This is a genomic window from Campylobacter volucris (assembly GCF_008245045.1).
GTDB classification, from domain to species: domain Bacteria; phylum Campylobacterota; class Campylobacteria; order Campylobacterales; family Campylobacteraceae; genus Campylobacter_D; species Campylobacter_D volucris.
On the sequence record NZ_CP043428.1, the window covers coordinates 512,383 to 570,053 of the forward strand.

Consider the following 57,671-nt stretch of genomic DNA (forward strand, 5'->3'; position numbering starts at 1 on the left):
ATGATGATGCATTATGAAAAAATTCCTGAAGTTTTTTCTATGATATTTAAAAGCGCATTTGATTTTGAAGCTATTTTTGGTGGTTTTGCAGGGTCGGCTTTAGTAATTGGTATAAAAAGAGGATTATTTTCAAATGAAGCAGGTATGGGTTCAGCTCCAAATGCAGCTGCAGCAGCTCTTACGACACACCCAGCAAAACAAGGTGTTATACAAGCATTTTCTGTGTTAATCGATGTGATTATTTGTACAAGTTCTGGATTTTTAGTTTTATTTTCTTTAGCTTATGCAAATAATATTGGAGTTGACGGCAAACCAATTTTAACAGCCTTGCCTTTAGTGCAAGAGTCAATGAGAGAGTATTATGGGAATTTAGGAGTGCATTTTACGACTGTGAGTATAGTATTATTTGCTATTACTTCATTGATTGGTAATTATTATTATGCTCAAGCAAATATTAAATATTTAACTCAAAATCCTCTCATCATAAACATCTTTAAAATTAGTGCAGTGCTTATGGTGTTTATAGGTGCTAATATGGATTTAAAATTTGCATGGAATTTAGCTGATGCAACTATGGCGTTTATGGCTACAATTAATATCATTTCTATTTTATTGCTTGGTAAAATAGTTAAAAAAGTATTAAATGATTTTAGTGAGCAAAAAAAGCAAGGAAGAGATCCAGTGTTTAGTGCTTCAAAATTAGGTATTAAAAATGCAGAGTGCTGGGATTGATGTTTGATTTTATTATAATCATTCTTTTTGTGTGTTTTATAACTTTTCTTGTGCTTGGCTTTAATCGCCAAATGCAAGAAAAGGCTAAACAAAGAGAGGAAAAACAAAAAAGAAAGAAAGATTTCAAAAAAAATCGGTAAAATACTCTAAAAATTTTTAATCTTAAAGAGTCAATATGAAATTATTAATCGAAATAGGTATTGAAGAATTACCTGCTATACCTTTGCTTAAAGAACTACCAAATATCACAAAAAAATGGCAAAATATATTGGATAATTATCATTTAAATTCTAATTTTAATTTTTTTTATACTCCTAGAAGATTGGTTTTTATTCATGAAAATTTCAAAGCAAAACAAGAAGATTCTTTTGTAGAATTAATCGGTGCTCCAAAAAATATAGCCTATAAAGATGGAAAATTAACACAAGCTGGGATGAGTTTTTTAGAAAAATCAGGTTTGAGTGAGAGTGAAATTAGTTTTAAAGAGATCAAAGGTAAAGAAGTTTTGTATTGTCAAAAACAAGTGCAGGGTTTAGAAAGTAAAGAAGTTTTACCTAAAATGATAGACGAGTTTTTAAAAAGTTTAAATTTTGGTAAAACTATGAGATGGGGTAAAGGTGAGTTTGAATTTATTAGAGCTATTAGATCTTTATCTTGTGTGCTAGATGATAAATTGGTTGAATTTGAAAGTTATGGTGTCAAAAGTGCTATGAGTACTTTTGTTCATAGAAGTATAAGCTATGATTTGGTTGATTTTGAAAGTATTGATGAGTATTTTAAAATTTTAGAAAAAAATTGTGTTGTATTAGATCAAAATTTAAGAAGAAAAATCATCATAGAGCAACTTAAAGAACTTGAAAATAAAAATGATATTATAATTTCAGAAGATGATGAATTATTAGCTGAAGTCGTTGCTATCACAGAATTTCCTAAAGCTTTACTTGGAAATTTTGAAAAGCAATATTTAGAAATTCCAAGTGAAGTTATCATCACTTCTATGAGAGAAAATCAACGCTATTTTGCAGTATTTAAAAATGGTGCTTTAAGCAATCATTTTGTTGTAGTTTCTAATGCGGTTTGTGAGAATTATTCTAAGATTATTCGTGGCAATGAAAAAGTTTTAAGAGCAAGATTGAGCGATGCTGAATTTTTTTGGAAAAATGATTTAGAGCAAGGTTTGAATAATGAAAAAATTAGCAAAATGATTTATCTTGAAGGCCTTGGAACTTTAAAAGATAAAGTTGAAAGAGAAAAGCAAATAGCACAAAAGCTATGTGAGGTATTTTCAAATTCTAATAAAGAGCAAATTTTACAAGCCATTGAGTATTCTAAAGCAGATCTTAGCACGCAAATGGTGTATGAATTTACAAATCTTCAAGGAGTAATGGGTTCATATTATGCAAAGGCTATGGGTATGAGCGATGAGGTGGCTTTGGCTATAAAAGAGCAATATCTTCCAAATGGAGATGATTCTGATTTACCAAGCAATGAAATCTCATCTATAGTAGCATTAGCTAATAAATTTGACACTTTAATGGGGCTTTTTGCTATGGGTAAAATTCCAAGTGGGACTAAAGATCCTTATGCGTTAAGAAGAGCCGCAAATGGAGTGTTAAAGATTATTTTGAATTTGAAAAAAGAATTTAATATAAAAGATTTTTTAAATCATATTGCACAAGGATATAAACAATTTGATTTAAACATTTTACTTGATTTTATCTTAGAGCGTTTATATACATTTTATGATGTAAATGCTTCATTTATCAAAGCTGTTTTAAATTCTAAAAATTATGATATTGTGCATATTGATTCATCTATAAAAGCTTTGATGGAAATTGTTAATGATGGTAAATTTGAGCAAAATTTTACAACTTTCAAGCGTCTTGCAAATATTGCTGTTAAAAATGATGTTAAAGTTGATGCAACTCTTTTTAATACCCAAGAAGAGCAAAACCTTTACAATGCGTTTGTAAAATGCAAAGAATATAAAGATGACATTAGTGTTTATTTGAAAAATCTTTTTGCATTAAAACCACAAATTGATTTATTTTTTGATAATGTCATGATTAACGATCAAAATGAACTTATTAAAAATAATCGCCAAGCTTTGGTGTATGAAATTTACAAAGAATTTTTACAAATTGCTGATATAAAAGAAATTAGCCTATGAAAAAGATTTGTATTTTATTATTTTTGTTTTTAACCCTTAGTGCAAAGGAAGTACAAATTACTAATGGACAAGTAATTTTTTTAGAATTTGATAAAAACAATTTCGCACAAGCTATTGGGCAAGATAAGAATTTACCATATTTTATTTATAAAGATAAAATCATATTAACACTTGCTATGCCTTATAAAAATCCAAAAGATAGAGAATTGTTGATTAAATTTAAAAATAATACCGAAGAAAAATTTTTTATCAAAGTTATCGATGGAGCTTATGAAAAAGAAACTTTAAAGGTTGAAACTTCAAAAGTTAATCCACCAAAAGATGTATTAAATCGTATTAAAAAAGAATACGATATAGCAATGAAAATTTATAATACTTATACCAACGAGCAATTGTTTGAAGGAAAATTTATTTATCCTTTAGATACTAAAATCACAAGTGATTTTGGAAAAGCAAGAGTGTTTAATGATATGCTAAAAAGTTACCATAGCGGCACTGATTTTAGAGCAAATACTGGCACTAAAATTCAAGCAAGCAATGATGGTATCGTAAGGATTGCATCTAATAGATATTATGCTGGTAATTCTGTGGTAATTGACCATGGATATGGAATTTATTCGCAGTATTATCATTTATCTAAGCTTTTTGTAAAAGAAGGTCAAAGGGTTAAAAAATCTGACATTATTGGACTTAGTGGTGCTAGCGGAAGGGTCACTGGACCACATTTGCATTTTGGTATTTTAGTAAATGGTGCGCAAGTTGATCCTTTGGATTTTATCGATAAATTTAATAAACTTTAATGATTGCTTTTAGTCAATTTTTTAAAGATTGGAGTCAAAGATATTATTCTCAAGCTGTTAAAGTAGGTAAAGAAGGAGATTTTTACACAGCTGTGAGTGTGGGGAATTTGTTTGGCGTTTTACTAGCTAATCATTTTTTAAAACTTCTTGATAGTAAAAAAATATCCCTACCTATTGATATTATAGAAATTGGGGCTAATGAGGGACATTTAATGCTTGATTTTATACAGGCTTTATATACTTTAAGAGCTAAGGTATTAGAAAAAATTGAATGTCATATTATAGAGCCTCATAAAAATTTACAAGATGTGCAAAAAGCTTTATTTGCAAATTATGATTTAGATATTAAAATACATAATTCTTTAAAAGAATGTTATTTTGAAAATGCTTTTTTTTATGCTAATGAGCTTTTAGATTGTTTTGCCTGTGAGCTTATTAAAGATGATCAAATGGCTTATATTGATGAAAAATATCAAATTTGTTTTAAAAAAGCTGATGAAGATATTTTAAACAAATGTCGCAAATATAATATAATTAATTCTGAATTTTGTATAGAATATCATTCTTTTTTGAAAGATTTAAAAAATAGTTGCAAACAAATGATGTTTTTGTGTTTTGACTATGCTAAAAAAGAAGAAAAAATAAGCACAAGAATTTATAAAAATCATCAAGTGTGTAATATTTTAGAAGTAAAATTACAAGAATATTTTGGGAAAAGCGATATTACTTATAATGTAAATTTTGACCATTTTATACAAATTTTGCAAGAAGAAAATTTCACTATTTTAGAGTTTAAAAACCAAAACCAAGCTTTACTTGATTTTGGCTTAGAAGAGATTTTAAATTTAACAAAAGAAAAAGATGAGAAAACTTATAAAAATTTTCTCAAACAAAGTCAAAATTTGATTTTTAACTTCGGCGATAAATTTAAATTTTTAGAATTTAAGCTTTAAAGTCGCTACTAACTATATCTAAACCAAATCCTTTTAAGCCTATAAATTCTTTATCATTATTTTGGCTTAGTAATTTGATTTTTGAAATATTTAAAAATCTTAAAATTTGAGCACCAATTCCATAGTTTTTAAACTGCAATCCTTCTTTTTTTTCATTATTCATAAAGATGATAATACCACCTTCTTTATTTAAAAATTCAATTTGCTTTAAAAGTTCATTAAATTTATTAGAAGTTAAAAGTTCAAAATCACTACCGCTAAGATAGAATTTAACATTTTCACATGGTTTAGGTTTACCAAATGTAAAAACAATATGTTCATTTAAATTATGATCTTTAAAAACCATCTTTGTGGCTTTAAATCCTGCTAAAGAACTTTTTTCTTCTTGTATAAGCTCAATTAAACTTTCGTTTTTTAAACGATATTCGATTAAATCAGAAATTGTAATCATATTTATTTGGTGTTTTTTGCAAAATTCTTCTAAATCTGATCTTCTAGCCATATCTCCATTATCTTTTACTATTTCACAAATCACACATGCTTCTTTTAAACCAGCCAAACGACATAAATCCACCGTGCCTTCAGTGTGACCAGTTCTTTCTAAAACTCCACCTTTTTTAGCGATTAAAGGGTTAATATGTCCAGGTCTAACAAAATCTTGAGCACTTGCATTTTCATCTGCAAAAATTTTTACAGTCATATTTCTTTCTAGAGCACTCACCCCAGTTGTAGCATTTTTAGCATCAACTGTGATTGTAAAAGCAGTTTCATGATTTGATGTGTTATTAGGCACCATCAAAGGCAAATTAAATTTATTTGCAAGTTCTTCGCTCAATGCAACACAAACTACACCTTTTGCGTGAGTAATGGTAAAATTTATTTTTTCTTGCGTGCTAAATTGTGCAGGAAATATCAAATCTCCTTCATTTTCTCTATCTTCTGCATCTACCATTACAAGCATTTTTCCTTCTTGTATTTCTTTTATAGCTTGTTGAATACTTATAAAACTCATAATTTTTAATTCCTTGATAAATTTTTACAAAATTATATCATTATTTCCTTGACAAAGAATGTAAAAAACTATATAATTTCAACTCATTTTTCATTATTGGGGTATCGCCAAGCGGTAAGGCAACAGGTTTTGGTCCTGTCATTCAGGGGTTCGAATCCCTTTACCCCATCCACAAATTATCTTAAAAATATGTGCCGCGAAGTAGAGCAGTGGTTAGCTCGTCGGGCTCATAACCCGAAGGTCGGGAGTTCAAATCTCCCCTTCGCAACCATATTAAATTTACTCTTTTTTAAATATGTATTTTACGATATTCTTTCAAGCTTGAAAAATTTACTATTTTTAAATTGCTTTTTTATGTATTCTTAAAAAATATATTTTTTTGATTGCTTCTTGTTTTTTTATTTTCATAAAATATTTTTTTAACTTTCCATATTTGTTCCAATATTTTCTATATGAATTATTCTTGGATATATTATATACACACCACAACCTCTTGCAAAAAACAAATTTTTATTTTTAAAATAAATTTATACCATTTTCTACCTCCCCATCCCCCTTTCTTTTTCTTTCTCTCTCAATCCCTTCCACCATTTCCACTTTCTTTTAAATTACTTATTAAAACTAAAGCTGCGAAAATCCACTTAAAATTTCTAAAATACTATTTTTCAAATCAAACCCTTTTAATGTTTTTATTTTTTTAATTTATATCCTCCATATCTTTTCCTCTAACCTAATAAAACTTTAAGCTTATATAGATATAATTTCATTTCCTTTTTTTAAAAAAAGGTAGTTAAAAATTAAGATATTTCAATCTCTAATTTTTAAATTGTTCTTTAAATTATTAATATTGTTAATCAAATCTTATAGTCAATCTTTGAAATCTAAATAAGTGATCGATTGAGCCAGAGATTTATATTATTTTATAATGTAAATCTATCATACGAATAATTCAAAGATTATTTTATTAATCTTTAAAATACTTTTTCTTTGAAGAAAAAGATTAAACTATCTATAATTTTTATGGAGAGTTTGATCCTGGCTCAGAGTGAACGCTGGCGGCGTGCCTAATACATGCAAGTCGAACGATGAAGCAACTAGCTTGCTAGTTGTGGATTAGTGGCGCACGGGTGAGTAAGGTATAGTTAATCTGCCCTACACAAGAGGACAACAGTTGGAAACGACTGCTAATACTCTATACTCCTATTTAACACAAGTTGAATAGGGAAAGTTTTTCGGTGTAGGATGAGACTATATAGTATCAGCTAGTTGGTGAGGTAATGGCTCACCAAGGCTATGACGCTTAACTGGTCTGAGAGGATGATCAGTCACACTGGAACTGAGACACGGTCCAGACTCCTACGGGAGGCAGCAGTAGGGAATATTGCGCAATGGGGGAAACCCTGACGCAGCAACGCCGCGTGGAGGATGACACTTTTCGGAGCGTAAACTCCTTTTCTTAGGGAAGAATTCTGACGGTACCTAAGGAATAAGCACCGGCTAACTCCGTGCCAGCAGCCGCGGTAATACGGAGGGTGCAAGCGTTACTCGGAATCACTGGGCGTAAAGGGCGCGTAGGCGGATTATCAAGTCTCTTGTGAAATCCAACGGCTTAACCGTTGAACTGCTTGGGAAACTGGTAATCTAGAGTGGGGGAGAGGCAGATGGAATTGGTGGTGTAGGGGTAAAATCCGTAGATATCACCAAGAATACCCATTGCGAAGGCGATCTGCTGGAACTTAACTGACGCTAAGGCGCGAAAGCGTGGGGAGCAAACAGGATTAGATACCCTGGTAGTCCACGCCCTAAACGATGTATGCTAGTTGTTGGGGTGCTAGTCATCTCAGTAATGCAGCTAACGCATTAAGCATACCGCCTGGGGAGTACGGTCGCAAGATTAAAACTCAAAGGAATAGACGGGGACCCGCACAAGCGGTGGAGCATGTGGTTTAATTCGAAGATACGCGAAGAACCTTACCTGGGCTTGATATCCTAAGAACCTTATAGAGATATGAGGGTGCTAGCTTGCTAGAACTTAGAGACAGGTGCTGCACGGCTGTCGTCAGCTCGTGTCGTGAGATGTTGGGTTAAGTCCCGCAACGAGCGCAACCCACGTATTTAGTTGCTAACGGTTTGGCCGAGCACTCTAAATAGACTGCCTTCGTAAGGAGGAGGAAGGTGTGGACGACGTCAAGTCATCATGGCCCTTATGCCCAGGGCGACACACGTGCTACAATGGCATATACAATGAGACGCAATACCGCGAGGTGGAGCAAATCTATAAAATATGTCCCAGTTCGGATTGTTCTCTGCAACTCGAGAGCATGAAGCCGGAATCGCTAGTAATCGTAGATCAGCCATGCTACGGTGAATACGTTCCCGGGTCTTGTACTCACCGCCCGTCACACCATGGGAGTTGATTTCACTCGAAGCCGGAATACTAAACTAGTTACCGTCCACAGTGGAATCAGCGACTGGGGTGAAGTCGTAACAAGGTAACCGTAGGAGAACCTGCGGTTGGATCACCTCCTTTCTAGAGTACAAACTGATAAGTCTCACAACTATCAGTTCATATAAACTCAATCATCCTTGTTTAGATTTCAAAGATTGATGAAAAGCTAATTTTGGGGAATTAGCTCAGCTGGGAGAGCGCCTGCTTTGCACGCAGGAGGTCAGCGGTTCGATCCCGCTATTCTCCACCATTTATTAAGGGCCTATAGCTCAGCTGGTTAGAGTGCACCCCTGATAAGGGTGAGGTCACAAGTTCAAGTCTTGTTAGGCCCACCATAAAAAAGATTTGTTTATCAATTAATTAAAAGTTTTAAAACTTAAAGTAAGTATATGAGTAATTATATTTACTTTAGGTTTTAAGACCTAAGCTAAATAAAATATTTGAATAAAATACTTTTATTTAATGTTATTTGAATTATCATTGTTAAGAGTCACAAGCAAGTTTTAATAAAAACAATTTTACAGGACTTGTTAAAGAATAAAATTATTATTATCTTTGCTTTAATCTTGAAAGATTAAAGATAAGTTTTAAACTCACAGCTTATTAGCTATATTTAGTTATTAAGTGTTTAAATGCTTTCCGTCTTAAGATAGTAAGGTTTTATTATAAAAACTTTAACAAGGAAGTGATGCGTTTTAGAATAAAAGGTAAAAAAGGTAAGCTATTAAGAGCGAATGGTGGATGCCTTGGCTGGTAAAGGCGATGAAGGACGTACTAGACTGCGATAAGCTACGGGGAGCTGTCAAGAAGCTTTGATCCGTAGATTTCCGAATGGGGCAACCCAGTATATAGAGATATATACTACCATAATGGAGCGAACGTAGGGAATTGAAACATCTTAGTACCTACAGGAAAAGAAATCAATAGAGATTGCGTCAGTAGCGGCGAGCGAAAGCGCAAGAGGGCAAACCCAGTGCTTGCACTGGGGGTTGTAGGACTGCAATGTGCAATAGGTGAGGTTAGTAGAACACTCTGGAAAGTGTAGCCATAGAGGGTGATAGTCCCGTATACGAAAACCAAACCTTAGCTAGCAGTATCCTGAGTAGGGCGGGACACGAGGAATCCTGTCTGAAGCTGGGTCGACCACGATCCAACCCTAAATACTAATACCAGACCGATAGTGCACAAGTACCGTGAGGGAAAGGTGAAAAGAACTGAGGTGATCAGAGTGAAATAGAACCTGAAACCATTTGCTTACAATCATTCAGAGCACTATGTAGCAATACAGTGTGATGGACTGCCTTTTGCATAATGAGCCTGCGAGTTGTGGTGTCTGGCAAGGTTAAGCACACGCGAAGCCGTAGCGAAAGCGAGTCTGAATAGGGCGATTAAGTCAGATGCTGCAGACCCGAAACGAAGTGATCTATCCATGAGCAAGTTGAAGCTAGTGTAAGAACTAGTGGAGGACTGAACCGATAGGCGTTGAAAAGCCCCCGGATGACTTGTGGATAGGGGTGAAAGGCCAATCAAACTTCGTGATAGCTGGTTCTCTCCGAAATATATTTAGGTATAGCGTTGTGTCGTAACTAAAGGGGGTAGAGCACTGAATGGGCTAGGGCATACACCAATGTACCAAACCCTATCAAACTCCGAATACCTTTAGTGTAATCACAGCAGTCAGGCGGCGAGTGATAAAATCCGTCGTCAAGAGGGAAACAACCCAGACTACCAGCTAAGGTCCCTAAATCTTACTTAAGTGGAAAACGATGTGAAGTTACTTAAACAACCAGGAGGTTGGCTTAGAAGCAGCCATCCTTTAAAGAAAGCGTAATAGCTCACTGGTCTAGTGATTTTGCGCGGAAAATATAACGGGGCTAAAGTAAGTACCGAAGCTGTAGACTTGACTTTGTCAAGTGGTAGGAGAGCGTTCTATTTGCGTCGAAGGTATACCGGTAAGGAGTGCTGGAGCGAATAGAAGTGAGCATGCAGGCATGAGTAGCGATAATTAATGTGAGAATCATTAACGCCGTAAACCCAAGGTTTCCTACGCGATGCTCGTCATCGTAGGGTTAGTCGGGTCCTAAGCCGAGTCCGAAAGGGGTAGGCGATGGCAAATTGGTTAATATTCCAATACCAACATTAGTGTGCGATGGAAGGACGCTTAGGGCTAAGCATTGCTAGCGGATGGAAGTGCTAGTTGAAAGTCGTAGGAGCTTATATAGGCAAATCCGTATAAGAATACTCCGAGAACCTATAAGCTTTTTGAAGTCTTCGGATGGATAAGAGTAATGCTGATGCCGTCGAGCCAAGAAAAGTTTCTAAGTTTAGCTAATGTTGCCCGTACCGTAAACCGACACAGGTGGGTGGGATGAGTATTCTAAGGCGCGTGGAAGAACTCTCTTTAAGGAACTCTGCAAAATAGCACCGTATCTTCGGTATAAGGTGTGGTTCGCTTTGTATTAGGATTTACTCCGAAAGCAAAGAAACTTACAACAAAGAGTCCCTCCCGACTGTTTACCAAAAACACAGCACTCTGCTAACTCGTAAGAGGATGTATAGGGTGTGACGCCTGCCCGGTGCTCGAAGGTTAATTGATGGGGTTAGCATTAGCGAAGCTCTTGATCGAAGCCCGAGTAAACGGCGGCCGTAACTATAACGGTCCTAAGGTAGCGAAATTCCTTGTCGGTTAAATACCGACCTGCATGAATGGCGTAACGAGATGGGAGCTGTCTCAAAGAGGGATCCAGTGAAATTGTAGTGGAGGTGAAAATTCCTCCTACCCGCGGCAAGACGGAAAGACCCCGTGGACCTTTACTACAGCTTGACACTGCTATTTGGATAAGAATGTGCAGGATAGGTGGGAGGCTTTGAGTATATGACGCCAGTTGTATATGAGCCGTTGTTGAGATACCACTCTTTCTTATTTGGGTAGCTAACCAGCTTGAGTTATCCTCAAGTGGGACAATGTCTGGTGGGTAGTTTGACTGGGGCGGTCGCCTCCCAAATAATAACGGAGGCTTACAAAGGTTGGCTCAGAACGGTTGGAAATCGTTCGTAGAGTATAAAGGTATAAGCCAGCTTAACTGCAAGACATACAAGTCAAGCAGGGACGAAAGTCGGTCTTAGTGATCCGGTGGTTCTGTGTGGAAGGGCCATCGCTCAAAGGATAAAAGGTACCCCGGGGATAACAGGCTGATCTCCCCCAAGAGCTCACATCGACGGGGAGGTTTGGCACCTCGATGTCGGCTCATCGCATCCTGGGGCTGGAGCAGGTCCCAAGGGTATGGCTGTTCGCCATTTAAAGCGGTACGCGAGCTGGGTTCAGAACGTCGTGAGACAGTTCGGTCCCTATCTGCCGTGGGCGTAAGAAGATTGAAGAGATTTGACCCTAGTACGAGAGGACCGGGTTGAACAAACCACTGGTGTAGCTGTTGTTCTGCCAAGAGCATCGCAGCGTAGCTAAGTTTGGAACGGATAAACGCTGAAAGCATCTAAGCGTGAAGCCAACTCTAAGATGAATCTTCTCTAAGCTCTCTAGAAGACTACTAGTTTGATAGGCTGGGTGTGTAATGGATGAAAGTCCTTTAGCTGACCAGTACTAATAGAGCGTTTGGCTTATCTTATTTAAGCATCACTTCCTTGTTAAGGTTTTTCATAATAAATCTTAATAAGAGTTTTTATAAAACTTGCTCTTAACATTGTTTTTTAAGTATTCTTATAAAGAATATTTAAATAACAATGTCCGTGATTATACAGATGTGGAGACGCCTTGATCCATCCCGAACCAAGAAGCTAAGCACATCGTGGGTGATGATACTACGCCTTACTGGCAGGGGGAAAGTAGCTCATTGCGGACTTGTTAATTACTTATTTTTATTCTTCTATTTGTATTAATTCTTTATAGTTTAATTTATTTACTAGCTTTTATTTTTATCAATTCTTTATTATTTATTTATATTTTTTATTTGTTGGATTTTTTATAAATAATTTAAATGTTTTTAGGGTTTTAGGGATTAATTATCGTTGATATTTTATTCTTTCTTAATGTTTATATCTTTTTTTATTTTTAGTTTTTTTAGTTTTTTTAGTTTTTTTAGTTTTTTTAGTTTTTTTAGTTTTTTTAGTTTTTTTAGTTTTTTTAGTTTTTTTAGTTTTTTTAGTTTTTTTAGTTTTTTTAGTTTTTTTAGTTTTTACTTAGGTTAAATTATTGATTAAGATTAGTTTGTGTTAATTATATTTATAAGTATTGGTAATTATATTTAGTTTGTTTGTATTTGTTGATTGTAGTTTGGATTTTAGTTTATTTATTGGATTAGGATTTGTTTTTAATATACAAATTTATTAATATATTTATTTATGAATTAATTTTAGTTTTTTTATTTGTTTTTAGTTTTTAATCCTTTAAATGTTTTTATGGGTTTATAATTAAATTAGTTATTAAGTGAGTTTGAGTGATTGAGTGATTGAGTGATTGAGTGATTGAGTGATTGAGTGATTGAGTGATTGAGTGATTGAGTGATTGAGTGATTGAGTGATTGAGTGATTGAGTGATTGAGTGATTGAGTGATTGAGTGATTGAGTGATTGAGTGATTGAGTGATTGAGTGAGTTTGGCGGGCGAAAAATAAAAAAGCTTATAGATTATGAATTTAGTTTTTTATTAGGATGTATGGTTTTTGTATAGAGATGATAAAGATTATAATTAAGGTATTTTTTGGAGGGGTTATTTTATTTTATTTAAAGATTTTTAGTTTTTTAGGTTGGGTTTTTGAAAAAAAAGGAGGTTAAGTTTGATAAATTGATTGATACTGGTTAGTTTAATTACAACAAGCATATAAAGATATTAATAAAATATTAAATTATAAAAAAATATAGTTTTTATATAAAAGCAAATTTTAGTAAAATACAAATTATTTTTTTATAATATGATGTAAGATTATTGATGATTTTTTAATATGAAAAAAGTTAGAAAATAATATTTATTATAATAAATTGTGTTTTTAAATTTGTAAGATAACTTTTAAGTGATGATTATAAAAGTGTAAGGTTATGTAAGTTTGTGGGATAAAATTTTTTTAGCGTAATTTGAAAATTTATTATTTAATATATTTGGATTAGTATATTTAATTGTATTAGATAACTTTTTGATTATTAGTTTTTATGAGAGTTTGTGAAAAACAAGAATTATATATGATTAGATTGATTTTAAATTTTTGTGATTAATATTTGTAGCTTGTATGTTAAATTGTAATAAGTAATATTTTATAAAGTGTTGCTTGTATTTGGATAATTATATAAAGATATTGGTATAAATTAAAACATAAAGATAATTTGAAGTAAAATTAATATTTAGTTAAATTAAAAATTGGAAGATTATATTTTTTTATATTAAGAGTTGTTATTGTGTTTGTAGTGATTAGAAAGTTTCTATAAGAGTTTGACTAGTTTAGGTAAAATTATATAATTTATAAAATGAGTAGAGAAGTTAATGGTTTGTTGTTGAGGGTTGTAAAATAAGAAAATTTAGATTTTGTGATATGGATTAGAAAAAACTAATTTTAAACAAGTAAAAGAAGTATCTAAAAATTCTTTAAAATATATAGAAGAAATATATTATAATAAATAAACAGGAAAATATGATAAAAAAGTAGTTGAAAGTAATGAAAAATATAAAGAAAAATTAAAAGAGCAGGTTAAAGAAAAGATGTAAAATAATATAAAAATAAAATTTCGCATATAAGTATTTAACTTAGCCCTAAACAATTGATTGCCCAAGATCAATTTGAAATTAAACAAAAACTACTTTAAAAACTTCAGATGTTTTTCTGTAATTTTACTTAAAAGGAATTAGATGAAAAAAATTATTAGCGCTTTAGCTATAGGAGCTTTAACTTTATTTGCTAACGATAAGGTTGTAGATGTTTATGAAAGTCCAACATGTGGATGTTGTGATCTTTGGGCTGATTATATGAAAACAAAAGGATATGAGGTTAGAGTTCATAAAACTGAAGATTTTTTAAAAATCAAAGAAGAATATAAAATCAAAGATATATATCAAAGTTGTCACACAGGTATTATAGATGGATATGCTATTGAAGGTCATGTTCCAGAAGATGCTGTAGCTTGGCTTTTAGAAAATAAACCTAAAGATGTTATAGGAATTTCAGCTCCTGGTATGCCTCAAGGAAGTCCTGGTATGGAGCAAGGATATGAAGAAAAATACCCTGTGATTGTGATGTTAAAAAATGGTGATTATAAAATTTATGGAATTTATAAAGGTCATCAATTATTAGAGAAAAACTAAGCATATTTATGCTTAGTTGATTTTATATATGATTGGAATTTGTATATGAAATGTTTTTTCATATTTAGGGAAATTTTTTGAAGCTGATTGTATAGTTTGTAATGCGCTTTTGTTTAATATTTCATATTTTGATGCTTTGATGATTTTTAAATTTTGTAATACTTGATCTTTCGTCCAAGTAAATTCTAAAAGTATTTCTCCACTCATACGCATTTTTTGAGCCTGTCTTGGATAAACCAAAGCTTTGTCGATAGCAAATTTTATTTCTTTTAAAAGTTCATCATTTAAAGGCGAATTTAAATTTTCTTCTTGATGGGAATTTAAATTATTTTCTAATGGTGTATTAGAATTTGCTTGCGATGGTAAAAGTGGTTTTGGATTTGATTTTGTTTTAGTGATTGGATTTTTTTGGATAGTTTTTTGAGTTTTTTCTTGTTTTGGAATTGGTTTAGTGATATTTTCTTGTTGTTTATTTTCCAATGATGGTATTTGTTGTAAAAATTGTTCAAATTGTAAGTTAAATGTATGATTTTCTTGTGTATTTTGTTTAACTAGTAAAAAAATTTTAGAATAAATAAAAATAAATATCAAAGGAGTAAAAAATATTAAAGTGATAATAAAAGATTGAAATTTATGATGGTTAAAAATATTCTTCATATTTATTTCTCTGTGATAATTTTAAAATTTTCATGATTTTTAGATTTTAAAATTTCAATAATATGGATAAAATTTTCAAATTTTGCATCTTTATCACTTTTTAGCTCTATTGTAGTATCAAGATCTATAGAATTGATTTTAGCGGCAAGTTCTGTTAGAGTGATGACTTGTTTATCAAGATAAAAAATATTATTTTTATCAATTGAAATGGTGATTTTATGCTTATTTTCACTGAGATTGTTTGAGCTTTGGCTTTGTGGGAGATTGATTTTGATTTCACCATGTGCTATAAAAGTAGAGATGCTTAAAACTATAGCTAGTAAAACTAGCATAACATCTATAAAAGGTATGATGTTTAATCCTTCATTTTTTGGTAGTTTAAGCATTTTCTTCCTTGAATACTTTATAAGAATTGCTTAGGATTGAAATTTTTCTAAGTAAAGCATTGTAGGCTATTAGTGATGGTATAGCTACTAAAATTCCTAAAGCCGTTGCTTTTAGCGCTAAGGATAATCCAATTACAATTGATTTTACATCTATTTCTCCGCTTAAACCCATATCATAAAATGTTATCATTATACCCACTACTGTACCTAAAAGTCCTACATATGGGGCATTTGTATAGATTATATACAAAGAAGTGAGATTTTCACTTATTGCATCATCAAAACTTTCTTGATTTTTGTATTCTCTAAGTTGTATTTTTTTAAAAAACAAAATTCTTTCAATCACACACCATAAAGCAATAAAAGCCATTACACCTAAAACTATAAAAATAATCAAATCAATATAGTTTTTTAAAAATTCCATTATTTTCCTTTTTTTGATAATTTCTGAAAAATTATGATAGCGAAATTTAAATTATTTTACAATAACAATTATCATAATTGATAATAAAATTTATATTAAATTAATAATTGTTATCATAATATTCCAATTTTATTAATATTACAAAGAAAGGAAATGATGAAAAAATATATTATGTCAGCTTGTGTTGTTAGTTTTTTAACTTCAAATTCTTTAGCAGAAAGTGTTTTGCTAGATAGTTCTATCGTTAGTGCTTCAGGATTTACTCAAGATATCAAAGAAGCTCCTGCTAGTATTAGTGTGATTGGCAAAAAAGAATTAGAAAGTAAACCTTATAGAGATGTAGCAGAAGCTATTTCTGATATTCCTGGTGTGGATTTGTATGCTAGTAAAGGAAAAACTGGTTCATACAATATCACCATGAGAGGAATCACAGGATATACTTTAGTATTGATAGATGGCCGTCGTCAGGGAATTGGCGGTGAAATTGGTCCTAATGGTTTTAATGAAATCGCAAATTCTTTTTTGCCTCCTATTTCAAGTATAGAAAGGATAGAAATTATCAAAGGTCCCATGAGTACTTTGTATGGGTCTGAAGCTTTAGGTGGAGTTGTAAATATCATTACTAAAAAAATAAGTGATAAATGGGAAAGTTCGGTAAGTTTTGATGGAATTTTTAATGAACATAAGCAATGGGGAAATACTTATGGAACAAGTATATATTCTAGTGGCCCATTAATGGATAATCGTTTAGGGTTAACACTTAGATTTAGAGAAATTTATAGAAAACAATCTAATGTTGAATTTAGTAATGGAAGTGGCCAAAGAGTTCAAGGAGATCAAGCTCAAAGCCCTACAAAATCAAATAATTTTAATATAGGCAGTAGGGTTAATTATCTAATTGATGATTATAATACTTTAATATTTGATATAGATTTTTCAAGAAATCATTATGATAATAAAAAAGGCCAACTAGGAACCATTACTAAGCCAGCTGATAAAAATGGACTAACGGGTGGTTATGCTAAAACCATGCAACTAGATAAATTAGTGACATATTTAAGCCATGAAGGAGTTTATGATAATTTTTCTATCACTTCTACTTTACAATATAATAGAGTAAGTAATAATGGAAGAGAAGTTGTAGGTCAATCAACTCAACCATTTTTGGGACAAAATAGGGACATTGTAGCTGAAGATATTATTTTAGATACAAGATCAGTTATACCTTTGGGTCAAAGTCATATTTTAAGCGTAGGTAGTGAATACAGACTTGAAAAAATGCAAGATAAAATAGCCAATCCGACTAATTTTGATCAATACTTATTAGCCTTTTATGCTGAAGATGAATATAGTATCAAAGAAAATTTAAGATTAACTTTTGGAGCAAGATATAATCATCATGAAATCTTTGGAAACAATATTTCTCCAAGAGCTTATTTGGTTTATAATCCTACTAGCGAGCTTACTTTAAAGGGTGGAATTTCAACAGGTTTTAGAACCCCTTATGCAAATAGACTTATAGCTGGAACATACAATTATAGCGGCCAAGGAAAATATCCTATCTATGGAAATCCAAATTTAAAAGAAGAAACTTCTTTAAATTATGAATTAGCTGCTATATATAGTAATGATTTATTTTATATTTCAACAACAGGATTTATAACCAATTTTAAAGATAAAATTTCTACTCAAAGATTTGATAGTAAAACAACAATTCCTAATATAGGACAGTGTAGTGCAGATCGTTGTTATCAAGCCATAAATCATGGTAAGGTTGAATATAAAGGAGTAGAAATTGGAGCTGGGATTACTCCTATAGAGCATTTAAATTTAGATTTTGCTTATACTTATCTTGATAGCAAGGTAAAAGATGCACAAGATAAAGCCGTTATAGGTAAGCCTGAAGTTGATAGTTTAAAGCACAATATCATGCTAAAAGCCGGATATAATATCTTTAACAAATTCACTCCTTGGATTAAAGGTGAATGGCAAATAGATCGTTATATGGGTGATACAAATATCAATAGAGAATATTATAAAGATATATTTTTAGCTTCTATGGGTGTGCGTTATGATATTAATAAAAAATGGAATATCAATGCAGCTGTTTATAATCTTTTTGATAAAAGTTTTACCAATGCATGGGAATCTTATAAAAGCAATGGTAAGGATACTTGGGTCAATACTTATAATCGTATAGAAGAAGGAAGAAGGCTTTATATTTCCATCAATGGTAGTTTTTAATTTTGAATTTGTGGAGAACCAAAGAGTTTATCAAGAGCTTCTTTGGTCTCATTTTTTGGATCATATTTTTTAGCATCTTTTTTAAAATTTTCAAAATGTTCATTTAAATTTGGCACAACCTTGTTTTCTATTTTAGGTGGTGTTTTAAAGACATCTTGTAAATTTTGTGTTTGTAAGTTTTCTATTTTTTGAATTTTAATTTGTGTGTTTTTTCCAAAAAGCTCACTTAGTAGTAATTTAATTAGCTTAAAGCCATTGTTTAAGGTGTTTCTATCTTCATCTTTTGCGTTAGAGTTTATGCTAAATACATCATCTTTAAAAGAAATAAAATTAGTGGTTTTTTTAAAAACTTCTCCAAGATCATAATCTCTTTTGTAAATAGCCTTGAGCAAAAGCTCATAAGGATTAGAATTTTCTTCTTTAGGGGTGGTATTAAGGATGCTTTTTTCTTGGATATTTGTGTGGATGGCTAAATTTGTTTGTTTTGTTTCTTGAGTGTTAATTGCTTCATCTATACTTTTTAAATGAGTTGCTTCAATAAGCATAAAAGCCATCACACAAAGTACAAAACTATCATTATCGCTTGAATTTAACATAGTTTTTGCACGAGAAAGTATCCTAAAAAATCTCTCATAAATTAGCATTGAAAAAAGGTTGTTTTTTGCAAAAAAAGCATTTTTCAAGAAAAATATCATTTCATCAATGACATTATTTGCTTCATAATCTTCAAATTCTTTTAAAAATTCTAAAACCTTATCTTTGTCATTGCTTAAAATTGCTTGGTAAAATTCTTCAATTTTAGCTGGATCTAAAAAACCTAGCATGGTGGTGATTTTTTCAGTTTGTATATGATTTTGACAATACACAATAGCTTGGTCTAATAAGGTTAAAGTATCTCTTAAAGAGCCATTCCCGCTTCTAGCAATCAATCTTAAAGCTTCTTCTTCATAATTTATTTTTTCTTGATCTAAGATCCATTCTAAATGTTTTAAAATTTCATGTTGAGAAATTTGTTTAAATCTAAAATGCTGAGTTCTTGAAAGAACGGTAGCTGGAAGCTTTAAAGGATCTGTTGTTGCAAGTATAAATTTTACATAGCTTGGAGGCTCTTCTAAGGTTTTGAGTAAAGCATTAGCTGCTTGAGGCGTTAGCATATGAACTTCATCGATGATAAAAATTTTAAATCTTGCTAAAGATGGAGCATATTTTACTTGTTCGATAAGCTCTTGTATATCTTCTAAGCTTCTATGGCTTGCTGCATCCATTTCTATGATATCTATATTGCTTCCATTTAAAGAAGAAACACATTGAGAGCATTCTCCGCAAGGATTAGCACTTGGGCCTTTTTCGCATACTAAAGCACGAGAAAAAATTCTAGCACTAGAAGTTTTTCCACTACCTCTAAGCCCAGAAAATAAATAAGCATGTGCCAAACGATTATTTTCAAGAGCATATTTTAAGCTTATAGAAACTGTATTTTGTCCTATGAGTTCATTAAAATTTTTTGGTCTATATTTTATAGCTAGTGCTTGTAGCATTTTTACTCATTCATTATAGATAATAATTCTTCATTGCTTTTAGTTTTTAGCATTTTTGAGTATAAAAATTTTAATGCTTCAATATCATCCATTGAAGAAATAGCTGATCTTATAGCCCAAATTTTTTGTAATTTTTCTACTCCTTGGAGTAATTCTTCTTTTCTAGTACCTGATTTTATAACATTAATAGCTGGATAAATTCTCCTATCTGAAATGCTTCTATCTAAGACTATTTCGCTATTTCCTGTGCCTTTAAATTCTTCAAAAATTACTTCATCCATTCTTGAGCCAGTTTCAATTAAGGCTGTTGCTATAATAGTTAAAGAGCCACCATTTTCTATATTTCTAGCAGCTCCAAAAAATCTTTTTGGTTTGTGAAGAGCATTTGCATCAACCCCACCACTTAAAACTTTTCCACTACTTGGAGTAGCGGTGTTGTAAGCTCTTGCAAGTCTTGTTATAGAATCAAGCAAAATGATGACATCTTTGCCAGTTTCTACCATCCTTTTAGCTTTTTCTATCACAAGTTCAGCAACACGGACATGATTATAAGCTGGCAGATCAAAAGTAGAACTAAAAACTTCACCTTTAACGCATCTTTGCATGTCTGTTACTTCTTCAGGTCTTTCATCTACTAACAAAACTATCAAATGAGCCTCAGGATGATTTTTTGCTATAGCATTTGCTAATTCTTTCATAAGCTCTGTTTTACCAGTTCTTGGAGGTGCAACTATCAAGCTTCTTTGGCCTTTTCCAATAGGTGCAAAAAGATCAAGCATTCTTCCTGTTAGTTTTAAAGGATCATATTCTAATTTGATTTTTTCGGTTGGAAAAATAGGAGTAAGGTTATCAAATAAAGGTCTTTCTCTTGCTTCTTTAAGTGGAAGATAATTAATCGCTTCGATTTTTAACAAAGCATAGTATTTTTCTTGATCTTTAGGTTCTCTTACTTGTCCAGTAACGATATCTCCCACACGAAGTGCAAATTTTCGAATTTGAGAATTAGACACATAAGCATCATTAACACTATCACTTAAATTAGAATCCATCCCCCTTAAAAAGCCATAGCCTTCTGGAGAAATTTCTAAAATTCCAGTAAAAAGGATAAAGCCACCTTTTTTAGTTTGAGCTTTTAAAATTTCAAAAATTAAATCTTGTCTTCTAAATTCTCTTGGATTTTCTATTTCAGCTTCGTGAGCAATTTTAATTAAGCTTTCTAAATCAAGCAACTTTAAATCTTCAATTTTGTAACCTTCAACCGGAATATGCGTTCTTTGGTGTTGTTTTTTTTCCTTTTCCATGTATCCTCTAAAATGTAGAAAATGTAGTATTGATTTAATGAATGTAAGATTTTATTAAAAAAAATACTTTTTTGTCAAATCTTTTCTAAAATTATATTTTATCTTTGTAAATATATTTTAAAATTTGATATTTATAAAAATGATAAAATATTTAAAATTAAATTTTTGAAAGATAAAAATGAAATGTAAGCATTGTCAATTAAGCTTTAAACAAGAACAAATGATTAACAATAATGGAAATTATTTTTGCTGTAAAGGATGTCAAAGTGTTTATGAAATTCTTCATGATAGTGGTTTAGAAGAATTTTATGATAAGCTTGGCAGGCAAACATTAAATCCTGTAAATTTAGAGCATAGCTATAAAGATTACACCAAATATATTCAAAAAACAAAAGATGATTTTAGTCAAATTTTTTTACTTATAGAAGAAATTCATTGTTCAGCTTGCGTGTGGCTTAATGAAAAAATTTTAATCCAAAGCCAAGGAGTAATAGAAGTAGATATTAATCCTATCACGCATAAGGCAAAAATAGTATTTGATGAAAATACCATATCTTTAGCGCAAATCATTCAAAAGATAGAATGTATAGGTTATAAAGCTAATATTTATTCTCCTACAAAATTTGAAAAAAGAGCAACTCAAACTAAAAGAGAATTTTATGCAAAATTAATCGTTGCTATAGCTTGTGTGATGAATATCATGTGGATATCGGTTGCAAAATATGCAGGTTTTTTTAGTGGGATGGACAAAGAAGTTAAAGATATTTTGCATTTTGCAGAATTTTTACTTTGCACTCCAGTGCTTTTTTATACAGGTTCGGTTTTTTATAAAAATGCTTATTATGCTTTGAAATTTAAAAGCCTTAATATGGACACTTTGGTAATTAGCGGATCTACTTTAGCTTATATTTACTCAGTATGGGCGATGTTTTCAAGAAGCGCTCAAGTGTATTTTGATTCTGTTGCTATGATAATTTGTTTTGTGTTTGTAGGGAAATATTTAGAACTTTTAAGCAAGAAAAAAGCATTTGATACTTTAGATCATTTAAGATCTTTTTTGGCAACGCAAGTTAGGGTTTTAAAAGAAGATAAATTTGAAAATTGTGATATTGAAGATGTAAAAATTGGAGATATTATAGAATTAAAAGAAGGCGATAGGGTTTTAATTGATGGTGTTTGTATAAGCGGTAATGCGAGTTTAGATATGTCTAGTTTAAGCGGAGAAAGCTTGCCAAAAGATGTTGCTAAAGATGATGAAATTTATTCTGCTTCATTGGTTTTAAGTGGCAATGTGCTTTATCAATGTAGGGCTTTATATAAAGATTCTAAACTTGCTAGGATCATTTTTTTATTAGAAAATTCTAGCACCAAAAAAGCAAAAATAGAAAAAATGGTAGCTCAAATTAGTAGGTATTTTTCTCCTACTATTTTAACCTGTGCATTTTTATGTTTTTTATATACTTTATTTGTGCTTAATTTGGGTTTTGAAGAAGCTATGATAAGAATGGTTTCTGTTTTAATTATAGCTTGTCCTTGTGCATTAGCTCTTGCTACTCCTGTTAGTTCTTTGGTTGCTATTAGTGCTGCTTTAAAAGAAAAAATTTTATTTAAAGAAGTAGGAGTGGTAGAAGATCTTAGTAAATGCAATGTTGCAGTTTTTGATAAAACTGGTGTTTTAACAAAGGCAAATTTAGAGGTTGTAAGATATGATTTAAACAAAAAACTTGATAAAGATGAATTGATTAACTTTTTACATTTAACCAATCATCCTGTTGCAAAAAGTATTCTTAAATTTTTAAATATACAACAATATCAAATCAAAACATTTAGCAATATCCAAAATATCCAAGCAAAAGGTTACAAGGCTTGTTTAAAAGATGATATTTTTATAGGTGGAAATGAAAAATTTTTAAAAGAAAATGGAGTTATAAGTAAAGAATTTCATAATACTCATTTTATATTTGCTAAAAATAATGAAATTTTAGCTGTGTTTGAGCTTGAAGATAGCATAAGAGCTGATTCTAAAGAACTTATTGATTATTTAAAACAAAAAAATATGCAAGTTATTATGCTAACAGGGGATAATGAATTTGTAGCAAAAAAAGTTGCAAAAAGTTTAAACATAGAAAAATTTAAAGCTTCTTGTATGCCAGAAGATAAGCTAGATTATATTTTAAATTTAAGTCATAAAAATAAGGTTTTAATGGTTGGAGATGGTGTAAATGATGCTTTAGCTCTTTCTCATGCTGGTGTTGGAATTTCTTTAAAAGAAGGTTCAGCTTTAGCTGTTGAAAATAGTGATGTGGTTTTGCTAAAGAATGATTTAAAAAGCTTGCAAAAAAGTATAGAAATAGCTAAAAAAACTTATATGATTATTAAGCAAAATTTAGCTTTTTCTTTGTGTTATAATGCTTTTACTATACCACTAGCTTTTTTAGGTTTGATTAATCCATTATTAGCAGCTTTATCTATGTCTTTTAGTAGTATAGTGGTTATTTTAAATGCTTTAAGGATAAAAAAATGAATGGCGTTTTGATGATGATGATTGGAGTTTCTTTACTTGCGTTGTGTTTAGCAGTCGGTGCTTTACTTTGGGGAATTAAAAATAAACAATTTGACGATGATTATAAATTTACCATTTTAAATGATAGTGAAGAAGCTTTAAATGATGCGATAATTTTAGAAAAAAGAAAAAAAGAAATACTTCAAAAAAAAGAAAGCAAAAAACAGCCATAAAGGCTGTTTGTTATTTTTTCAAAGTTTCAATATAAGCATCGATAGCTTTGAAATCTTCTTCAGTTAAACCTTTAAGGTTGATTTTCATGATAGCACCTTGGCCATAAGCATTTCTTTTGCCTTCTGCATATTCTTTCATGAATTGAATTCTTTCAGCACTTGCTATAGAATTTAAAGCAGGAACTTTGTTAAGATATACTTTATCTGCATTAGCGCCATGGCAAACTGCACATTTTTTATAAAGTGCTGCACCATCAGCTGCATAAGCAGAAACTCCAAGACATGCTAAAGCTGATAAAACAACTAGCTTTTTCATTTTTGACTCCTCATAATAAAATGAATTTTAATTATAAACTTTTTTCATTTAATATTCTTTAAATTATAAAAATCTTAGTAAAAATACATTATAATTTTCTTATGAAAAAAGCGTTATTTTTAGATAGAGACGGTGTTGTTAATATCGATAAAAAATATGTTTATAAAATAAAAGATTTTGAATTTTGTGATGGTATTTTTGAATTTTGTAAGTATTTTCAAAGTAAAGATTTTTTAATTTTTGTTATAACTAATCAATCAGGCATTGCAAGAGGGTATTACAAAGAAGAAGATTTTGCTATTTTAAGTGCTTATATGATAGATGAATTTGCAAAGCAAGCTATAAAGATAGAAAAAATTTATCATTGTCCTCATTTGCAAGGATGTGAGTGTAGGAAACCAAAACCAGCTATGCTTTTAAAAGCAAAAGAAGAATTTAACATAGATATGGAAAAATCTTTTTTTATAGGAGATAATCTTACGGATATGCAAGCTGGAATTAATGCAAAAGTTAAAAATCTTTTTTTAATTAATGATGATGTAAATTATGATAAAACCGAGTTTAAAATTTTTAAAAATTTAAAAGAGCTTTTAAAATATCTAAAGGATGAAAAATGAAAGTGGTAATTACCGGTGGAGCAGGTTTTATAGGATCAGCACTTGCGCTAAGATTACAAGAAGAAAATCATGAAATTTTAATCATTGATAAAATGCGTTCAAATGCTAAATTTGAAAATGGAAATTTAGAAAGTTTTGGGCATTTTAAAAATTTGTTAGATTTTAAAGGTGAACTTTATACAGGTGATATTAACGATGATAAAACTTTTGAAATTATAAAAGATTTTAAACCAGAAGTGATTTTTCATAAAGCCGCTATATCAGATACTACAGTGTATGATCAAACCAAGGTTTTATCTACCAATCTTAACACTTTTAAGCGTTTTATTGATATGTGTTTAAAATTAAATGCAAAATTAATTTATGCAAGTTCAGCTTCAGTTTATGGAGATGCCTTAAGTCCTCAAACAGTAGGTAAAGATGAAAAGCCTAAAAATCCTTATGCGTTTTCAAAGCTTATGATGGATAGGCTTGCTAAGCAGTATTTTGATAAAATGCATATAGTAGGACTTAGATATTTTAATGTTTATGGTAAAGGCGAGTATTTTAAAAATACTACTGCTTCGATGGTGTTGCAATTTGGGCTTCAAATTTTATCAGGTAAAAATCCTCGTTTATTTGAAGGAAGTGATAAAATTTATCGTGATTTTGTTTATATTGAAGATGTAATTAGTGCTAATTTGCATGCTTTATATACAAAAAGCGGTATTTATAATGTAGCTACTTCCATGCCAAGAACTTTTCAAGAAATAGTTGATATTTTACAAAGACTTTTAAATACAAATTTAGCTTGTGAATATATTAAAAATCCATATGAAAAAGCATATCAGTTCCATACCCAAGCTAATTTGGATGAGAACTTTTCTTATAGACCTAGATTTAGTCTTGAAAGGGGCATTGAAGATTATTTGCCAGAAATTAAAAGAATTTTTAAAGAGGAATTAAATGCTTGATTTTTTAAGCTCAAAACAACCTAGAATTTTAGTGGTTGGTGATTTTATGGTGGATCATTATATATGGTGTGATTGTTCAAAAATTTCTCCTGAAGCACCGGTAATGGTTATGAAACATACCAAAGAAGACAAAAGACTTGGTGGGGCAGGTAATGTGTATGCAAATTTACAAAGCTTAGGAGCTTTTGTTTATGCACTTGGAGTTATAGGAGATGATGAAAGCGGTAAATTTTTACAAGAAAAGCTAAATGCGAAATTTTTCATCGAACAAAATAGAAAAACTCCCCTTAAAACAAGAATTCTTTCACATTCTCAACAGGTTTTAAGACTTGATGATGAAAATAATTTTGATACAAAATTAGAGTTACAAGTCATTGATGAATTTAAAACCATTGCAAAAGATTTTGATGCAATAATTTTAAGCGATTATGCTAAAGGAAATTTGAGCGAAAAAATTTGTAAAGAATTAATCCATCATGCCAATGCTTTAAATATACCAATTTTAATTGATCCAAAAGGTGCAAATTTTAATAAATACAAAAATGCAACTTTACTTACTCCAAATAAAAAAGAAGCAATGGAGGCTTTAAAACTTGAAAAATTAGACAAGGACAATTTAAATTCTGCCATTAAAAAACTCAAAAGTGATTATAATCTTACTTACTCAATCATCACTTTATCAGAAGAGGGTATAGCTGTTTTTGATGATAAGTTGAGTGTTATTCCTGCTAAAGCTTTAGAAGTTTATGATGTAACAGGGGCTGGAGATAGTGTTATAGCTATGTTAGCATATGCTTTGGCTTTGAAAATAGATATCATAAAAGCTTGTGAGTTAGCTAATCAAGCAGCAGCAGTAGTGGTTTCAAAGATAGGTAGCGTGAGTGTGAGTTTTGATGAAATTAAGAATTTGGAAAAAGCGTCTTTTTGTGAAAAAATTAAAACCAAAGAAGAAATATTAAATTTGATTAAAAATAAAAAAGTAGTTTTTAGTAATGGTTGTTTTGATATTTTACATTTTGGACATATAAAGTATCTTGAAAAGGCAAAAAGATTGGGTGATGTATTGATAATAGGTCTAAATTCAGATGCGAGTGTTAAAAGATTAAAAGGAGAAAATAGACCTATAAATAGTGAGTTTCAAAGAGCTTGTATGCTTGCTAGTTTGTATTTTGTAGATTATGTTGTTATATTTGATGAAGATACACCGCTTAAGCTGATTGAATTTTTAAAACCAGATATTTTGGTAAAAGGAGCTGATTATAAAGATAAAGAAGTAGTTGGGTCTAATTTGGTTAAAAAAGTAGAATTAATAGAATTTGAAGAAGGATTTAGTACAACAAATATAATAAAAAGGATTAAAAATGATAGAAAAGATTGAAAATGAATTTTATATGCACAAAGATACTTTAGAAAAATCATTACAATTAAAAGAACAAATTTACCAATGTGCTCAAATTTTAAACCAATGCCTAGAAAATAATGGAAAAATTTTAATTTGTGGCAATGGTGGAAGTGCTGCTGATAGTCAGCATTTTGCAGCTGAGCTTAGTGGAAGATATAAAAAAGAAAGAAAGGCTTTAGCCGCTATAGCTTTAAGTACTGATACTTCTGCTTTGAGTGCGATTGGAAATGATTATGGTTTTGAATTTGTTTTTTCAAGACAAGTTGAAGCTTTAATGCAAAAAAATGATGTTTTAATTGGAATTTCAACTAGTGGTAAAAGTCTTAATGTTTTAAATGCTTTTAAAAAAGCAAAAGAACTTAATGCAAAATGTATAGGACTTAGCGGAAAAGGAGGCGGTTTGATGAATGAAATATGTGATTTGAATTTGGTTATTCCTTCTGAAGATACTGCTAGAATTCAAGAAATGCATATTTTAATCATTCATTGTTTATGTGATTTAATAGAATCTAAATTTTAAGCTTGGATTATTTTGCCAAGCTTAAATAATACTCAATTTGTTCTTTTTGTAAAATTCTTATAAGATTTGTACTTCCTGCTACACCTACTGGAAATCCTGCAGTTAAGGTGTAGGTTCCATCTTTTTTAATCAACCCTTTTTCAACCCCAAGTTTAATAGAATTGCTTAAAAGTTCGGTTAAATTTTCATGTTTTTCTATAAGTATGGCTGGTTGAATACCCCATACTATACTTAAAAAATTTAAAGCTTTTTTAGAATGGGTGATAGCGATAATATCCATTCTAGGTCTATATCTTGCAGTTTTAATTGCTGAAGAGCCACTGCTTGTGAGTGTAAAAATCGCATCTGCTTTGAGGTTGGTAGCAAGTTGGGTGTTTGATTTTGCTACGATATCTGTTTCGTTAAAGCATTTAAAATTTTCAAATTTTTCATAAGGATAATTTTTTTCTGCTTCTATAATGGTTTGAGTCATGATATCTACAGCATTAGCTGGATCTATTCCCACAGCACTTTCTTCGCTAAGCATTACAGCATCTGTACCATCTAAAACAGCATTTGCTACATCTGAAATTTCAGCCCTTGTGGCAGTTTTTGATTTGGCTAATGAAAAAAGCATTTGAGTTGCTGTGATTACAGGTTTATTGGCTTCATTTGCTTTTTTTATAATAAGTTTTTGGATATTTGGAACTTTATAATAAGGAACCTCTATGCCCAAATCGCCCCTTGCAACCATGATGCCATCGCTTGAATAAATAATTTCATCTATATTTTCTACCGCATCAAATTTTTCTATTTTTGCAAAAATAGCTATTTTTGCATTGTTTTCATCTAAAATTTTTCTAACTTCATCGATATCGTGTGCATTTTGAACAAAAGATATGGCAAGAAAATCTACATCATTTTGTATGCCCCAGTTTAAATCTGCTTTATCTTTTTGAGTGATAACATCGATATTTATCTTTGTGTTTGGAAAATTTATTCCTTTGTTTGAGCTAAGTATGCCATTATTTTCAACTTGAGTTTGGATGAAGTTTTCATCTATATGGGTTACTTTTGTTTTGATAGAGCCATCGCATAAATAAATATATTCTCCAACTTTAAGCATAGATAAAATTTCAGGATGGTTAATGCAAACTTTATAATGATTTTGTTCAATCATCTCCCCATCAAAAGTATCTTTGTAAAAGTCTAATCTATCTCCAGTTTTAAGTTCAAATGCTTGTGGAATTTTTAAAGTCCTAATTTTTGGTCCACTAATATCTTGTAAGATTCCAATTCTTGCATTTAATTCTGATGAGACTTTTCGAATTGTTGAGAGATTTTTACTATGATACTCGTGTGTTCCATGAGAAAAATTTAAACGAAAAACATTAACTCCGTTTATTATCATTTGTTTTATGATTTTTTCATCTTCACTAGCAGGTCCAATTGTTGCAACGATTTTTGTTTTTTTTAGCATATAAGATCCTTATTCATAGTAATTCACTAGCAAATAAATCTTCATTAAAATTTGCTCCAAGATATTGACAGATTAATTTTGCATCTCTTTGAGCGTTTCCAAGACAGCTTGTAGCACCAGGACTTGGTGTCATATTGAAAATAATACCAGGAATTTCAGTGATACTTGCCTCTCCTAGCATCAATTCACCTGCTTTTTTATCAAGCACTTGAGGTCTTACTCCTCCAAATTTTTTAGCATAATAAATATCGTCAGCTTTTAAGCTAGGTACTATTTTTTTAGCATCTTTAACAAAAAGTTTTTTGTTTATATAAGGTATTTCAAATAAATAATTATAAAGAATATAATTTCTAATCGTAGAATCTTTAAATAAATTAAGACAAATTTTAACAACATCCATATCCAAATTTAAAGTTTTGAAAAATTCAGGCAAAGACTTAAGACCATGATATCTTTCAAGCATAGGAATGACTAAAGCTGTTGGACCAAATCGAGTATTCATATTGGCTAATAAATCAGGATCGCCATGTAATGCCGCAAATGGTAGTTTAGGATTTTGCACCATATAAACTTTACCATTTAAGATGCGTCTTTTAGCTAGGTAAAAACTCCCTGCTACTGGAAAACATGATTTATCAAGTCCTATACCCATCTTATGGGCTAAAAATAAAGAATGAGCTCCAGCATCTACTATAATGGATTTTGCACTATATTCTTTAAAATCTGCAGTTTTGATATAAAAAACATCATCTTTTTTTTCTATAAGAGTTACTTCTTGATTAAAAGCTACATGGGTATTTTTATTTTGTTTGCAAGCTTGTTCTATTAAATTTTGACTCATTAAACCAAAATCAACTGTGGTGTAAATAGCTCCTTCTTCAACACCCATCGCTACGACTTCATCACTTCTATCACCGCTACTATATTCATTTAAAACTACATTAGGCTCTATTTTTTTAATTTCGCTTTTAGTGTAGAATTTGATATAAGGATATAATTGTTTAAATTCTTCATATCTATTTTTCATATAAGCGCATTCAGCTTCTCCAACGCCAAGTGCAAGTTTTTGATGTGAGAACATAAATTTATTTTGTGCATTTTGCAAAATTCCATATTTTACAATCATATCTGCAGTTTTTTTAACTTTTTTTGCTTTTTCTAAAGTGTAGTTTGTTTCAATATCACCACAATGGATTGTTTGAGAATTGCTAGTGCTATGACTATTTAAAGTAGCAGCGCTAGAGTATTTTTCTAATAATGCAATGTTTTTTATATCAGTATATCTAGCTAGCTCGTAAAATACAGCAGCTCCGGATATACCTCCCCCGATTACGATAGTATCAAAATGTTTTTGATCCATTATTAAATTTTCCTTTGCTCGGTTTTAAATTTGATAATAATAGCAAAATATAGTTGTTTTGAGTTTAAATGAAGCTTATAAAATCATATACAAATAAATATAATAAAATTAAAGTTTAAAATTTTCACAAACGGCTTTTTTCATACCTCTAAAAATCAAAAATTTATCATAGATAGCAAAATCAAAAAAATTTGCTAAAAATTGCCCATCTCCGCCTGTAAAATATAACTTTTTATCATATGCGCAATCTTTAATAAGCAAATAAATACTTTTAAAAGTTCCATAGCTTAAAGCATCTGTTGTTCTTTGCGGGAAAGCATCAAAATTGATTTGAGTGTTTAACTCGCATTTTAATCTTGATGAAATATTTGCAAAAGATTTTTTGTAATTTTCAATGCCAGGTAGTATAAATCCACCCAAATGGATACAATTAGACACTATATCCACAGTGATAGCAGAGCCAGCATCTACCACCACGCCATCTTCTATGGTATAGCATGCTGCGATTCTATCGACTCCTAAATTTTTATAAATAGTATCAAAATTAAAATATGGAGCCAAATTTATAAATAAAGGTTGCTCTTTTAATTTTTCTTCTAAATTTGGATTTACATTGATATAAAATATTTTTTGTGTTGGTTGATAGCTTAAAAATTGCTCTATGCTCATAGAATAAAATTTTTGATCATCTAAAAAACTAGCTGTTGTATTGCCAATATCACATAAAAGCATAAGTAGTAATTTCCTTGGAATTTAGGTAATTTTTTGCTTTAGAGCATATCAAAGCTTGATGAAAAAATATGCTTTCATTGTAAGTGGTTTTTGAGTGTTTTTTTATGTTAAAAAATATTTTTTCTAAATTTTGAGCATTTTTTAACAAAATTTTGCTTTTAGTAAAGCTAAATACTACTAATAATGTTTTATTTTGAGTATGTTTGCCACTAATTGCATAAATTCTTTTCATTTTTGTTAGCAAGCTAAGATCAATCAATGCTATATCATCAAGGATTATTTTAAAATGAGTTAATATAGCATTAAAATTTTCTTGTTTCATGAGCTTTAATTTAATTGTAAGACTTTATCATTATAAAAGAATTTATCTTGCTTCATAAAGCTTTTTTTATCAACCGCTTCGCTAAATTTATAAACTGTATATGTTTGTAAATTAGAATCAATTTTTATCAAATATCCTGTTTTTTCAAAAACATATAAAAAGTCATTGAAAAAAGTGCTTTTTGAAAAAAGCGCAAATTGGAATTTAATTTCATTGATTTTTCTTAAATTAAAATCAGTTTTGATAATTTTACCATCTTTGCTAAGTATAAAAATTTCATTATCGCCAACATTAATTTCTTTAATATCTTCATTAAAATATAAAGTTCTATTTGGACTAACCACTATAACCTTTTTTTCAGTAGCAGCAATCATTTTATCATCTTTTATTTCAAGATATATTACATTGTTGAAAAATTCTTCACTGCTAACGATAATTTCTCTTATAATTTTTAAAGAATTTTTACTTACTATAGCAAGTTTTCCATTTAGCATAGGATAGATGATAATAGTGTTTAAAAATTGTGGATTAGCAAAACGACTATCTTGAGCATATGCACTACCCAAATTTTGAATCATTTTAATGCCTAAATTTTTATTTGCATAGACTAAGGTATTACTAGCTAAAACTAAAGCAATATCATCTCCATCTACATTTGCAGCTACAACACTTTCGTTGAATTTATAACTAAATAGTTCTTCACCATTGATGTTAAAAATTTTAAAATTTCCATTATCATCTGCGGCTAAAATTTCATCTTGATAGGTATTGATGATGTCATAATTTTTATCTAGTTTGAATTTGATAATATTTCCAAAATTATCAATAAAAGCATTGTTGTTTAATTGAGCTACATTATTATTAAAATCTACAATTTTACCTTTAATGCCTTTTGGGGTAGAGGTTAATTTGTCAATTTGTGTTGGTTGGTAATATTCTCTTTTTGTTCCACAAGCGCTAAGAAAAATTAAAGCAATAATGAAAAGATAAAAATGTTTCATTTTATTCCTTGATAATGTTTTAAGCTATTTACAAGTTGCCATAAAGGTGAATTTAAAGGTATTTTTCCAAATTCTACATCTGCGTTTTTAAAATCATTTTGTTTAAGAAAATCATATCCTTTTAACAAAGTGTTATAATCTTTTAAAAAAGTTGAATTTTCATCATTTTGAGCTAGTATAATTTGCTTGAGCAATGGATCTATGTTTAAGTTTATACTTTGGTTTAAATCTTTAGATTGGCTCATTAAAAAAATGACATATAAATTAGGGTTTTTAATTTTTAATTCTTCTAAAGACTTTGTATCATTAGGATTTTTTATTAAATTTAAAAAGATTAGATTGCCTTCTTTTAAGTTTTTTTCTTCATTGTGGCTGATAATAAAATTTGCAACAAGATATATAATTAAAACACCAAAAAAAGCTAAAAAATAATATTTGTATTTTTTAATAAAGCGTTCGCTTTTTATGAAATTTTCCATCATTTGTTCTTGAGAACTAAGTTCGTTTTTAACAGCTTCTAAATTTTCTTTTAAGGCCATTTTAAATCCTATATAATATATTTTCAACGCATTGTAGTGTTTGATTAAAATGTGCAATTGTAGCATATAAAAATGAAAAAATAAAATATTTATGTTATAATTTTTTCCTTTATAAAAAAAGTTATTACCAAGGTTAAGATGATGCAAATAGATGATAAATTATTATCAAGACTTGAAAAACTCAGTGCTTTAAAGATATCTGAAGATAAAAGAGAAAAACTCGAAGAGCAGCTTGGTCAAATAGTTGATTTTGTTCAAAAATTAGATGAACTTGATCTTAGTGGTATAGAAGCGATAACAAGCACAACTGCTGGTGGCACTCCTTTTAGAAAAGATGAGAGTGAAAAATCTGATGTGATTGATACTGTTAATCAATATGCACCTAATTCTCAAGATGGATTTTTTATAGTTCCTAAGATAATAGAATAAATATTTTTTGGAGTAGGTAATTGATGGAAAATTTTTCATGGTTTGATGTTTTTGTTGTAGGTTTGACTTTAGTATTAGGATTAAAAGGTTTAGTAAGTGGGCTTTTTAAAGAAGTATTTGGATTGCTTGGTATAGTTGGTGGTGTGCTTATAGCATCACGATACTCTAAAGAGGTTGCTAATATTATTAACAATAACTTCTATTATATCCAAAATGAGAATTTAGCTGTTTTTGCAGGTTTTTTGGTTTTGCTTATTATTGTTTGGGTTGCTTGTTTGGCTTTTGGTGGAATTTTGTCTAAAATGTTTAGTTTGAGTGGATTAGGATTTGTTGATAAAATAGGTGGATTTTTATTTGGTAGTGCGAAAATATTTTTAATTTTTGCTATTTTAGTTGCTTGTATTAGCAATATAGAATTTTTAAATTCTAGTTTAGAAAAATATACACAAAATAGCCATACTTTAGAGATTTTAAAAAAGGCTGGGGAGTATATCATGAATACAGATTTTACCCAAGTTAATTTAGAAAAAATAGAAAATCATATTAAAGATTCCAATTTAACCTTATCACCGGAGGTTGAAAATGCAAATTGAAAATATAGAATATGATGTTTTGCTTGAATGTTTTAAAAAAACGCTTAAAGATAATGGATTAAAATACACCAAACAAAGAGAAATTTTGCTTAAAACTTTGTATCATAGCGATAAGCACTATACTCCAGAAAGTTTGCATCTTGAAATTAAACAAAATAATCCTGAATTAAATGTTGGAATCGCAACTGTTTATAGAACTTTAAATTTATTAGAAGAATCAGGAATGGCTACTTCTATTTCTTTTGGAGCCTCGGGAAAAAAATTTGAACTTGCAAATAAGCCTCATCATGATCATTTGATTTGTAAAAGTTGTGGCATGATTGTTGAATTTGAAAATTCTGTCATAGAGCAACAACAAATGTTAATCGCAAAAGAATATAATTTTAAATTAACAGGCCATTTAATGCAACTTTATGGTCTTTGTCCAAAATGCAGTGCAAAATAAGGATTGAAAAATGTTTGATAATATTTTAGAACAGCAAAAAATTCAAAAAGCATTAGAATTAAAAAATATAGGTATCAATCCTTATCCTCATTTTTTAACAAAAGAAATGAGTATTAGTGAGTATAAAGAGAAATTTTCATACATAAAAGAACTTGAAAATCAAAGAGATGAAAAAGCTTGTGGAGTTGTAGCTGGAAGATTAAAATTATTAAGAATAGCTGGAAAATCAGTTTTTGCTAATATTGAAGATGAGCAAGATAATATTCAAATTTATTTTAATCAAAATGTATTAGGAGAGCAGTATTTTACAATTTTAAAAAAATATCTTGAAGTGGGAGATATTGTTGCAGCTCAAGGTTTTCCTTTTATGACAAAAACTGGAGAATTTAGTATCCATATAGAAAAAATTCAAATTGCCACTAAAGCCATAGTGCCATTACCTGAAAAGTATCATGGTTTAACTGATATTGAGCAAAGATATAGAAAAAGATATGTAGATATGATTATGAATGCACAAGTAAGAAAAGATTTTATCTTGCGTTCTAAAATAATATCTTATATAAGATCTTTTTTTGAAAATAAAGGCTTTTTAGAGGTTGAAACTCCTATGATGCATCCAATAGCTGGTGGGGCCAATGCAAAGCCTTTTGTAACCTTTCATAATGCTTTAGGTGTAGAAAGATTTTTAAGAATTGCTCCTGAGTTATATTTAAAACGCTTGATTGTAGGTGGATTTGAAGCAGTTTATGAAATCAATAGATGTTTTAGAAATGAAGGAATGGATTTAACACATAATCCAGAATTTACTACGATTGAATTTTACTGGGCATATCATAATTATCATGATTTAATGGATTTAACAGAAGAACTTTTTGCTGTGTTGTTTGAAAAATTAAATTTAAGTAAAAAAATTGAATTTGATGAAAAGATAATTGATTTTTCTAAACCTTTTGAGAGAATTACTTATAAAGATGCTTTGAAAAAATATGGTGGTTTGGATGATGAGCTTATTAGTAATAAAGAAAAAATTATAGAAAAATTAAAACGCGATGGTTTTGAAGCTAATGAAAAATTAGAACTAGGACATTTGCAAGCTGAACTTTTTGATAATTATGTAGAAGATAAATTGATTGATCCAACCTTTGTTATAGATTTTCCAATATCTATTAGTCCTTTATCTAGAAGAAGTGATGCTGATCAAGAAATAGCTGAAAGATTTGAATTATTTATCGCAGGTAGAGAAATTGCTAATGGTTTTAATGAGTTAAATGATCCTCTTGATCAATATGAGAGATTTTTAAAACAAATTGAAGCAAAAAACGCAGGTGATGAAGAAGCTTGCGAAATGGATGAGGATTTTGTCAATGCTTTAGGATATGCTATGGCTCCAACTGCTGGTCAAGGTATAGGTATAGATAGACTTGTTATGTTACTAGCTAATAAAAAATCAATTCGCGATGTGATATTATTTCCAGCTATGCGTCCGCTTAAGTCTGATATAAAGGAGGATAAGTGTTAGAAAATTTTGATAAAGAAATTTTTGATTTAACTCAAAAAGAACTATCAAGACAAACTGATGGTCTTGAGATGATTGCAAGTGAAAATTTTACCCTTCCAGAAGTAATGCAAGTTATGGGAAGCATACTTACTAATAAATATGCAGAAGGATATCCAAATAAAAGATATTACGGTGGATGTGAATTTGTAGATGAGATAGAGCAAATTGCTATAGAAAGATGTAAAAAACTTTTTAATTGTAATTTTGCAAATGTTCAACCACATTCTGGTTCTCAAGCTAATCAGGGTGTATATATGGCACTTTTAAACCCTAATGATAAAATTTTAGGTATGGATTTAAGTCATGGTGGGCATTTAACTCACGGAGCAAAGGTGAGTTCTTCAGGAAAATTTTATGAAAGCCATTTTTATGGCGTTGAATTAGATGGAAGAATTGATTATGATAAGGTAAGAGATATTGCTAAAAAAGTTAAACCAAAGCTTATAGTTTGTGGCGCAAGTGCTTATCCTAGAATAATAGATTTTGCTAAATTTAGAGAAATTGCTGATGAGATTGGCGCTTATTTATTTGCTGATATTGCTCATATTGCAGGCTTAGTCGTAGCAGGAGAGCACCCTAGTCCATTTCCTTATGCTCATGTGGTAAGTTCTACAACTCACAAAACCTTAAGGGGTCCAAGGGGTGGTATTATAATGTGCAATGATGAAGAAATTGCTAAAAAGATTAATTCAGCAATTTTCCCTGGAATTCAAGGTGGACCTTTAATGCATGTGATCGCTGCAAAAGCTGTAGGTTTTAAATACAATTTAAGCGATGAATGGAAAATTTATGCAAAACAAATCATAAAAAATACAGCAATGTTGGCAAAAGTATTACTAGAAAGAAAATATGATTTAGTTAGCGGTGGAACTGATAATCATTTGGTTTTATTGAGTTTTTTAAATAAAGATTTTAGCGGTAAAGATGCTGATTTAGCTTTAGAAAGAGCAGGTATTACTGCTAATAAAAATACAGTTCCAGGAGAAACTAGAAGCCCATTTATCACAAGTGGCTTAAGATTGGGAACTGCAGCTTTAAGTGCTAGAGGTTTCAAAGAAGAGCAAATTAATATCGTGGCAAATTATATTGCAGATATTTTAGATGATATACAAAATTTAAAATTACAAGATGAGATAAAAATAAAACTTAAAAATTTAGCAAATAATTTTATTATTTATAAAGGGGCGATGTTTTGATCACTACAATGGATATGTCTTTAATCAAAATGGTTACAACGCATTATTACATTAAAAGAAATGCTATAATCAATAAATATGAACACAAAGGGCGAATTTTTTTTGATAAATTTGAAAAAATTAATGCTCCATTGACAGCCAATGTTATACAAGAGCATATGGAAAAGAAAATTATTGTTGCGCATTCTTTGATCAATAGTTTTGACAAGGTTGAAAATATTGTATTTGATTATAATGGCTTCAATGCTGAAAGATTTTGGCATAGAGCACAATTGGTGCTTAGAGAAGAAGGTTTTATAAATTTTACAGCTTATAAAACTAAAACAAATAATCATTTGCATTTGTATATTCATAAAGGTCATACTACTTTTAGTGAAGCTTGTTCTTTAGGATCAAAGCTTTCTTTGTTGTTTTCTCAAAAAATGCCAGTAGAATGGAAGGTTTTTCCTAGTTTGGATATACCAAAGGAATTTAATATTTTAACGCTACCATATGAAGTTTACCAAAAAGAACGCGGTGCTTCTTGGTCTAAACATATGTAAAATTTTGAAAGGATAAAAAATGGAAGAAAATAAAAAAAATGAGTTTGATGATATTATTTTGCAAAAAAGCAATAAAAATGAAAAAATCAAAAAACTTCTCTTAAGAGCAATTATTCTAGTTATAGTATTTTTAATTGTTATGATAGTAATGAAATTAATTAACAATCCAAGTGATGAGAATTCTTTGCAAGTTCCTGCTGAGCCGCAAAATCAAGCTAGTTATGGAGATAATTTTTCCTCATTGCCAATTACAGATAGTTCTAAAGAAGAAGATGAATTTGAAGCATTAGCTAGAAAATTAAAAGAAGAAAGCATGACAAGTGATGTGAATACTAGCTCTAATGATATAGTAGAAGAAAATACAAGCAATGTTATTGCAAATAATAGCGTGCTTGATCAAATCAATGCTGTTGAGCCAAAAGAAGAAGTAGCTATAGAAGAACAAAAACCAGAAGTAGTAGCTGAAAAAACTCCAGAAAAAACAGTAAAAAAACCAATTGAAAAAACTAATTCTAATGTAAAAGAAAAAGCACCGCAGACAAATAATACTACTCCTGATGCAAATGAACTTTTTGAAAATATCAAAACTTCAGACTCTACACTACAAGCAGGTGCTTATATACAAGTTTTTTCTTTAAATACTTTAGATCCAAAATCAAAAGAGTTAAAAATTTTAAAAGATAATGGATATGAGTATAAAATTTACAAAACCAATGTAAATGGAAAAGAATTAACAAAAGTTTTAGTTGGACCTTATAAAGAAAGTGAATTAAAAACAGAATTAGAAAAAATTCGCTCTAAAATAGCAAAAGGTGCTTTTACTTTTAGAGTAAAATGAAGATATTTTCAGTCATAGGCGATCCTATTATGCATTCAATTTCTCCTAGAATGCATAATAATGCTATCGCTTATTTTAATGAAAATGCTATATATACAAGGTATCATTTACAAGATTATACAAATTTAAAAAAAATTGTAAAGATTTTTAATGGAGTGAATATAACTATTCCTTTTAAAGAACAAGCTTTTGATATTGCTGATTTTAAAGATCAAAGTGTAAGTGAGATTAAATCTGCAAATACTTTGATTGTTAAAAATAATAAAATTTATGCATACAATACAGATTATTTAGGATTTTTAAAAGCTATAGAAGAATTTAAAAATATAAAATCAGCATTGATACTAGGAGCAGGGGGAACTTCAAAAGCTATAGCCTATGCTTTAAAAACAAAATGCATTAAAACTACAATAGTAAATCGATCTAAAGAAAGGTTTTTAAATTTTGTAGATTTTCCTTGTTATTTGTATAATCAATTGCCATTAGATGAAAATTTTGATCTTATTGTCAATACTACTAGCGCGGGATTGTGTGATGATAACTTTCCTTGTAAGGAAGAATTGTTAAATAAACTTTTTACAAATTCACGCTATGTGTTTGATGTTGTATATGGGAAAACTACTCCATTTTTAAAACTTGCCAAAAAACATTCTTTAAAAGCAAAAGATGGTAAAGATATGCTTTTGTGGCAAGGAGTGTATGCTTTTGAGTTATTCTTTGAAAATCATAATATAAAAAATATTTGCAAAGCAATGGATGAAGCTTTGCAATTTTGTTAATGACTAAACCAAGATTTTATTTTATCAAATAAACTTTCTTGTTCTATGAAAGAATCTTCATGCTCTAAGCCAAAACTTTTTTCGAGTTGATTGAGTAAATTTTGTTGCTCATCATTTAAACTTTTTGGAAATTTAATATCAATTTGGACTATTTGAGAGCCTAATTTTCCTGTATGTATGTTTTTAACTCCTTCATTTGCTAGTTCAAATTTTTGCTTATCTTTTGCTCCTACAGGAAGTTTTAAATCAGCCTCACCTCTTAAGGTTGCTACTTTGATTGTTTTTCCAAGAGCTGCTTGAGTGAAAAATACTGGAACTATGGTATAAATATCATCTTCATGACGGATAAATTTATCATCTTCTTCAACGATAATTTTGATATACAAATCCCCTCTTTGAGAGCTATTTGGTAGTTGATTAGCCTTGTTTTGCACTCTAAGACTCATACCATCATCTATGCCTTCTGGAATATCAAGCTCTATTTTATCCTTAATTTCTTCATATCCATTTCCATGGCAAGTTTTACATTTATCTTTTACAAATTTACCACTTCCTTGGCAATGAGTACAAGTTTGTACAAAAGTCATAAAACCTTGACGCACTCCAACTTGACCTTTTCCATTGCAATGAGAACAAGTATCTTCTTTTTTATTTTGTGCACCAGTGCCATCACATGATTTACAAAAACTTTTATAAGTAAATTCTATATTTTTTTTACAGCCAAATACAGCTTCTTTAAAAGTAATTTTAGTTGCAATTTTTAAATCACTTGGATATTTATTTTCTTTTTTATTTTTTTGTTTTGAGCCGCCAAAACCAAAACCATCTCCAAAAAAGTTTGAAAAAATATCACCTAAATCTATATCTTCAAAACCAAAACCACCACCTCCGCTGGCTCCTTTTAAGCCATCTTTGCCATATCTATCATATATGCTTCTTTTTTCATCATTACTTAAAACTTCATAGGCTTCATTAACTAGTTTAAATTTTTCTTCTGCTTGTTTATCGCCTTGATTTCTATCAGGATGATATTTAAGAGCCATTTTTCTATAAGCTTTTTTTATAGTTTCTTTATCTGAATTTTGAGAGATTTCTAAAATTTCATAATAGCTAAGTTCCACTTTTTAACCTTTCTATATTTTTAAAATTGTAATTTTAGCAAAAAAATAAAATATATTTAAATTGTATGTTATAATGCTAAGCTTAATTATACGATGTTTGTAAGTGAAAGGTTTAGAATGATTAATGTATTAATGATTGAAGATGATCCAGATTTTGCAGAATTTTTAGCTGAGTATCTAGCTCAATTTAATATTAAAGTTACAAATTATGAAGATCCGTATTTGGGTATGAGTGCTGGTATAAAAAATTATGATTGTTTGATACTTGATTTGACATTGCCTGGACTTGATGGACTTGAAGTTTGTAGAGAAATTAGGGAAAAATATAGTATTCCTATTATCATATCTTCAGCAAGAAGCGATTTGAGTGATAAAATTGTCGGACTTCAAATTGGAGCTGATGATTATTTACCAAAACCATACGATCCTAAAGAAATGCATGCAAGAATTATGAGCTTAATTCGTCGTTCAAAACGCACTAACGAAGCTCCGGAAAAAATTATAAATTCAGCCTTTAAGATCGATGAAAAAAGACATGAGATTAGCTATAATGATGAAGTTTTGATACTAACTCCAGCTGAGTATGAAATTTTAAGCTATATGATAAGACAACATGGCTTTTCTGTAAGTAGAGAACAACTAGTTTATCATTGTAAGAGTTTAAAAGATAAAGATTCTAAAAGCTTAGATGTGATTATTGGCAGACTTAGAACAAAAATCGGTGATAATTCTAAAGCGCCAAAACATATTTTTTCAGTTAGAGGTATAGGATATAAACTTATAGGATGAAGGTAACAATTAACCTTAAAATTACCATTCTTTTTGCGGCGGCTTTTTTATTTGTTTGTGCTTTGTTTGTTTTATTAGGAAAAATTCAAGTTGATTCTTATATCGCAAATGAAAGAGCCAAACAAAAAGAGATGGTTGAAAAGGTTGTTTATAATTTAGAAAAAAGTGAAAGTTTTTCTTTATATAATTATCTTACATCTAAATCATATTCTTTAGTGGATAATGATAGAATTTTAAAACAAATTATCACTAAAGGTGAAAAAGTTTTTAGAGTTAATTCTTCTTATGGTGCTTTCTCATCTATTATATATCATAATCAAGTTTTTTTGTATGTAGAGCAAGAACAAAAAACATATTTGTATCAATTAGACGCTTCTGTTAAACTAGAGTATTTATTTTTATTTAGCTTTATTTTTATTTTAGTTTTGATTGTATTTTTATATTTTTCGGTATTGAGATCTTTAAGACCATTAAAGGTTTTAAAAAATAAAATTAAAAATATCAGTGCGGGAAAGATGGAGCCTTTATCAGAATATTTTCAAGTTAATGATGAAATTTCAGAAATTTCGTTTGAATTTGATCATGCTATTAATAAAATTCAAGAACTTGTAAAATCAAGGCAGTTTTTTTTAAGAATGATTATGCACGAGTTAAAGACTCCTATTGGCAAAGGTAGAATAGTTTGTGAAATGATTGATAATCAAAAGCAAAAAGATCGTTTGGTGGATATTTTTGAAAGACTTGAACTTTTGATTGATGAATTTGGTAAGATAGAAAAGGTTTTGTCAAAAAATTGTCAATTAAATTTGCAAACTTATCATTTGAGTTTAATTTTAGAACAAGCTCAAGATTATTTAATGAGAGATGATTTTTATCAAAAAGTTAAGATTACCTATAAAGAAGATGCTATGATAGTAGCTGATTTGGAATTATTTTCCTTATTGATTAAAAATCTTATTGATAATGCTATAAAATATTCTGATGATAAAAGTTGTGAGGTGATTTGCTCAAGTGATTATATTATGGTGCGTAACAAAGGTAGTAAATTTAGAAAAACTTTTGAATATTACCTAAAACCTTTCGCAAGAGAAGAAAATACTCAAGCAGAAGGCATGGGGCTTGGACTTTATATCATCAATAATATCTGTAATCTTCACGGATTTAATATTTGTTATTCTTATGAAGATGGATATCATTCTTTTAAAATTCTTTTTTCAAGGATTTTTAATTGAAAGGTGTAGAAAAATTTAATGAGTTGGTAAAATCTTTTGCCTCTTTACCAACCATAGGCAAAAAAACAGCATTGCGTCTTGCTTATCATGTGTGTATAAAAGATCCTTTGTTAGGTTCAAAATTAGCTTATAATATTGAAGAATCTATTAGGATGATTAGAAAATGCTCTTGTTGTGGTGCTTTAAGTGAAAATGAATTATGTGAAATTTGCCTTGATAATGGTAGAAATAAGAATATTATTTGTATCGTCCAAAGCCCAAAAGATATCCTAACCTTAGAAGAGAGTGGTAGTTTTGATGGGTATTATTTTGTTTTAGAAGAAGCAAATGATGAGTGTATTGATAGATTAAAAGCAATGATTTTAAAACAAAATGCCAAAGAGTTGTTTTTTGCTTTTACACAAGGGATAAATTCAGATGCTTTGGTGTTTTATATCGAAGAAAAATTAAAATCACTAAAATTAACCTACACACAAATTGCTCAAGGCATCCCAAGTGGGGTAAGTTTAGAAAATGTAGATTTTATTTCGCTACATAAAGCTATTAACCATAGAACTAAGCTAGATTAATATGCTTTTTAAGCATAGCAAGCCATTCGTTTTTATTCATATCTTGTAATATACAATCAACAAATTTATATTCTTTATTTTTATCTTTGCAAAACATTATAATATAAGCATTTGGATGATTATTTTTGTAATTGTTTAGTATATTTTGTATTAACAATAAATCATATTTTATCACTTCAAAATCAAGCAAAATTACTTTGAATTCTTCCTCAAGCTTTTCTTTGAAATTACTTAAATATTCCACACTTTCATTATTTAGACAATGTTGGTTTGCTAAATTTAAAAATAGTGAATTTTCAAAAGGATTAGACTTGAAAATTAAAACATTTTTAGTTTCTTTATAATGATATGTAAAATGTTCTTTTGCTAGATTGATAATATTTTTTATGTCAAAATTTTGAAAGTCAATTTGCACACAATTTTCATACTTTAAAAATTCTTTGCTTAGTATTAGCGTGTAATTTTCATCAAGATTTTCATAGGTTTTAAAAAATTTTGTTTGAATATTAAATTCTTGCAATATATTTTGGATTAAAAAATTTTCTAATTTATCATCGTTTAAAATGGCTATTTTTGCATTGTTAAAAATGATATTAATTTCTTCTTTAGGCATTTGATTTTGCAAAGAATGTAAAAAATTAATATTATTATCTTTTTTTAAGTATTTAATGGCTTTTATGATTTGATTATATTTTGAATTTAAAAGATTATTTTTATTTGTGAGCATTTGCAATGAATCTTGTAATTTTTTATATTCATCGTGTTTATTTGCAAGATTATCTTTTAAATTTTTTAAGCTAAAATCATTGTTAAAATTAAATATATTATTGATTTGCCTAATAAGCAAATTTTGATTTTTAAGAATTTTTCTTTTTATTAAAAAATAACAAAGCAAAATAATTAAAATACTAATGCAAACAACACTATAAAGGTAAAAAAGATTTGTATTTATAAAAAATAAAAAATGATAATTTAAATATAAAAGCATTAAAATAAAAATGGCTATTAAAAATATCATATATTTTCCTTGATTAAATTTGCTATTTTTTCATTGCATACTGTTTTAATATCATCAAAATTAGCTTGAAAAATTTGCTCAAATGAACCAAAATAATCTAAAAGTTTTTTGATATTTCCTTGAGAAATTCCAAGTTGTAATAATTTAGAATTTTGTAAATCTTGCTTTCTTTTTGTTTTTTGATGAAAACTTATCGCAAAACGATGAGCTTCATCTCTTAATTTTTGCAAAAATTGCAAATTTTTATCTGTAGGTAAAAGAGAAAAAATTTTATCTTCTGTGTAAATTTTATCTTTAGCGCTACCTTTTGCCCTATGAGCTTTAAGGTTAATTTTTTCTTTAGATATGGCTAAAATATCCACATTTGCTCCTGAACTTTTTATGATATCTTTGGCAAGCTTTAAAAGAGCATCTCCCCCATCTATAAGCCAAAGATCAGGAGGAGGGGTTTTATCAAAAGATAAAGCTCTTTTGCTTAGCATTTGAAACATTTGCTCATAATCATTTTTATAGGATAAATGATAATGCTTGTAAGAAGTTTTGCTAAATTTTAAATCTTTAAAAACAACCATTGCTCCAACACTTGCATCACCTTGATAATGAGAAGTATCAAAAATTTCTATAGTGTTTGGATAATTTTGCAAACCAAAAGTATCTTTTATATTTTTTAAAATAGTATAATCTTCGTTTTTTAAATATTTTTCAATATTAATTTTTGCATTTTCTAAGGCCAAATCACAAATTTTCTTTTTCTCCCCTAATTTTGGTACTTTAATGTGAATTTTTTTAAAAAACCTTTTAGAGAGAATATCTTCTAATATTTGTAAATCTTCAAAATACTCGTGTATATAAATTTTAGTAGAATTAATCGGCATATTTGGTGGAAAATTCTCTAATATATATTGTTTATAAATTTCATTTAGATTAAAATCATCTTGATCTTTAAGAGTGATAATTTTATGGTTAGAACTAATCATTTTTCCATTATTAATCACAAATCGCACCAAAGAAAGAATGCCATTTTTAACACAAAGAGCAAAAATGTCAAAATTTTCTAATTTTGCCACATCAATTTGAACTTTAACACTAATATCTTTTAAGGTTTGAATTTGATCTCTTATTTTAGCTGCTTCTTCGTAGTTTTCATTTTGAGCAAAATCAAGCATTTTCTTTTCTAAATTTTTAATTAATATAGAAGAATTTAAAATAGCTCCAGTAGCTTTTTGTATGATTTTATCGTATTCTTGTTTGGAGATTTTATTTTCACATGGAGCAGCGCATCGTTTTATTTGGTAAAACAAACATGCTTGCTTGCAAGATTTTTTCTGCCTAAGTGCAAAGCTTAGATACAAAGCATCTAAAAGATCTTTAGCACCTTTAAAAAATGGTCCAAAATATTTGATTTTATTTTTTTTGATGATTTTTCTAGTGATTTCAAATCTTGGAAAATCTTCATTTAAATCTATGTAAATATAAGGATAAGTTTTATCATCTCGCAATAAAATATTATATTTTGGATGGAGTTGTTTTATAAATGAGTTTTCTAAAATCAAAGCATCAGCTTCGCTGTTTGTGGTAATAAATTCAAGATGATGGGTTTGAGAAATCATTTTTTGAATTCTTAGATTATTGTTTGGATTGGGTAAAATTTTAGGAGTAAAAATAAAATAACTTTTTATGCGATTTTTAAGATTTTTTGCTTTTCCAATATAAAGTAATTTTCCATTTTGATCAAAATACTGATAAATTCCAGGAAGATTGGGTAAATTTTTTAAATCATTTTCTAGCATTTTTAATTATTTCTCTTAATTGTTCAAATTGCTTATGCAAAATAGGATTTGTAATATTATTGGAAAATTTTGCATTAGAAAGCTCTATAAAATGTTTTTTTGGGTTTATATTTGTTTGATTTTGATGGATAAAATTTCTATCACTAAGAATTTTTATATTGTTGATATTGGCAAAAATACTTTGAGCTTTTGCAAAAGTATAGTGTTTTATTAAATTTTTAATAGTTTTTTTGGTATCATCGTGATTTAGTTCCATGTATGCAACATGGTGTTTGGCTAAAATGATTAAAGTATTATTTTTAACAAAAATTTTACTTATCATTTGTCTGTGATTAGCACTTAATAAACTAAGAAATTCTTTGTATTGAAAAAGTGCATTTAAAGGTTTATAATGTTTAGTAAGTTTATTGATAATATAACAACTTGTTTTAATTTTTCCATTTTCCATTTTTGTATTTTATCGTTTTTTTTATTAATATTTTTATGTGCATGTGGTTATAAAGATGTTCCATTTTATGAAGTAAAAGATGCAAACAATACCACTATCGAGATTAAAAAATTTCAAACAATGGAAAGTGAAATATGAAAAAGATCTTGTTTTTACTTTGTTTTATATGTAGTTTTATGTTTGCAAGTGCTGCTGAGTTGGATTTGGCTTTTAGTGGTTTAGGCATTAGTATATTGATTATTTTTATTTTAGGGTATTATTTTATAGCAACTGAAGAAAAGTATCATTTAAATAAAACAAAACCTGCTTTGTTTATAGGAACGCTTTCTTTTGTAATCATTGGTATTTATATGGTGACTAATGATCTTGATACGCAAATTTTAGAAGAAAGTGTTAATCATTTGATTTTGGAAATAGCTCAGATTGTATTTTTTTTAATAGCAGCTATGACTTTTATAGAAGCTTTGATAGAAAGATCAGTTTTTGAAACTTTAAAATATAAGCTCGTAAGCAGAGGTTATACATATAGAAAATTATTTTGGCTAACAGGAATTTTAGCTTTTTTTATTTCTCCAATCGCGGATAATCTAACCACAGCTTTAATTTTATCAACCGTGCTTTTAACCATAGACAAAGACAAAAAAGAATTTTTAATACCAGGAGCTATTAATATAGTAGTAGCTGCTAATGCAGGGGGTGCTTGGTCTCCTTTTGGAGATATCACAACCTTAATGGTTTGGACAGCAAAAAAAGCTACTTTTTTTGAATTTTTTGCTCTATTTCCAGCATCTTTTATTGGTTGGTTGATTACGGCTTATTTGTTATCGCGTTATGTTCCAAATATTACCCCAAATTTTTCTAAAGAAAATTTACAAGAGGTTAAGATCAAAGAAGGTGGAAAAGTTTTTATAATCTTAGGTTTTATGACTATAGCTTTAGCTGTGTTCATACATAGTATTTGCGAATTACCTGCTATGTGGGGTATGATTTTTGGGCTTTCTTTGCTAAGCTTGTATATTTATTTTTTCAATAGAAAAAAAGGCAATAAAGACTTAAATGTGTTTTATTATATGACGCGTATAGAGATGGATACTTTATTGTTTTTCTTTGGTATATTATCAGCTGTTGGTGCTTTGCATTTTGTAGGATGGCTTATATATGCTTCACATTTATATACAAGCTTTGGAGCAACTAGTGTAAATATTGGCGTTGGAATTTTATCTGCAATTGTAGATAATGTGCCTGTTATGAGTGCTGTTTTAAAAGCAAACCCAAGTATGGATCATGCCCAATGGCTCTTAGTTACACTTACTGCTGGTATAGGTGGTTCTTTGATTAGTTTTGGATCAGCTGCTGGAGTGGGCGTGATGGGAAAAATGAAAGGAATTTATACTTTTAATGCTCATTTAAAATACGCATGGACTATTTTAATAGGTTATATAATTTCTATCATTATATGGTATATACAATTTCAAATGTTAAATTTATAAAGGAGAATAATGAAAAAAGCAGATATTTTAGTTTTAGATTTTGGTTCACAATACACACAATTAATAGCAAGAAGACTTAGAGAACAAGGAGTCTATGCTGAAATTTTACCTTTTAATGTTAGTTTAGAAGAAATCAAACAAAAACAACCAAAAGGATTGATACTTAGTGGCGGACCAGCTAGTGTGTATGCAAATGATGCTTATTTTTGCGATAAAGGTGTTTTTGAATTAAATTTACCAATTTTAGGAATTTGTTATGGAATGCAATTAATGGCTCATCATTTTGGTGCAAATGTAGCTCCAGCAGGTCATAAAGAATATGGAAAAGCAACCATAGATATACAAAATGATAGCGCTTTGTTTAAAAATTTACCTAAAAAACAAACAGTATGGATGAGTCATTCTGATAGGGTTGAAAATTTACCACAAGGTTTTGAAGCTATTGCTATAAGTGAAAATAGTCCATTTTGTGTATTTGGTGATGAAAAGCGTAAATTTTATGCTTTACAATTTCATCCTGAAGTTCAGCATAGTGAATTTGGAAAAAATATATTAAAAAATTTTGCCAAGTATGCTTGTAATTGCGATAGTGTGTGGAATATGGGCTCATTTGCCAAAACTCAAGCACAAAAAATTCAAGAAGAAGTTGGCAAAGACAAGGTATTGTGTGCTGTAAGTGGTGGGGTTGATAGTAGTGTTGTAGCTGCTTTATTAGCTAGCGCTATAAAAGATCAAGTAGTGGTTGTTTTTGTAGATAATGGTCTTTTAAGAAGTGGCGAAAAAGAGCAAGTTGAGTATATGTTTAAGCATACTTTGGGTATTAATTTAATTAGTATTGATGCAAAAGAAATATTTTTAAGTCGTTTAAAAGGTATTGTTGATCCTGAGCAAAAAAGAAAGATTATAGGAAATACTTTTATTGAAATTTTTGAAGAAGAGGCAAAAAAACATCAAGATGTAAAATATCTTGCGCAAGGAACCTTATATACAGATATCATTGAAAGTTCTGTAGTGGGTGCTAGTAAGACTATAAAATCCCATCATAATGTAGGTGGTTTGCCTGAAAAAATGAATTTAAAACTTATAGAGCCATTAAAAGAAATTTTTAAAGATGAGGTAAGAGCTTTAGGGATAGAGCTTGGTTTAAATAAAGATGTTGTTTATCGCCATCCATTTCCAGGGCCAGGACTTGCTATACGCATAATGGGTGAGGTGAATGAGCCTAGTTTAAAGCTTTTAAGAAAAGCTGATGTGATTTTAATAGAAGAGTTAAAAAGTAGTGGTTGGTATGATAAAACTTGGCAAGCATTTTGTGTGTTGTTAAATGTTCAAAGTGTTGGTGTAATGGGGGATAATAGAACCTATGACAATGCAGTTTGTGTGCGAGTGGTAAATGCAAGCGATGGTATGACAGCAACTTTTTCACATTTACCTTATGAGTTATTAGAAAATATTTCTCGTCGTATTATTAATGAGGTTGATGGGATTAACCGTGTTGTGTATGATATTTCAAGCAAACCACCAGCAACTATAGAATGGGAATAATTATTTAGTGCAAAAATAAACAAAAGCAGGTGGAAGATTTTGCCAAACAATAGGTGAAATTTTCACTTTGCTAAAGGTATTAAAAAGTTTTTTCTTAAATTTTCTACCTTTTAGAGTGGGTAAAATATAGGCAAAAGTTGCAAAGCTTCCTTGATCTTCTAAAGCATTGTGAATGGATTTTAATAATAAGTCTTGATCTTTTAATTTTAATGATGCCCAAGGAATTCCAGAGATGATTAAATCAGCATTTTTGATAGATCTTTTTTCTAACATTGTTAAAAGATTTTGAGCAGAACTTATTTCTATATCTATATTTTTTATTTTCTTTTGTAATTTTTGTGCCATTTGCGGATTAATCTCAACAGCAAAGAAATTGGCATTTGGATTTTTTTGATTTAAAATATATTTTGTAAAACTTCCTGTTCCTGGGCCTATTTCTACTATATTTTTTGCATTTTTGACATGAGAGGTGATTAATTTGCTTAGTTTTTTAGAGCTTGCGCATAGTGCACCAGTTTGTTTTGGGTGTTTTAAATATTGATATAAAAACATAGATTATATACCTAAATATTAATTTATCGAATTTTAAAATACTATTGTAAATTTATAAAAACAAAGATAAAATAACATTTTATTTCTAACTTAGAAGGCTTTATATGCATGGCAAGATAATGGTTTATGTAGATGGTACTGGAAGAGGAACGGTAATTAATCTTGCAAAGACTTTTTTTGAATTTAATAAACACGCATGGCACGATAAAAGAAGTATGCCAGCTGTGGGTATGTTTGTTGAGTTTAGATCAGATGGAAAGCATATTACTGATTTGCGTCCTTCAAAATTTCAAGAATTTGGCGAGAATGATTTTATAAAAGAAAGAGATTTTTGGAAAACTGATAGTGATGATGAGTTAGAAGATTTAAGACTAGCTAAGCGCGATGCTTATGTACAAGATCTTTATAGACAAACAGATTATGATGAGCTTGATAAAATTCCTTTAAATATGACTATCCCTCAAGCTATTCAAAGATATTTTTATAATGAGACTTTATGTATTAATGCTGTAAAGGATATCAGCACAGATGAAGTGCCATATGTGATTGATTTTTTTGCGCTTAAAAGATTTTTATATAAGGCTTTAGATACTTTACTTTTTTCAGATAATACGATTAATCAAGCTGATTTTTCAGTGATGAAAAATATCATTGTTCATCTTGAAATGGCATATAAAGATATGAAAGATAAACAAAAAAATATCAACATGGAGCGTTTATATGATGAGGTTTTTTTATCTCATCAGTGCCATTACCAAGCTCTTTTAGCTTCACTTGATAATAGAAAAAATAGAAAATTAGCTTTAGAAAGACAAATGAGTACTTTGGCTAGTGAAATAAAATCAAAACAAGCAAGATTAGAAGCAGAAAGTGGTAAAAAACATCAAGAATTAGAAGAATTAATACACGCTAAAAAACAAAAACTTGTTGAAATTAAAAGCGAAATGGATTATTTTAGTGCAAGTGTTGAAAAATTAGAAGCTTTAAAAAAATCATTTTATGAAAAAAATTTCACTCTTTTTTCCAATAGTTTTAATATGGCAAGAGAAAAGCTTTTTGATAAAATCAAGCAAGGGTTAAATATCTGTGCTACAAAATTAGATTTAGAGATATGGATGAAATCTTTAAAATCAACTAGTATTAAAAATTCATATTTTAAAAATGCAACTGAAATTTCTTTTTGCACCTTATCTTTTGCAGAGTTGTATTTAAATAGGCTTAATAAAAATGCTCTAAATCCAAATGACCAACTACTTCTTTCGTATGTAAAAAAAGTTAAAAAAGAATGTGAAAAGAATTTTTTAATTGTTAGTTCTAATCCAGAAGTTTATGTCAATATGAAAATTCAAATTTTTGCGATGAATCCATATTATGTTGTTAAGCATGCACCAAAAAAAGTAAATTATCAAGGTTTGATGAAAAATACAGAATTTGATGTTGTTTATGTAGATGAAAAGACAATATGGGCACCAGTGGCTGATGTTATTTTAGAAGGAAAATATTTTCTAAAAAAAGATTCTAAAACTAAATTCAAAATCTTATAAAATAGCTTAATTAAGATTTATTGGTTATAATTTTATTGCCTGAATGGTTCGATTGTATTTAAAAGGATCCAACACATTAATCATTAGTTGTGATGTGTAATTTACCGTGTTCTGTGACTTCGTTTGAGTTTTTGAAAAAAAGCGAGAAGCTGCAGCCTTTAAAAATTACCTAACGACAAAATTTGACTTTTTAGGGTCACATATTTATACTATGGCCATTTGGGTTTTGTTATCTTAAGGAAAATAATGAAAATTTTGATTTTAGGGAATGGTGCTAGAGAATATTCTATCGCACTTGCTCTTCAAAAAACTAATAAAAATATAGAATTTTATTTTGCTCCAGGAAATGGTGCTACTGCACAAATTGGAACAAATCTTAATATGAAAGATTGTAAAGTTATCACAGCGTATGCAAAAGCTTCTGAGATTGATTTGTGTATTGTTGGAAGTGAAAATTTTTTAGCCGATGGGATTGTAGATTTATTTAGGGAAAATAATATGGCTATTTTCGGTCCTACTAAAGCAGCAGCAATGCTTGAAGCATCAAAATCATATATGAAAAGCTTCCTAAAAAAACATAAAATCAAAACAGCTAAATTTTTAAACACGACAGATTTTGAAAAAGCTAAAAAATTTATTTTAAATTTAACCCCTCCGATTGTGATTAAAGCTGATGGCTTGTGTGCTGGAAAAGGAGTCGTAATTGCTCAAAGTCATGATGAAGCATTAGAGGTTACCCATAAAATGTTAAGTGGTGAGAGTTTTGGTGATGCTGGTAAGATTGTCGTGATAGAAGAGTATTTAAATGGTTTTGAATTGAGTATTTTCGCACTTTGTGATGGAGATGATTTTATCTTGCTTCCGCCAGTGCAAGATCATAAAAAACTTTTAGATAATGATAAGGGGCCAAATACTGGTGGAATGGGTGCATATGCTCCAAGTTCTTTAGCTAGTAAATCTTTACTTGAGCAGGTAAAAAAAGATATTATAAAACCTACTTTAGAAGGTATGAAAGCACAAGGAAGTGAATTTAGTGGGGTTTTATTTATAGGTTTAATGATAGTAAATAACAAACCTTATGTTTTAGAATATAATGTTCGTTTTGGAGATCCAGAATGTGAAGTATTGATGCCTTTGATAGAAAATCCTTTAGAAATGTTTTTAGCATGTGCAAATAAAAATTTATCTAGTATCGATGTAAAAATTAAAGATGAATATGCAGTAGGTGTGGTTTGTGCTAGTAAAAATTATCCTTATAAGGATAGTCCTAAAGCTTTAATTGGTATTGGTGAAATTCCAAAAAATTCTCATTTATCTTATGCTGGAGTGAGTTTAGAAAATAATAAATTATATGCTAGTGGTGGTAGAGTGTTAGTGTGTGTTGGAACAGGAAAAAGCATTAAAGAAGCACAAGAAAATGCTTATAAATTATGTGATAATGTAAATTTTAAAGGCAAGCAATATAGAAAAGATATTGCCTTTCAGGTTCTTCAATGACAAATCAAGAATTATTTGACAAGTTAGAAAAAGAAGAAATTGTTTTAGCAAGTTTTAAAAAAAGAGCCTTAGCTTATGCTGTGGATATTTTTGTTGTTTGTGTTGTAGTAAGCATTATTTTGTTTGATAAAATATCTTTAGTACAAACTTATGAAGAAATTCATGCTATTTTATTGCGATTTGTTGGAGGAATTTTATTTTTGCAATTTTGCTATCATGCTCTTTTTGTTTATCTTTATGGTGCAACTTTGGGAAAAATGCTTTTGAAGATTATGGTGATAAATCAAGAGCTTTTGGATAAACCTAATTTAACACAAAGCATTTTAAGGTCTGGAGTAAGGCAAATTAGTGAAATTTATGGACTTGGTTTTGCATGGGCTTTAAGTAATGTAGTTTTAAAAACTTGGCATGATTATGCAGCAAAAACGGTGGTAATTGATCTTGCGTAAAATCTTTTTATCTTTTGCTTGTATTGTAAATTTATATGCTTCAAAGGTAGATATATATGCTTTAGATGTTGTAAAAAATCGTGATATTATTGAAGCTAAAAGCAATGTAGTAGTCGTTTCAGATCTTTATTTAATCACCGCTAATGAAGCAAAATTTAATGAAAAAACAAAAGATTTGGAACTTTTTGGTGATGTTAATATTTTAAGAGGTCAAAAAGAAAGGACTCATTCAAGCTATACTAAAATTAATTTACAAGATAATACAACCACTTTTAAAAATTTATTTTTTTCAAATAACGATTTAGAAGTTTGGCTACAATGCCATCAAGCTAAATTTGATGAAAAATTTTTTATCACCGAAAAATCTGTTGTTTCAAGTTGTAATGTTGAAAATCCTGATTGGGAAATTCGTTTTGAAGAGGGTAAATTAAATAAAGAAAGTAATTTCTTACATCTTTATAATGCAAGATTATATGTGAAAAACACACCTGTGGCATATTTGCCTTATTTTGGTTTTAGTGTAGATACTAAAAGAAAAAGTGGTTTGCTTATTCCACAAATTGTAGCAAAGCAAAGTGAAGGACTATATTATAATCAACCTATATATTATGTAATTGATGATAATGCTGATTTACAACTTGAGCCACAAATTAGAACAAAAAGAGGTTATGGGTTATATTCAACGCTTAGATTTGTAGATTCTTTAAATTCACAAGGTGAGATAAGTACTGGAATTTTTGCAGAAAAATCAAGTTATAGGGAAAAAGAAAAGTTAAAAAATAAAGAACATTATGGTTTTGAGATAAAATATTCAAGCGATGAATTATTTAAAAGTTTGTTAAATGGTTCTTATCAGGAAGGATTGTGGCTTGATGGTAAATATTTAAACGATGTTGATTATATGAATTTAAGCTCTAAAGCCAAAACAGAAGCTTCGCTTGTAACTTCAAGATTAAATTATTTTTTATCAGATGATGAAAATTATTATGGACTTTATGCAAAATACTATATAGATACTTCTAAAATTAGCAATAAAGATACTTTGCAAGAATATCCTTCATTACAATACCATCGATATTTAAATGGAATTTTTGATAATTATATACAATATAGCATTGATGCTTCTTTTCATAGATATTACCGACATACTGGAATTTATGCTAAGACTTTAAATTTTGATGTTCCACTTGTATATCATACGAGTTTTTTTGATGACTTTTTAAATTTTTCTTTTACCGAAAGAGTGTATGCAAATTTTGTAAATTATTCTAATACAAATGAAAAAAATCAAGAGCATTTGTTTAGAAATTCTCATAATTTTTCTTTATACACAGATCTTTCCAAGCCTTATGAGAATTTTTATCATACTATATATCTTGGTGTAAATTATTATTTACCTGGAGCAAAATCTGGTCAAATTACTGAAAATTTTATAGATATAAAAGATGAATCAGAGCAGATTAATTTTTCTATGTATCAGTATTTTTACAATGCCATTGGAAAGAAAAAACTTTTTCATAATTTTGCTATAAAATATGATTTAAAAGAGCAAAATTTTGGCGGTTTTGATAATGTCGTAGAATATTTTTATAATGATTATATCAGTTTTAGAAACGAAACTGAATATAATGGTATCCAAAATCGCTTTGATAAAATTTTTAGTGAAACATCATTAGATTATGATGAATGGAGAATAGGTTTAAGCCATGCTTATAGATTTTATGAAAATGAAAAATATAATTTTTTAGGCACTAAAGCTCAATATAACATCAATGCTAATTATCAAATTTTTGGCGGTATATGGTTTGATTTAAACAAAAATCCTGATAAATGGGAAGTTGGTTACACTTATCAAAGAAAATGTTGGAATTATTCTTTGATGTATCGCCAAGATATTTCGCCTAAACTTACTAGTGCAGGTATTAGCGCTAAAGATCAAAGTGGTGTATATTTTATGTTTAATTTTTATCCAATTGGCGGAGTTTCTTATGATTTTGCTTTGGAAGAAAGTGAGAAGGCATTATGATAATTTTTGAAGATGTAAAAGAAGCTGCTAATAGATTGTATGATCAATTACCAATTGCTAAATTAAAAGATTATATTATTATCACTCCTTCGCTTAAATCGATAGAATTTGTAAATGAATTAGCTTGTAAGTTAAATTTAGCTTATGATTTTTTATTTACAGAGCAAATTAAAGCTCCAAATAATGAAGAATGTCAAATAGCTATGATTAGTGAAACCAAAGAGCTAGTTTATAATGAAGCCTTAATCAAGGCTTTTGATATAAGTTTAGATTATATATATGGGGAAGCAAATAGAACATACGAAGAGAAAATTTTAAAAAATGTTTATCGCTATAGAAAAGGTAATCTTTTAAAAGATTTAAAAGGGAAAGATATTTTGGTTTTACATGAAGGCTGCGAGACAGGAATTACAGCTTTATCTTGTATAAAAAGTCTTTTAAAAGAAGAAGTAAATAGTATTATTTATGCAAGTGCTTTGATGCCAAGTGATGTTTATGATTATATTGGTATTTTTGTTGATGAGATATTTTGTGCTCAAAAAATAGATCATTTTGTTGATATAGAATTTTATTTTAAAAATAAAATAAAATTACAATCTCAAGAAATTTTAGAAATTTTAGAAGAAAGTGAGTATTATTTGCCGTTAAAAAGATAAATTTAAATCTAAACAAAAAGCGTTGTTTAGATTTAAATTTATAGGGCAAAATAAAAACAGGCTTTTTAAGTTTTAGCTTTAAAATTTAAAAAGCTTATTTGATTTTGCCTATAACAAATATCAAGGAAAAATCATGGAACATGTATTAAATATCAATAATCATATAGAAATTTTTGAAACGGATAAAGTTGCCAAGCAAGTAGCTGGAGCTGTTTTAATGAGAGAAAAAAATGCTGTTGTTTTAGCAACCGTTGCTAGAGAAGATAAAATGGTAGAAGAAGATTTTCTACCTCTTACTGTTCAATATATTGAAAAAGCATATGCTGCGGGTAAAATTCCAGGTGGGTATGTCAAAAGAGAAACCAAACCAAGTGATTATGAGACATTAAGTGCAAGGATAATTGATAGAAGTTTAAGACCATTATTTCCAAAAGGATATGCCTATCCAACGCAAATTGTGGTGATGGTTCTTTCTGCTGATAGTGAAGTAGATTTGCAGGTTATGAGTTTAAATGCAGCAAGTGTTGCGTTATATTTAAGTGACATTGCAATCAAAGCTCCAGTTTGTGGGGTAAGAATAGGTAAAATTAATGATGAATTTGTTTTAAATCCAAGCAATAGCGAGTTAAAATCTAGCACCTTAGATCTTTATGTAGCAGGTGTTAAAGATGAGCTTTTAATGATAGAGATGAGAGCTTTAGCTGGTAAAAAAGATGGTGTGCATTTTATGAATGAGCTTAGCGAAGATGAGACTTTAAGAGCGCTAAATTTTGCAAGTAATGCTATATTAAGAGGTTCTAATGCTTATGAAAAAGCTTTTGCTGCTTATAGAAAAAATTCAAATCTTGAGTATAAAGTTGAAAATGATAATGAAGAATTGATCAATTTTGTTAAAAATTCATATCTAACTAAACTCAAAATAGCCATTAATCAAATGGCAAAAAGCGAAAGAGCAAGTGAAATTTTTCAAATTGCTAAAGAAATTGAAAAAGAAAACATTGCTGTTGAAAAAGAATGGACTTTAGAAGATATCCAAAAAGCTTTACATGTGTGCAAAAGGGAAATTGTTAGAGCACAAATTATAAATGATGGTAAAAGAGCTGATGGTAGGGGTTTAAAAGATATTAGAAAGATTGATATTGAAACTAATATCTTACCAAGCGCACATGGATCTTGCTTATTTACTAGAGGGCAAACTCAAGCTTTGGTTGTAGCTACTTTGGGTGGGGATAATGATGCGCAAATGTCAGATATGCTTACAGAAAAAAATCCAATATGTGAAAAATTTATGGTTAATTATAATTTTCCAGGATTTTCAGTAGGCGAAGCAAGTCCTATAAAAGCTCCAGGTAGAAGAGAGCTAGGACATGGAAATTTGGCAAAAAGGGCTTTGCATCCTAGTGTGGATAATGATTATGCACATACTATTCGTTTGGTTTCAGAAATTTTAGAAAGTAATGGATCAAGCTCTATGGCTACAGTTTGTGGTGGTTCTTTGGCTTTAAAAGCTGCAGGCGTTCCTAGTGTAAAATTAGTAGCAGGTGTGGCTATGGGGCTTATTTTTGAAGAAGATAAATATGCTATATTAACTGATATTATGGGACTTGAAGATCATGATGGAGATATGGATTTTAAAGTT

General features: G+C 29.4%; 49 protein-coding genes, 4 tRNA genes and 3 rRNA genes (2 of these 56 only partly in view). 38 read left to right on the plus strand and 18 right to left on the minus strand.

Annotated elements, in window-relative coordinates; all coding sequences use genetic code 11:
• From CVOLT_RS02730 to CVOLT_RS02745, 4 genes are all read left to right on the plus strand, one after another.
• Nucleotides 1–732, plus strand: partial view of an alanine/glycine:cation symporter family protein gene (locus CVOLT_RS02730; protein ID WP_039665331.1) — the 3' portion only. 711 nt of this gene lie to the left of the window's left edge; only the last 732 of its 1,443 coding nucleotides appear in the window; its start codon lies beyond the left edge, outside the window; the stop codon is at nt 730–732.
• A gap of 175 nt (nt 733–907) precedes the next feature.
• The gene (glyS, locus tag CVOLT_RS02735; RefSeq protein WP_039665332.1) at nt 908–2,902 is read left to right on the plus strand and encodes a glycine--tRNA ligase subunit beta; all 1,995 of its coding nucleotides are present in this window, start codon (nt 908–910) and stop codon (nt 2,900–2,902) included.
• Nucleotides 2,899–3,702: a peptidoglycan metallopeptidase Pgp3 gene (gene pgp3, locus CVOLT_RS02740; protein ID WP_039665333.1), complete on the plus strand. Its 804-nt coding sequence runs from the start codon at nt 2,899–2,901 to the stop codon at nt 3,700–3,702. Before glyS ends, pgp3 begins: the two co-directional genes overlap by 4 nt.
• A complete protein-coding gene (locus tag CVOLT_RS02745) occupies nt 3,702–4,655 on the plus strand; it encodes an SAM-dependent methyltransferase (RefSeq protein ID WP_084059205.1) in 954 nt (317 codons plus the stop codon). Before pgp3 ends, CVOLT_RS02745 begins: the two co-directional genes overlap by 1 nt.
• Here the strand turns inward: CVOLT_RS02745 and CVOLT_RS02750 are convergent.
• The gene (locus tag CVOLT_RS02750; RefSeq protein WP_039665334.1) at nt 4,645–5,667 is read right to left on the minus strand and encodes a bifunctional 3,4-dihydroxy-2-butanone 4-phosphate synthase/GTP cyclohydrolase II; all 1,023 of its coding nucleotides are present in this window, start codon (nt 5,665–5,667) and stop codon (nt 4,645–4,647) included. The two genes, CVOLT_RS02745 and CVOLT_RS02750, sit on opposite strands and share 11 nt — an antisense overlap.
• Nucleotides 5,668–5,764: 97 nt before the next feature.
• Between CVOLT_RS02750 and CVOLT_RS02755 the strand changes: the two genes are divergently transcribed.
• From CVOLT_RS02755 to CVOLT_RS02795, 8 genes are all read left to right on the plus strand, one after another.
• A tRNA-Gln gene (locus CVOLT_RS02755) sits at nt 5,765–5,839 on the plus strand.
• Between the two features lie 23 nt (nt 5,840–5,862).
• Nucleotides 5,863–5,938 (plus strand) — tRNA-Met (locus CVOLT_RS02760).
• 746 nt (nt 5,939–6,684) lie between these two features.
• Nucleotides 6,685–8,197: ribosomal RNA gene (locus CVOLT_RS02765) — 16S ribosomal RNA — on the plus strand.
• 93 nt (nt 8,198–8,290) lie between these two features.
• A tRNA-Ala gene (locus CVOLT_RS02770) sits at nt 8,291–8,366 on the plus strand.
• Between the two features lie 8 nt (nt 8,367–8,374).
• Nucleotides 8,375–8,451 (plus strand) — tRNA-Ile (locus tag CVOLT_RS02775).
• Between the two features lie 379 nt (nt 8,452–8,830).
• Nucleotides 8,831–11,739, plus strand: a 23S ribosomal RNA gene (locus CVOLT_RS02780).
• Between the two features lie 117 nt (nt 11,740–11,856).
• Nucleotides 11,857–11,973 (plus strand): 5S ribosomal RNA (gene rrf / locus CVOLT_RS02785).
• Together the 16S, 23S and 5S rRNA genes with 2 tRNA genes alongside form the textbook arrangement of a ribosomal RNA operon.
• Nucleotides 11,974–13,966: 1,993 nt before the next feature.
• Complete coding sequence (locus CVOLT_RS02795; RefSeq protein WP_039665336.1) at nt 13,967–14,419, plus strand: DUF411 domain-containing protein; 453 nt, start codon at nt 13,967–13,969, stop codon at nt 14,417–14,419.
• A 12-nt stretch (nt 14,420–14,431) separates the two neighbouring features.
• Here CVOLT_RS02795 and CVOLT_RS02800 read toward each other — a convergent pair whose 3' ends face one another.
• The 3 genes from CVOLT_RS02800 to exbB are packed head-to-tail and all read right to left on the minus strand — an operon-like array spanning nt 14,432 to nt 15,886.
• A complete protein-coding gene (locus CVOLT_RS02800; RefSeq protein ID WP_039665337.1) occupies nt 14,432–15,076 on the minus strand; it encodes an energy transducer TonB in 645 nt (214 codons plus the stop codon).
• A gap of 2 nt (nt 15,077–15,078) precedes the next feature.
• Nucleotides 15,079–15,462 carry a TonB system transport protein ExbD gene (gene exbD, locus CVOLT_RS02805; RefSeq protein ID WP_039665338.1) on the minus strand — a complete coding sequence of 128 codons (384 nt, stop codon included), beginning with the start codon at nt 15,460–15,462 and terminating at the stop codon, nt 15,079–15,081.
• Entirely contained in the window at nt 15,455–15,886 is a 432-nt protein-coding gene (gene exbB, locus CVOLT_RS02810; protein ID WP_039665339.1) for a TonB-system energizer ExbB, read from the minus strand. The genes exbD and exbB overlap by 8 nt, the downstream gene beginning before the upstream one ends.
• Nucleotides 15,887–16,042: 156 nt before the next feature.
• Between exbB and cfrA the strand changes: the two genes are divergently transcribed.
• Nucleotides 16,043–18,130 (plus strand): TonB-dependent ferric enterobactin receptor CfrA, encoded by a 2,088-nt coding sequence (cfrA, locus tag CVOLT_RS02815; protein ID WP_039665340.1) that lies wholly within the window; start codon nt 16,043–16,045, stop codon nt 18,128–18,130.
• Here the strand turns inward: cfrA and CVOLT_RS02820 are convergent.
• Both CVOLT_RS02820 and rho read right to left on the minus strand, forming a co-directional pair.
• A complete protein-coding gene (locus CVOLT_RS02820; RefSeq protein ID WP_039665341.1) occupies nt 18,127–19,668 on the minus strand; it encodes a DNA polymerase III subunit gamma/tau in 1,542 nt (513 codons plus the stop codon). The genes cfrA and CVOLT_RS02820 overlap by 4 nt on opposite strands.
• A gap of 2 nt (nt 19,669–19,670) precedes the next feature.
• On the minus strand, nt 19,671–20,969 hold the full coding sequence (gene rho, locus CVOLT_RS02825) for a transcription termination factor Rho (RefSeq protein ID WP_039665342.1): 1,299 nt from the start codon (nt 20,967–20,969) through the stop codon (nt 19,671–19,673).
• A 178-nt stretch (nt 20,970–21,147) separates the two neighbouring features.
• Here rho and CVOLT_RS02830 point away from each other — a divergent pair, with 178 nt between their 5' ends.
• A complete protein-coding gene (locus tag CVOLT_RS02830; protein WP_039665343.1) occupies nt 21,148–23,493 on the plus strand; it encodes a heavy metal translocating P-type ATPase in 2,346 nt (781 codons plus the stop codon).
• The gene (locus tag CVOLT_RS02835) at nt 23,490–23,705 is read left to right on the plus strand and encodes a cytochrome oxidase maturation protein, cbb3-type (protein WP_039665344.1); all 216 of its coding nucleotides are present in this window, start codon (nt 23,490–23,492) and stop codon (nt 23,703–23,705) included. The genes CVOLT_RS02830 and CVOLT_RS02835 overlap by 4 nt, the downstream gene beginning before the upstream one ends.
• 10 nt (nt 23,706–23,715) lie before the next feature.
• Here CVOLT_RS02835 and CVOLT_RS02840 read toward each other — a convergent pair whose 3' ends face one another.
• Nucleotides 23,716–24,021 carry a cytochrome c553 gene (locus tag CVOLT_RS02840; RefSeq protein WP_039665345.1) on the minus strand — a complete coding sequence of 102 codons (306 nt, stop codon included), beginning with the start codon at nt 24,019–24,021 and terminating at the stop codon, nt 23,716–23,718.
• Between the two features lie 101 nt (nt 24,022–24,122).
• On the opposite strand from CVOLT_RS02840, the gene CVOLT_RS02845 reads away from it, so the two are divergent.
• Genes CVOLT_RS02845 through gmhA form a run of 4 tightly spaced genes read left to right on the plus strand, consistent with a single transcriptional unit; the run spans nt 24,123 to nt 27,513 of the window.
• Nucleotides 24,123–24,638 carry a D-glycero-alpha-D-manno-heptose-1,7-bisphosphate 7-phosphatase gene (locus tag CVOLT_RS02845; RefSeq protein WP_039665346.1) on the plus strand — a complete coding sequence of 172 codons (516 nt, stop codon included), beginning with the start codon at nt 24,123–24,125 and terminating at the stop codon, nt 24,636–24,638.
• Nucleotides 24,635–25,591, plus strand: coding sequence for an ADP-glyceromanno-heptose 6-epimerase (rfaD, locus tag CVOLT_RS02850; RefSeq protein ID WP_039665347.1), 957 nt, complete (start codon nt 24,635–24,637; stop codon nt 25,589–25,591). Before CVOLT_RS02845 ends, rfaD begins: the two co-directional genes overlap by 4 nt.
• The gene (gene rfaE1 / locus CVOLT_RS02855) at nt 25,584–26,969 is read left to right on the plus strand and encodes a D-glycero-beta-D-manno-heptose-7-phosphate kinase (protein ID WP_039665348.1); all 1,386 of its coding nucleotides are present in this window, start codon (nt 25,584–25,586) and stop codon (nt 26,967–26,969) included. Before rfaD ends, rfaE1 begins: the two co-directional genes overlap by 8 nt.
• Nucleotides 26,953–27,513, plus strand: coding sequence for a D-sedoheptulose 7-phosphate isomerase (gene gmhA, locus CVOLT_RS02860; RefSeq protein ID WP_039665349.1), 561 nt, complete (start codon nt 26,953–26,955; stop codon nt 27,511–27,513). The genes rfaE1 and gmhA overlap by 17 nt, the downstream gene beginning before the upstream one ends.
• Nucleotides 27,514–27,520: 7 nt before the next feature.
• Here the strand turns inward: gmhA and pyk are convergent, their stop codons facing one another.
• From pyk to CVOLT_RS02890, 6 genes are all read right to left on the minus strand, one after another.
• Nucleotides 27,521–28,972 carry a pyruvate kinase gene (gene pyk / locus CVOLT_RS02865; RefSeq protein WP_039665350.1) on the minus strand — a complete coding sequence of 484 codons (1,452 nt, stop codon included), beginning with the start codon at nt 28,970–28,972 and terminating at the stop codon, nt 27,521–27,523.
• 13 nt (nt 28,973–28,985) lie between these two features.
• Nucleotides 28,986–30,332: an FAD-dependent oxidoreductase gene (locus tag CVOLT_RS02870; protein WP_039665351.1), complete on the minus strand. Its 1,347-nt coding sequence runs from the start codon at nt 30,330–30,332 to the stop codon at nt 28,986–28,988.
• Between the two features lie 108 nt (nt 30,333–30,440).
• Nucleotides 30,441–31,064, minus strand: coding sequence for a type III pantothenate kinase (locus tag CVOLT_RS02875; RefSeq protein ID WP_039665352.1), 624 nt, complete (start codon nt 31,062–31,064; stop codon nt 30,441–30,443).
• Entirely contained in the window at nt 31,051–31,386 is a 336-nt protein-coding gene (locus CVOLT_RS02880; RefSeq protein ID WP_039665353.1) for a hypothetical protein, read from the minus strand. Before CVOLT_RS02880 ends, CVOLT_RS02875 begins: the two co-directional genes overlap by 14 nt.
• 5 nt (nt 31,387–31,391) lie before the next feature.
• Nucleotides 31,392–32,387, minus strand: coding sequence for a hypothetical protein (locus tag CVOLT_RS02885; RefSeq protein ID WP_039665354.1), 996 nt, complete (start codon nt 32,385–32,387; stop codon nt 31,392–31,394).
• Nucleotides 32,384–32,926 (minus strand): hypothetical protein, encoded by a 543-nt coding sequence (locus CVOLT_RS02890; RefSeq protein ID WP_039665355.1) that lies wholly within the window; start codon nt 32,924–32,926, stop codon nt 32,384–32,386. The genes CVOLT_RS02885 and CVOLT_RS02890 overlap by 4 nt, the downstream gene beginning before the upstream one ends.
• 141 nt (nt 32,927–33,067) lie before the next feature.
• On the opposite strand from CVOLT_RS02890, the gene gatC reads away from it, so the two are divergent.
• From gatC to CVOLT_RS02930, 8 genes are read left to right on the plus strand one after another with little or no spacing between them, the layout of a single operon-like run.
• Nucleotides 33,068–33,355: an Asp-tRNA(Asn)/Glu-tRNA(Gln) amidotransferase subunit GatC gene (gene gatC / locus CVOLT_RS02895; RefSeq protein ID WP_039665356.1), complete on the plus strand. Its 288-nt coding sequence runs from the start codon at nt 33,068–33,070 to the stop codon at nt 33,353–33,355.
• A 23-nt stretch (nt 33,356–33,378) separates the two neighbouring features.
• Nucleotides 33,379–33,948, plus strand: a complete 570-nt coding sequence (locus CVOLT_RS02900; protein WP_039665357.1) for a CvpA family protein — start codon at nt 33,379–33,381, stop codon at nt 33,946–33,948.
• Nucleotides 33,938–34,393, plus strand: a complete 456-nt coding sequence (locus tag CVOLT_RS02905; protein ID WP_039665358.1) for a Fur family transcriptional regulator — start codon at nt 33,938–33,940, stop codon at nt 34,391–34,393. The genes CVOLT_RS02900 and CVOLT_RS02905 overlap by 11 nt, the downstream gene beginning before the upstream one ends.
• 10 nt (nt 34,394–34,403) lie before the next feature.
• Nucleotides 34,404–35,912: a lysine--tRNA ligase gene (lysS, locus tag CVOLT_RS02910; RefSeq protein WP_039665359.1), complete on the plus strand. Its 1,509-nt coding sequence runs from the start codon at nt 34,404–34,406 to the stop codon at nt 35,910–35,912.
• Nucleotides 35,906–37,147, plus strand: coding sequence for a serine hydroxymethyltransferase (locus CVOLT_RS02915; protein ID WP_039665360.1), 1,242 nt, complete (start codon nt 35,906–35,908; stop codon nt 37,145–37,147). The genes lysS and CVOLT_RS02915 overlap by 7 nt, the downstream gene beginning before the upstream one ends.
• A complete protein-coding gene (locus CVOLT_RS02920) occupies nt 37,144–37,689 on the plus strand; it encodes a DUF1882 domain-containing protein (protein ID WP_039665361.1) in 546 nt (181 codons plus the stop codon). Before CVOLT_RS02915 ends, CVOLT_RS02920 begins: the two co-directional genes overlap by 4 nt.
• A gap of 19 nt (nt 37,690–37,708) precedes the next feature.
• Entirely contained in the window at nt 37,709–38,527 is an 819-nt protein-coding gene (locus CVOLT_RS02925) for an SPOR domain-containing protein (protein ID WP_039665362.1), read from the plus strand.
• A complete protein-coding gene (locus tag CVOLT_RS02930; protein ID WP_039665363.1) occupies nt 38,524–39,306 on the plus strand; it encodes a shikimate dehydrogenase in 783 nt (260 codons plus the stop codon). The genes CVOLT_RS02925 and CVOLT_RS02930 overlap by 4 nt, the downstream gene beginning before the upstream one ends.
• On the opposite strand, the gene dnaJ is transcribed toward CVOLT_RS02930, so the two are convergent.
• Nucleotides 39,303–40,427 (minus strand): molecular chaperone DnaJ, encoded by a 1,125-nt coding sequence (dnaJ, locus tag CVOLT_RS02935; RefSeq protein ID WP_039665364.1) that lies wholly within the window; start codon nt 40,425–40,427, stop codon nt 39,303–39,305. The genes CVOLT_RS02930 and dnaJ overlap by 4 nt on opposite strands.
• Nucleotides 40,428–40,544: 117 nt before the next feature.
• Between dnaJ and CVOLT_RS02940 the strand changes: the two genes are divergently transcribed.
• Genes CVOLT_RS02940 through recR form a run of 3 tightly spaced genes read left to right on the plus strand, consistent with a single transcriptional unit; the run spans nt 40,545 to nt 43,017 of the window.
• On the plus strand, nt 40,545–41,216 hold the full coding sequence (locus CVOLT_RS02940) for a response regulator transcription factor (RefSeq protein WP_039665365.1): 672 nt from the start codon (nt 40,545–40,547) through the stop codon (nt 41,214–41,216).
• Entirely contained in the window at nt 41,213–42,448 is a 1,236-nt protein-coding gene (locus CVOLT_RS02945) for an ArsS family sensor histidine kinase (protein ID WP_039665366.1), read from the plus strand. The genes CVOLT_RS02940 and CVOLT_RS02945 overlap by 4 nt, the downstream gene beginning before the upstream one ends.
• Complete coding sequence (gene recR / locus CVOLT_RS02950) at nt 42,445–43,017, plus strand: recombination mediator RecR (protein ID WP_039665367.1); 573 nt, start codon at nt 42,445–42,447, stop codon at nt 43,015–43,017. Before CVOLT_RS02945 ends, recR begins: the two co-directional genes overlap by 4 nt.
• Here recR and CVOLT_RS02955 read toward each other — a convergent pair.
• From CVOLT_RS02955 to CVOLT_RS02965, 3 genes are read right to left on the minus strand one after another with little or no spacing between them, the layout of a single operon-like run.
• Nucleotides 43,004–44,035, minus strand: a complete 1,032-nt coding sequence (locus CVOLT_RS02955) for a hypothetical protein (RefSeq protein WP_039665368.1) — start codon at nt 44,033–44,035, stop codon at nt 43,004–43,006. The genes recR and CVOLT_RS02955 overlap by 14 nt on opposite strands.
• A complete protein-coding gene (gene uvrC / locus CVOLT_RS02960) occupies nt 44,032–45,825 on the minus strand; it encodes an excinuclease ABC subunit UvrC (protein WP_039665369.1) in 1,794 nt (597 codons plus the stop codon). Before uvrC ends, CVOLT_RS02955 begins: the two co-directional genes overlap by 4 nt.
• A complete protein-coding gene (locus CVOLT_RS02965; RefSeq protein WP_039665370.1) occupies nt 45,812–46,273 on the minus strand; it encodes a hypothetical protein in 462 nt (153 codons plus the stop codon). Before CVOLT_RS02965 ends, uvrC begins: the two co-directional genes overlap by 14 nt.
• A 134-nt stretch (nt 46,274–46,407) precedes the next feature.
• Between CVOLT_RS02965 and nhaD the strand changes: the two genes are divergently transcribed.
• Nucleotides 46,408–47,763, plus strand: a complete 1,356-nt coding sequence (gene nhaD / locus CVOLT_RS02975; RefSeq protein WP_039665372.1) for a sodium:proton antiporter NhaD — start codon at nt 46,408–46,410, stop codon at nt 47,761–47,763.
• Between the two features lie 9 nt (nt 47,764–47,772).
• On the plus strand, nt 47,773–49,308 hold the full coding sequence (guaA, locus tag CVOLT_RS02980) for a glutamine-hydrolyzing GMP synthase (RefSeq protein WP_039665373.1): 1,536 nt from the start codon (nt 47,773–47,775) through the stop codon (nt 49,306–49,308).
• On the opposite strand, the gene CVOLT_RS02985 is transcribed toward guaA, so the two are convergent.
• Nucleotides 49,309–49,860, minus strand: a complete 552-nt coding sequence (locus CVOLT_RS02985; RefSeq protein WP_039665374.1) for a class I SAM-dependent methyltransferase — start codon at nt 49,858–49,860, stop codon at nt 49,309–49,311.
• Nucleotides 49,861–49,964: 104 nt separating this feature from the next.
• On the opposite strand from CVOLT_RS02985, the gene CVOLT_RS02990 reads away from it, so the two are divergent.
• The 6 genes from CVOLT_RS02990 to CVOLT_RS03015 form a co-directional block, all read left to right on the plus strand.
• Nucleotides 49,965–51,404 carry a hypothetical protein gene (locus tag CVOLT_RS02990; RefSeq protein ID WP_039665375.1) on the plus strand — a complete coding sequence of 480 codons (1,440 nt, stop codon included), beginning with the start codon at nt 49,965–49,967 and terminating at the stop codon, nt 51,402–51,404.
• A gap of 246 nt (nt 51,405–51,650) precedes the next feature.
• Nucleotides 51,651–52,901 (plus strand): phosphoribosylamine--glycine ligase, encoded by a 1,251-nt coding sequence (gene purD, locus CVOLT_RS02995; RefSeq protein WP_039665376.1) that lies wholly within the window; start codon nt 51,651–51,653, stop codon nt 52,899–52,901.
• Nucleotides 52,898–53,350, plus strand: coding sequence for an RDD family protein (locus CVOLT_RS03000; RefSeq protein WP_039665377.1), 453 nt, complete (start codon nt 52,898–52,900; stop codon nt 53,348–53,350). The genes purD and CVOLT_RS03000 overlap by 4 nt, the downstream gene beginning before the upstream one ends.
• The gene (locus CVOLT_RS03005; RefSeq protein WP_052243208.1) at nt 53,340–55,376 is read left to right on the plus strand and encodes an LPS-assembly protein LptD; all 2,037 of its coding nucleotides are present in this window, start codon (nt 53,340–53,342) and stop codon (nt 55,374–55,376) included. The genes CVOLT_RS03000 and CVOLT_RS03005 overlap by 11 nt, the downstream gene beginning before the upstream one ends.
• Nucleotides 55,373–56,032: a phosphoribosyltransferase gene (locus tag CVOLT_RS03010; RefSeq protein ID WP_039665378.1), complete on the plus strand. Its 660-nt coding sequence runs from the start codon at nt 55,373–55,375 to the stop codon at nt 56,030–56,032. Before CVOLT_RS03005 ends, CVOLT_RS03010 begins: the two co-directional genes overlap by 4 nt.
• Before the next feature lie 133 nt (nt 56,033–56,165).
• A protein-coding gene (locus CVOLT_RS03015; RefSeq protein WP_039665379.1) for a polyribonucleotide nucleotidyltransferase crosses the window boundary here: on the plus strand, nt 56,166–57,671 show its 5' portion. The gene runs 603 nt beyond the window's last position; only the first 1,506 of its 2,109 coding nucleotides appear in the window; its start codon is at nt 56,166–56,168; its stop codon lies off the right edge, out of view.

Excerpts from the sequence above, each read along its gene's own strand:
- CVOLT_RS02875 (WP_039665352.1), bottom strand. The coding sequence starts at position 31,064 with ATGCTTTTATGTGATATTGGCAATACAACAGCTAGTTTTTTAGATGAT.
- exbB (WP_039665339.1), bottom strand. The coding sequence starts at position 15,886 with ATGGAATTTTTAAAAAACTATATTGATTTGATTATTTTTATAGTTTTA.
- CVOLT_RS02840 (WP_039665345.1), bottom strand. The coding sequence starts at position 24,021 with ATGAAAAAGCTAGTTGTTTTATCAGCTTTAGCATGTCTTGGAGTTTCT.
- CVOLT_RS02925 (WP_039665362.1), top strand. The coding sequence starts at position 37,709 with ATGGAAGAAAATAAAAAAAATGAGTTTGATGATATTATTTTGCAAAAA.
- gatC (WP_039665356.1), top strand. The coding sequence starts at position 33,068 with ATGCAAATAGATGATAAATTATTATCAAGACTTGAAAAACTCAGTGCT.
- CVOLT_RS02835 (WP_039665344.1), top strand. The coding sequence starts at position 23,490 with ATGAATGGCGTTTTGATGATGATGATTGGAGTTTCTTTACTTGCGTTG.
- rfaD (WP_039665347.1), top strand. The coding sequence starts at position 24,635 with ATGAAAGTGGTAATTACCGGTGGAGCAGGTTTTATAGGATCAGCACTT.
- CVOLT_RS02990 (WP_039665375.1), top strand. The coding sequence starts at position 49,965 with ATGCATGGCAAGATAATGGTTTATGTAGATGGTACTGGAAGAGGAACG.
- CVOLT_RS03000 (WP_039665377.1), top strand. The coding sequence starts at position 52,898 with ATGACAAATCAAGAATTATTTGACAAGTTAGAAAAAGAAGAAATTGTT.
- CVOLT_RS02905 (WP_039665358.1), top strand. The coding sequence starts at position 33,938 with ATGCAAATTGAAAATATAGAATATGATGTTTTGCTTGAATGTTTTAAA.
- CVOLT_RS02800 (WP_039665337.1), bottom strand. The coding sequence starts at position 15,076 with ATGAAGAATATTTTTAACCATCATAAATTTCAATCTTTTATTATCACT.
- CVOLT_RS02795 (WP_039665336.1), top strand. The coding sequence starts at position 13,967 with ATGAAAAAAATTATTAGCGCTTTAGCTATAGGAGCTTTAACTTTATTT.
- CVOLT_RS02930 (WP_039665363.1), top strand. The coding sequence starts at position 38,524 with ATGAAGATATTTTCAGTCATAGGCGATCCTATTATGCATTCAATTTCT.
- CVOLT_RS02750 (WP_039665334.1), bottom strand. The coding sequence starts at position 5,667 with ATGAGTTTTATAAGTATTCAACAAGCTATAAAAGAAATACAAGAAGGA.
- guaA (WP_039665373.1), top strand. The coding sequence starts at position 47,773 with ATGAAAAAAGCAGATATTTTAGTTTTAGATTTTGGTTCACAATACACA.
- CVOLT_RS02880 (WP_039665353.1), bottom strand. The coding sequence starts at position 31,386 with ATGAAACAAGAAAATTTTAATGCTATATTAACTCATTTTAAAATAATC.
- glyS (WP_039665332.1), top strand. The coding sequence starts at position 908 with ATGAAATTATTAATCGAAATAGGTATTGAAGAATTACCTGCTATACCT.
- CVOLT_RS02830 (WP_039665343.1), top strand. The coding sequence starts at position 21,148 with ATGAAATGTAAGCATTGTCAATTAAGCTTTAAACAAGAACAAATGATT.
- purD (WP_039665376.1), top strand. The coding sequence starts at position 51,651 with ATGAAAATTTTGATTTTAGGGAATGGTGCTAGAGAATATTCTATCGCA.
- CVOLT_RS02955 (WP_039665368.1), bottom strand. The coding sequence starts at position 44,035 with ATGATATTTTTAATAGCCATTTTTATTTTAATGCTTTTATATTTAAAT.
- lysS (WP_039665359.1), top strand. The coding sequence starts at position 34,404 with ATGTTTGATAATATTTTAGAACAGCAAAAAATTCAAAAAGCATTAGAA.
- CVOLT_RS02940 (WP_039665365.1), top strand. The coding sequence starts at position 40,545 with ATGATTAATGTATTAATGATTGAAGATGATCCAGATTTTGCAGAATTT.
- CVOLT_RS02870 (WP_039665351.1), bottom strand. The coding sequence starts at position 30,332 with ATGGATCAAAAACATTTTGATACTATCGTAATCGGGGGAGGTATATCC.
- nhaD (WP_039665372.1), top strand. The coding sequence starts at position 46,408 with ATGAAAAAGATCTTGTTTTTACTTTGTTTTATATGTAGTTTTATGTTT.
- CVOLT_RS03010 (WP_039665378.1), top strand. The coding sequence starts at position 55,373 with ATGATAATTTTTGAAGATGTAAAAGAAGCTGCTAATAGATTGTATGAT.
- uvrC (WP_039665369.1), bottom strand. The coding sequence starts at position 45,825 with ATGCTAGAAAATGATTTAAAAAATTTACCCAATCTTCCTGGAATTTAT.
- CVOLT_RS02985 (WP_039665374.1), bottom strand. The coding sequence starts at position 49,860 with ATGTTTTTATATCAATATTTAAAACACCCAAAACAAACTGGTGCACTA.
- CVOLT_RS02820 (WP_039665341.1), bottom strand. The coding sequence starts at position 19,668 with ATGCTACAAGCACTAGCTATAAAATATAGACCAAAAAATTTTAATGAA.
- CVOLT_RS02900 (WP_039665357.1), top strand. The coding sequence starts at position 33,379 with ATGGAAAATTTTTCATGGTTTGATGTTTTTGTTGTAGGTTTGACTTTA.
- CVOLT_RS02965 (WP_039665370.1), bottom strand. The coding sequence starts at position 46,273 with ATGGAAAATGGAAAAATTAAAACAAGTTGTTATATTATCAATAAACTT.
- pgp3 (WP_039665333.1), top strand. The coding sequence starts at position 2,899 with ATGAAAAAGATTTGTATTTTATTATTTTTGTTTTTAACCCTTAGTGCA.
- gmhA (WP_039665349.1), top strand. The coding sequence starts at position 26,953 with ATGATAGAAAAGATTGAAAATGAATTTTATATGCACAAAGATACTTTA.
- CVOLT_RS02845 (WP_039665346.1), top strand. The coding sequence starts at position 24,123 with ATGAAAAAAGCGTTATTTTTAGATAGAGACGGTGTTGTTAATATCGAT.
- CVOLT_RS02945 (WP_039665366.1), top strand. The coding sequence starts at position 41,213 with ATGAAGGTAACAATTAACCTTAAAATTACCATTCTTTTTGCGGCGGCT.
- CVOLT_RS02745 (WP_084059205.1), top strand. The coding sequence starts at position 3,702 with ATGATTGCTTTTAGTCAATTTTTTAAAGATTGGAGTCAAAGATATTAT.
- cfrA (WP_039665340.1), top strand. The coding sequence starts at position 16,043 with ATGAAAAAATATATTATGTCAGCTTGTGTTGTTAGTTTTTTAACTTCA.
- CVOLT_RS02885 (WP_039665354.1), bottom strand. The coding sequence starts at position 32,387 with ATGAAACATTTTTATCTTTTCATTATTGCTTTAATTTTTCTTAGCGCT.
- CVOLT_RS02890 (WP_039665355.1), bottom strand. The coding sequence starts at position 32,926 with ATGGCCTTAAAAGAAAATTTAGAAGCTGTTAAAAACGAACTTAGTTCT.
- rfaE1 (WP_039665348.1), top strand. The coding sequence starts at position 25,584 with ATGCTTGATTTTTTAAGCTCAAAACAACCTAGAATTTTAGTGGTTGGT.
- exbD (WP_039665338.1), bottom strand. The coding sequence starts at position 15,462 with ATGCTTAAACTACCAAAAAATGAAGGATTAAACATCATACCTTTTATA.
- pyk (WP_039665350.1), bottom strand. The coding sequence starts at position 28,972 with ATGCTAAAAAAAACAAAAATCGTTGCAACAATTGGACCTGCTAGTGAA.
- rho (WP_039665342.1), bottom strand. The coding sequence starts at position 20,969 with ATGGAAAAGGAAAAAAAACAACACCAAAGAACGCATATTCCGGTTGAA.